Annotated in this window: 43 protein-coding genes (2 of these 43 running past the window's edge); 22 read left to right on the top strand and 21 right to left on the bottom strand. The window is 72.2% G+C overall.

The window, feature by feature from the left end:
- Together AWX74_RS39825 and AWX74_RS05005 are read left to right on the top strand one after the other, a co-directional pair.
- On the top strand, positions 1–108 hold the 3' end of the coding sequence (locus tag AWX74_RS39825) for a lytic transglycosylase domain-containing protein (protein ID WP_091271970.1). The gene continues 1,947 nt to the left of window position 1, outside the view; the window shows 108 of its 2,055 coding nt (coding positions 1,948–2,055); its start codon lies beyond the left edge, outside the window; its stop codon occupies positions 106–108.
- Between the two features lie 134 nt (positions 109–242).
- Positions 243–2,765, top strand: a complete 2,523-nt coding sequence (locus tag AWX74_RS05005; protein ID WP_242666073.1) for an ATP-binding protein — start codon at positions 243–245, stop codon at positions 2,763–2,765.
- A 258-nt stretch (positions 2,766–3,023) separates the two neighbouring features.
- On the opposite strand, the gene manB is transcribed toward AWX74_RS05005, so the two are convergent.
- The 8 genes from manB to AWX74_RS04965 form a co-directional block, all read right to left on the bottom strand.
- Positions 3,024–4,097: a mannose-1-phosphate guanylyltransferase gene (gene manB / locus AWX74_RS05000; RefSeq protein ID WP_091271964.1), complete on the bottom strand. Its 1,074-nt coding sequence runs from the start codon at positions 4,095–4,097 to the stop codon at positions 3,024–3,026.
- A gap of 149 nt (positions 4,098–4,246) precedes the next feature.
- Positions 4,247–5,158: a glycosyltransferase family 2 protein gene (locus tag AWX74_RS04995; protein ID WP_091271962.1), complete on the bottom strand. Its 912-nt coding sequence runs from the start codon at positions 5,156–5,158 to the stop codon at positions 4,247–4,249.
- 17 nt (positions 5,159–5,175) lie between these two features.
- Positions 5,176–6,306 carry a glycosyltransferase family 4 protein gene (locus tag AWX74_RS04990; RefSeq protein ID WP_091271960.1) on the bottom strand — a complete coding sequence of 377 codons (1,131 nt, stop codon included), beginning with the start codon at positions 6,304–6,306 and terminating at the stop codon, positions 5,176–5,178.
- A 64-nt stretch (positions 6,307–6,370) separates the two neighbouring features.
- Positions 6,371–7,645 carry a glycosyltransferase family 4 protein gene (locus AWX74_RS04985; protein WP_091272124.1) on the bottom strand — a complete coding sequence of 425 codons (1,275 nt, stop codon included), beginning with the start codon at positions 7,643–7,645 and terminating at the stop codon, positions 6,371–6,373.
- Positions 7,646–8,028: 383 nt separating this feature from the next.
- Positions 8,029–8,217: a hypothetical protein gene (locus AWX74_RS04980; protein WP_054570574.1), complete on the bottom strand. Its 189-nt coding sequence runs from the start codon at positions 8,215–8,217 to the stop codon at positions 8,029–8,031.
- A 112-nt stretch (positions 8,218–8,329) separates the two neighbouring features.
- Positions 8,330–9,043, bottom strand: coding sequence for a class I SAM-dependent methyltransferase (locus AWX74_RS04975; RefSeq protein WP_091271957.1), 714 nt, complete (start codon positions 9,041–9,043; stop codon positions 8,330–8,332).
- Positions 9,040–10,401: a glycosyltransferase family 4 protein gene (locus AWX74_RS04970; protein WP_091271952.1), complete on the bottom strand. Its 1,362-nt coding sequence runs from the start codon at positions 10,399–10,401 to the stop codon at positions 9,040–9,042. Before AWX74_RS04970 ends, AWX74_RS04975 begins: the two co-directional genes overlap by 4 nt.
- Positions 10,391–11,335: a glycosyltransferase family 2 protein gene (locus tag AWX74_RS04965; protein ID WP_091271948.1), complete on the bottom strand. Its 945-nt coding sequence runs from the start codon at positions 11,333–11,335 to the stop codon at positions 10,391–10,393. Before AWX74_RS04965 ends, AWX74_RS04970 begins: the two co-directional genes overlap by 11 nt.
- A 141-nt stretch (positions 11,336–11,476) precedes the next feature.
- Here AWX74_RS04965 and AWX74_RS04960 point away from each other — a divergent pair, with 141 nt between their 5' ends.
- The 3 genes from AWX74_RS04960 to AWX74_RS04950 all read left to right on the top strand — a co-directional run bounded on the left by AWX74_RS04960 (position 11,477) and on the right by AWX74_RS04950 (position 16,992).
- On the top strand, positions 11,477–12,151 hold the full coding sequence (locus tag AWX74_RS04960) for an acyltransferase (RefSeq protein ID WP_242666072.1): 675 nt from the start codon (positions 11,477–11,479) through the stop codon (positions 12,149–12,151).
- Positions 12,152–12,154: 3 nt separating this feature from the next.
- A complete protein-coding gene (locus tag AWX74_RS04955; RefSeq protein WP_091271943.1) occupies positions 12,155–14,269 on the top strand; it encodes an ArnT family glycosyltransferase in 2,115 nt (704 codons plus the stop codon).
- Positions 14,270–14,331: 62 nt separating this feature from the next.
- Positions 14,332–16,992, top strand: coding sequence for a WD40 repeat domain-containing serine/threonine protein kinase (locus AWX74_RS04950; RefSeq protein ID WP_091271941.1), 2,661 nt, complete (start codon positions 14,332–14,334; stop codon positions 16,990–16,992).
- Between the two features lie 145 nt (positions 16,993–17,137).
- On the opposite strand, the gene AWX74_RS04945 is transcribed toward AWX74_RS04950, so the two are convergent.
- The 4 genes from AWX74_RS04945 to AWX74_RS04930 form a co-directional block, all read right to left on the bottom strand.
- Positions 17,138–17,347, bottom strand: a complete 210-nt coding sequence (locus tag AWX74_RS04945; RefSeq protein WP_091271938.1) for a hypothetical protein — start codon at positions 17,345–17,347, stop codon at positions 17,138–17,140.
- A 292-nt stretch (positions 17,348–17,639) separates the two neighbouring features.
- Positions 17,640–18,005, bottom strand: coding sequence for an Mth938-like domain-containing protein (locus AWX74_RS04940; protein ID WP_091271936.1), 366 nt, complete (start codon positions 18,003–18,005; stop codon positions 17,640–17,642).
- A gap of 263 nt (positions 18,006–18,268) precedes the next feature.
- Positions 18,269–20,056: a class I SAM-dependent methyltransferase gene (locus AWX74_RS04935; protein ID WP_091271934.1), complete on the bottom strand. Its 1,788-nt coding sequence runs from the start codon at positions 20,054–20,056 to the stop codon at positions 18,269–18,271.
- Positions 20,057–20,436: 380 nt separating this feature from the next.
- Positions 20,437–23,028, bottom strand: coding sequence for an HAD family hydrolase (locus AWX74_RS04930; RefSeq protein ID WP_091271932.1), 2,592 nt, complete (start codon positions 23,026–23,028; stop codon positions 20,437–20,439).
- Positions 23,029–23,420: 392 nt separating this feature from the next.
- On the opposite strand from AWX74_RS04930, the gene AWX74_RS04925 reads away from it, so the two are divergent.
- Genes AWX74_RS04925 through AWX74_RS04905 form a run of 5 tightly spaced genes read left to right on the top strand, consistent with a single transcriptional unit; the run spans position 23,421 to position 29,909 of the window.
- A complete protein-coding gene (locus tag AWX74_RS04925) occupies positions 23,421–24,407 on the top strand; it encodes an ABC transporter permease (protein WP_226931041.1) in 987 nt (328 codons plus the stop codon).
- Positions 24,407–25,660 carry an ABC transporter ATP-binding protein gene (locus tag AWX74_RS04920; RefSeq protein WP_091271931.1) on the top strand — a complete coding sequence of 418 codons (1,254 nt, stop codon included), beginning with the start codon at positions 24,407–24,409 and terminating at the stop codon, positions 25,658–25,660. Before AWX74_RS04925 ends, AWX74_RS04920 begins: the two co-directional genes overlap by 1 nt.
- 38 nt (positions 25,661–25,698) lie before the next feature.
- Entirely contained in the window at positions 25,699–27,162 is a 1,464-nt protein-coding gene (locus AWX74_RS04915; protein WP_091271930.1) for a glycosyltransferase family 2 protein, read from the top strand.
- On the top strand, positions 27,159–28,742 hold the full coding sequence (locus tag AWX74_RS04910) for a glycosyltransferase (RefSeq protein WP_091271929.1): 1,584 nt from the start codon (positions 27,159–27,161) through the stop codon (positions 28,740–28,742). The genes AWX74_RS04915 and AWX74_RS04910 overlap by 4 nt, the downstream gene beginning before the upstream one ends.
- A gap of 30 nt (positions 28,743–28,772) precedes the next feature.
- Complete coding sequence (locus AWX74_RS04905) at positions 28,773–29,909, top strand: glycosyltransferase family 4 protein (protein ID WP_091271927.1); 1,137 nt, start codon at positions 28,773–28,775, stop codon at positions 29,907–29,909.
- A 263-nt stretch (positions 29,910–30,172) separates the two neighbouring features.
- On the opposite strand, the gene AWX74_RS04900 is transcribed toward AWX74_RS04905, so the two are convergent.
- The 5 genes from AWX74_RS04900 to rfbD all read right to left on the bottom strand — a co-directional run bounded on the left by AWX74_RS04900 (position 30,173) and on the right by rfbD (position 37,493).
- Positions 30,173–32,110, bottom strand: a complete 1,938-nt coding sequence (locus AWX74_RS04900; protein WP_091271925.1) for a hypothetical protein — start codon at positions 32,108–32,110, stop codon at positions 30,173–30,175.
- A gap of 22 nt (positions 32,111–32,132) precedes the next feature.
- On the bottom strand, positions 32,133–32,990 hold the full coding sequence (locus AWX74_RS04895) for an NAD(P)-dependent oxidoreductase (RefSeq protein ID WP_091271923.1): 858 nt from the start codon (positions 32,988–32,990) through the stop codon (positions 32,133–32,135).
- A complete protein-coding gene (locus AWX74_RS04890; RefSeq protein WP_479724490.1) occupies positions 32,987–34,495 on the bottom strand; it encodes a hypothetical protein in 1,509 nt (502 codons plus the stop codon). Before AWX74_RS04890 ends, AWX74_RS04895 begins: the two co-directional genes overlap by 4 nt.
- A 358-nt stretch (positions 34,496–34,853) precedes the next feature.
- Positions 34,854–36,542 carry a methionine--tRNA ligase gene (gene metG, locus AWX74_RS04885; RefSeq protein ID WP_091271917.1) on the bottom strand — a complete coding sequence of 563 codons (1,689 nt, stop codon included), beginning with the start codon at positions 36,540–36,542 and terminating at the stop codon, positions 34,854–34,856.
- Positions 36,543–36,581: 39 nt separating this feature from the next.
- Positions 36,582–37,493 carry a dTDP-4-dehydrorhamnose reductase gene (gene rfbD / locus AWX74_RS04880; RefSeq protein ID WP_091271915.1) on the bottom strand — a complete coding sequence of 304 codons (912 nt, stop codon included), beginning with the start codon at positions 37,491–37,493 and terminating at the stop codon, positions 36,582–36,584.
- Positions 37,494–37,616: 123 nt separating this feature from the next.
- Between rfbD and AWX74_RS04875 the strand changes: the two genes are divergently transcribed.
- From AWX74_RS04875 to AWX74_RS04865, 3 genes are all read left to right on the top strand, one after another.
- On the top strand, positions 37,617–39,572 hold the full coding sequence (locus AWX74_RS04875; RefSeq protein WP_091271913.1) for a glycosyltransferase family 39 protein: 1,956 nt from the start codon (positions 37,617–37,619) through the stop codon (positions 39,570–39,572).
- Positions 39,573–40,002: 430 nt separating this feature from the next.
- Positions 40,003–41,574, top strand: a complete 1,572-nt coding sequence (locus tag AWX74_RS04870) for an LCP family protein (RefSeq protein WP_091271911.1) — start codon at positions 40,003–40,005, stop codon at positions 41,572–41,574.
- A gap of 249 nt (positions 41,575–41,823) precedes the next feature.
- Positions 41,824–42,789, top strand: a complete 966-nt coding sequence (locus AWX74_RS04865) for a TIGR03089 family protein (protein ID WP_091271908.1) — start codon at positions 41,824–41,826, stop codon at positions 42,787–42,789.
- 49 nt (positions 42,790–42,838) lie between these two features.
- Here AWX74_RS04865 and AWX74_RS04860 read toward each other — a convergent pair whose 3' ends face one another.
- The gene (locus tag AWX74_RS04860) at positions 42,839–43,411 is read right to left on the bottom strand and encodes a beta-class carbonic anhydrase (protein ID WP_054570550.1); all 573 of its coding nucleotides are present in this window, start codon (positions 43,409–43,411) and stop codon (positions 42,839–42,841) included.
- Between the two features lie 631 nt (positions 43,412–44,042).
- Between AWX74_RS04860 and AWX74_RS04855 the strand changes: the two genes are divergently transcribed.
- From AWX74_RS04855 to AWX74_RS04835, 5 genes are all read left to right on the top strand, one after another.
- A complete protein-coding gene (locus tag AWX74_RS04855; RefSeq protein WP_006538377.1) occupies positions 44,043–44,528 on the top strand; it encodes a GtrA family protein in 486 nt (161 codons plus the stop codon).
- Positions 44,529–44,773: 245 nt separating this feature from the next.
- Complete coding sequence (locus AWX74_RS04850) at positions 44,774–45,376, top strand: TetR/AcrR family transcriptional regulator (protein ID WP_091271903.1); 603 nt, start codon at positions 44,774–44,776, stop codon at positions 45,374–45,376.
- Between the two features lie 415 nt (positions 45,377–45,791).
- Entirely contained in the window at positions 45,792–47,054 is a 1,263-nt protein-coding gene (locus AWX74_RS04845; protein WP_091271899.1) for a hypothetical protein, read from the top strand.
- Between the two features lie 349 nt (positions 47,055–47,403).
- The gene (locus tag AWX74_RS04840) at positions 47,404–49,071 is read left to right on the top strand and encodes a hypothetical protein (RefSeq protein WP_091271896.1); all 1,668 of its coding nucleotides are present in this window, start codon (positions 47,404–47,406) and stop codon (positions 49,069–49,071) included.
- A gap of 12 nt (positions 49,072–49,083) precedes the next feature.
- A complete protein-coding gene (locus tag AWX74_RS04835) occupies positions 49,084–49,758 on the top strand; it encodes a hypothetical protein (RefSeq protein ID WP_091271893.1) in 675 nt (224 codons plus the stop codon).
- Between the two features lie 37 nt (positions 49,759–49,795).
- Here the strand turns inward: AWX74_RS04835 and AWX74_RS04830 are convergent, their stop codons facing one another.
- Positions 49,796–50,305: a PH domain-containing protein gene (locus tag AWX74_RS04830; protein ID WP_091271891.1), complete on the bottom strand. Its 510-nt coding sequence runs from the start codon at positions 50,303–50,305 to the stop codon at positions 49,796–49,798.
- Between the two features lie 120 nt (positions 50,306–50,425).
- Entirely contained in the window at positions 50,426–51,331 is a 906-nt protein-coding gene (locus AWX74_RS04825) for a biotin--[acetyl-CoA-carboxylase] ligase (RefSeq protein ID WP_242666071.1), read from the bottom strand.
- 182 nt (positions 51,332–51,513) lie between these two features.
- On the opposite strand from AWX74_RS04825, the gene AWX74_RS04820 reads away from it, so the two are divergent.
- The 4 genes from AWX74_RS04820 (at position 51,514) to AWX74_RS04805 (ending at position 56,130) form a co-directional block, all read left to right on the top strand.
- Positions 51,514–53,109, top strand: a complete 1,596-nt coding sequence (locus AWX74_RS04820; RefSeq protein ID WP_091271887.1) for an acyl-CoA carboxylase subunit beta — start codon at positions 51,514–51,516, stop codon at positions 53,107–53,109.
- 101 nt (positions 53,110–53,210) lie between these two features.
- Positions 53,211–53,462: an acyl-CoA carboxylase epsilon subunit gene (locus tag AWX74_RS04815; protein ID WP_091271885.1), complete on the top strand. Its 252-nt coding sequence runs from the start codon at positions 53,211–53,213 to the stop codon at positions 53,460–53,462.
- A gap of 130 nt (positions 53,463–53,592) precedes the next feature.
- Complete coding sequence (locus tag AWX74_RS04810; protein WP_091271882.1) at positions 53,593–55,356, top strand: acetyl/propionyl/methylcrotonyl-CoA carboxylase subunit alpha; 1,764 nt, start codon at positions 53,593–53,595, stop codon at positions 55,354–55,356.
- Between the two features lie 240 nt (positions 55,357–55,596).
- The gene (locus tag AWX74_RS04805) at positions 55,597–56,130 is read left to right on the top strand and encodes a DUF5313 family protein (RefSeq protein WP_091271880.1); all 534 of its coding nucleotides are present in this window, start codon (positions 55,597–55,599) and stop codon (positions 56,128–56,130) included.
- 54 nt (positions 56,131–56,184) lie between these two features.
- Here AWX74_RS04805 and AWX74_RS04800 read toward each other — a convergent pair whose 3' ends face one another.
- Positions 56,185–57,671, bottom strand: partial view of an ABC transporter ATP-binding protein gene (locus AWX74_RS04800; RefSeq protein ID WP_091271878.1) — the 3' portion only. Its footprint extends 226 nt past the window's final position; only the last 1,487 of its 1,713 coding nucleotides appear in the window; its start codon lies off the right edge, out of view; the stop codon is at positions 56,185–56,187.

Below are 57,671 nucleotides of genomic sequence, written 5' to 3'. Positions count from 1 at the left end.
TCGGCCACCACGACCAGGGCCACGACGACGACCACGACCACAACAGCGCCCAGCACCACGGCGCCGGCGGCGTCCTCAACCGCGTCGCCCACGACGGGCACCAGCTGACCGGCCCCAACCAGCTCCGGGTGGGTCGCACCCACCCGGATGATCGGCCCGGAAATCCACAACTCGGTGACCATCGGGCACGACCCGGGCACACTCGTCCTGTGCCGGCAAATGCCCACCAGGCGCTCGACACGGTGGCAGTACGGACCTTCGCGGCGATGCGGGCCCTGAACATCGCCTTCCTCGTCGCCTACGTCGTCGTCTGGCGTTCCTGGTACACCGCGCACCCCGCCGGGCTCGCCGCCGCCGTCGTGACGGTGCTCTGGGGCACCGTCTTCGTGACCGTCGCTCTTACCCGGCCGCGGCTCGTCCGCCTGCTGGTCCCCGGCAACGTCGCCGTCGCCGTCGGCGTCAGCGCCGGTGCGGTGCTGTTCCTGCCGGCGCAATCCGTCGGTGGTTCCGCCACCTGGGTTTTCTCCGCGGCCGCCCATGCGGCGATCGTCGCCTCCTGGGCCTGCCGCCGGCGGGTTCTGGTCGCCGTGGTCGTGCTGATGGTCACGGCCCTCGTCGGCGGTGCGGCCATCGCCCAGGTCACGATGGACGATCCGGCGGCCGGTGGGAACCACACCCCGCTGGCGCGCGCGTTCGCCGCGTGCCTGCTGGTGATCGCGATCGCGGCCCTGTTCCGTCTCGCGCTCACCCGGCTCAGCGCGATCGCCCGGCTGGCCGACACCAGGCTTGGCATCGCCGCGGCGCAGCGGCAGGCAGCGGCAGTGGCAGCCGCGAGGCTTCGCGACGAGCGAGAACGCGAACGGATGCTGCACGACACCGTTCTCAACACGCTGACCGGCATCGCCTGGGGAGGCGGCACCCGGGACCGATCCGGTATCGCCCTGACCGCCGAGCAGTGCCGCTACGCGATCGACGCCGTCCGCACCATGCTGGACGGGACCGCGTCCGCCACCCGCGACCTCACCGAGCCGATGCTGCGGGTGGTGTCCGTGGCGGCGGCCCGCGGGCTACGGGTGGACGTCGCCTCGCTGCCCACCACGGACCTGCCGGAGGAGGTGGTCCGCGCGGTGGCCGCGGCCGCGCAGGAGCTGCTGGCGAACGTCCGGCGCCATGCCGGGACGGATCACGCCACCCTCACCGTCACGAACCGGCCGGGCGGCGGCGTGAACGTCGTCGTCGACGACGCGGGCCGGGGCTTCGCCGCCGACGACGTTCCCGACGACCGGCTCGGGCTGGCCCGGTCGGTGCACGCCCGGCTCGCCGAGGTCGGCGGGCAGGCGACGATCAGCTCGGCCCCCGGGCACGGAACATCCGTCCGCCTGCGCTGGCCGGCCCCAGCCCCAGCCCCAGCCCTGGCACCAGCACCGGCACCAGCACCGGCACCGGCACCGGCACCGGCCGGGCCTGACCGCGCGGGAGCCTCGACGGCACCAGGGCCCCTGTCACGGGGAAAGACGGCCGGCAAGGTGCTGGAAGCGGCGGGAAGGCTGCCGGGAGGCGTCCCGGCGGCCGCCGGGACGTCGGCCACCGAGCTGCGGGACTCGTACGCGGCCGTGCTGCGCCGCACGGTCGCTTTTGCCGCACCGGCCTGGTTCGGCTGCACCGCCGTCATCGTGCCGTTCACCCTCCCGTCCGCCCGGTCGGTGCCGCTCGCCGTGCTCTGCTGGCCCGCCATGGCGCTGATCGTGGCCGCCGCGGCCCGGACGTCCTACCGGCGGCCGCTGCGCCGCGGCGAGGCCGTCGCCGCGATCACGCTCGCGCTGGCGGTGACCGTGGTGGTGGCTCTGAACGTCACCCAGGCCCACGGTGCGACGGGGGCGGGCGGGCCACCGAGCCGGATCAACACCTGGCCGGTGCTGGTGCTCCCGGTGCTCCTCGCCCTGCTCGCGGTGTCCCGCCTGTTGGTCGCCTGGGCTTTCGCGATCATCGCGACCATCGCGGTGCTCGGCGTGCTCGTCCTGGCCGGCTCGGACACCGGCCCGCTGGCGCTGGCCCAGCTGCTGGCCGCGGCGAACAGCCAGATCGCGCTGCAGATCATGGTGGCGATGGGCGGCCCGGTGCTGCGACGCACCGCCGACCAGGTCGCCCGAGCGCTCGAGGAGGAGACCGCCCGCGCGGCGCTGGAGCAGTCGGCGCGCGCTGTCCGGGCCGACCGGGAGCGTGGTCTCGCCACGATCGAGCAGGAGGTGCTGCCGCTGTTGGAGGCGGTCGCGGACGGTCTGCTGGACCCGCGTGACCCGGCCGTGCGCGACCGCTGCGGCCAGCGGGCGGCCGCCATCCGCCGGGCCCTGGTCACCGGCGCCGGGCAGACGCTGGGTGAGCTGGGGCCGGCAGTCGTCGAGGCCCGCGCGCGGGGGCTCGGGGTCGAGGTGCGGCTGGCCGGCGAGCCGGGGCGGATTCCCGCGCCGGTGCGTGCGCGGCTCGCGGACATCCTGCCCGGTCTGCTCGGTGCCGCGCCGGCCACCGGCGCGCAGCAGGTTGTCCTCACCCTGATCTGCGACGACACCGGCGGGCGGCTCTTCCTCACCTACCCGGCCACAGGCCCGGCCGGGACGGCCGCGTCCCAGCCGTCCCCGCTTCCGCCGTCCCCGCTTCCGCCGGAGGACGAGGAGGAGCTCCTCTCGTTGCGCCGGGACGTCGACGACAGCCAGGTCTGTCTGGAGATCACCTGGCCCGCGCTGAGCCGGCAGACCGACCCGCGGTGAGCCCGCGGGCCCACGGTGATCCCGGGGGCCGGCCTGTCCGACCCGGGGCTCGGGCTGCCTGAGGGGCTCGGGCTGTCCGAAGAGCTGAGGCAGTTCTCCGTCCTGGCGACCCAGAATCCTCAGATCTTGCCCGGCAGCAACCACTGCCGCGGCGGCAGCCCCAAGCCGCGGCCCGATGAGTGGAGGACGTTCGTCGTCAGGACGACTGAAATCCTCCACTCATCGCCCTTCGCCTCCGGCGCCATGGAGACGCCCGTGCTAGGCGCGGTCGGAGCTGAAGCGGACGGCACCCGCGCTCAGCACCGTGCCGGGAAACACCCGCGCGCCGGCACGCAGCTCGTTGCCCGGCTCGATCACGGCGCCGTCACCGACGACGACGTTCTCCAGCACCACGCCGTTGCCGATGACCGCCGCCCGCCCGACGACACTGTCGCGGATGTAGGCACCCGCGCCGACGGAAGCCCGGTCGAACAGGACGGAGCCGTCGATCCGCGCCCCGGTGCCCACCGACGCACCCGCGCCGATCGTCGAGCCACCGCCGATCTTGGCGTCGGTCGCCACCGTCGACCCGGGCAGCACCAGCCGGTCGCCGACCGGACCGGGCAGCGCCGAGGACGGCATCCGCCCGGTGACGAGGTCACGCGAACCGCGGACGAAGGCGGCCGGGGTGCCTAGGTCGAGCCAGTAGGTGTCGTCCGGGTAGCCGACCACGGGAACGCCGGACGTGAGCAGGGCGGGGAAGGTCTCCCGCTCGACCGAGACCGGGCGCCCGGCCGGGATGTCGTCGATCACGGAACGCCGGAAGACGTAGCAGCCGGCGTTGATGAGGTTGGTGGGTGGGTCGGGGGTCTTCTCCAGGAAGGCGGTCACCCGGCCGGCGCCGTCGGTCGGCACGACGCCGAACGCACGGGGATCCTCCACCCTCGTCAGATGGAGCGTCACCGCGGCACCGGCCGTGGTGTGCCGGCTGACGAGGGCACCGATGTCGAGACCGGAGAGGATGTCACCGTTGAAGATGACCACCGGATCGTCGGGGGCTGATTCGAGGCGTTCCGCGACATTGCGGATCGCCCCGCCGGTGCCCAGCGGCTCGACCTCCGTGACGTACTCGAGAACCAGCCCGTGCTCGGAGCCGTCCCCGAAGTACTCCTCGAAAACCTCGGCCCGATAGGAGGTGGCGAGCACCACCCGGGTGATCCCCGCGTCGCGGGCACGGGCGAGCATGTGGGCCGTCACCGGCACGCCGGCAACCGGCAACATCGGCTTCGGCGCCGACATTGTCAACGGGCGGAGACGGGTTCCCTGCCCGCCGACCAGCATCACTGCGTCCATGATTCGTCAGTGTCGCAGAGCACCTCGTCGCAGTTGCGCACACCTGTCCGGGAAATCGCACCCTCTCAACAAGAGGCCACAACCCGGACACGCACGCTCTATACCGAGTTCACGAGTCGTGACGGATATCCGTTATCTGGGTGAGAGAATCAGTGCGGACGGCGCGCCGAAGCGAGCAGGTCAGCGGACCGGGTGGCCCGCGCGCCCGCGCTGTCCCGGGCGAACGCCAGCGCCAGCAGCAGCCGGGCACCGAGGCCGACCGTGAGCGCGGCGCGCAGTGGCAGGTAGGCCGGGCTGTCGTACTGCCGACACAGATAGCGGATCATGCTGCGGTGGTGTGCGATCACCATCCGGCGCGACGACCGCTTCGTCGAGTGCCCGCCGAGGTGCTCGACGACGGCGCCGGGGACGTAGACCAGCTGGTGGCCGGCCAGCCCGACGCGCCGGCCCAGATCGACGTCCTCCATGAACATGAAATAGGACTCGTCGAAGCCGCCGACGGCCTCGAACACCTCGCGCCGCAGCAGCTGACAGGAGCCGGACAGCCAGCCGGCGGTCATCTCCCTCGGAACGCCCCGCTCGCGGCGGTAGGAGGCCGTCCAGGGGTTCGTGGGCCAGCACCACCCGAGCAGCGCGTGGCCGATGCCCCGCCCAAGCGAGGGCAGGTCACGAGCGGACGGGTACAGCGCCCCGTCCGGGTTGATGATGCCGGGGCCGAACGCACCGCCGCCGGGCCAGCGATCGGCCGCGGCGATCAGCTCGTCCAGGCTGCCCGGGGAGAAGGCGATGTCGGCGTTCGCCACCAGCAGCCACGGCGTGGACGCACCAGCCGCCCCCCGGTTGGCGCCGGAGCCGTAGCCGAGGTTGCGGCCCGGGCGCAGCAGCGCCACCTCGGGCCGCTCGCCCGCGGCACGGGTCCCGACATCGACCTGGGGCGAGTTGTCGACCACCACGACCTCGTACTGACGGGTGGTCGACTTGGCCAACGAGTCCAGGAAGGTTCCGATGACCTCCCCGGAGTTGAAGGTGACGACGACGACCCGGATCTCCGGCTTGTCCACCGGAAAACCGTAGCGCGTCAGGCGTCGGCCACCGCACGGGCATAGCTCGCCAGGTGCGCCTCCGCCGAGGCGGCCCAGGTGAACTCGCGGGAGCGGGCGAGGCCGGCGGCCGCGAGCTGGCTGCGGCGCTCCGCGTCGTCGAGCAGGGTGCTCATCTCACGGGCGATGGAGTCCGCGTCCGGCTGGGTGTAGGCGACCGCGTCCCCACCCACCTCGGGCAGCGACAACCGCGGTGTGGTGAGCACCGGCGCGCCGCAGGCCATGGCCTCCAGCACGGGCAGCCCGAAGCCCTCGCCGTGCGACGGGTAGGCGACCAGCTCCGAGCCGCCGAGGTAGCCCGGCAGGTCGGAGAAGCGCAGGTAACCCGGACGGATCACGCGCAGATGGCTCGGCACCGAGGCGACGGCCGCGTCGACGTCGTCGTCCCAGCCGGAGCCGCCGGCCAGCACCAACGCCGGCGGCTCGTCCCGCCAGTGCACCGCCTCGGCCCAGCCGCGAATGAGGTTCGGAACGTTCTTCCGCGGCTCCAGCATGCCGAGAAAAGCGACATACCGGGCGTTTCCGAGACCGAGCCGCAACCGCACCCGCCGCCGGTCATCCTCCGTTGGCGGATGGAACGTGCTGGTATCCACCCCGTGATACGCGACGTCGGTGGTGGTCGGATCGCCCTCGAGCACGCGGACGAGCTCGTCCCGCGTCGCCTTCGACGGCACGATGATGCGGTTCGCCCGGCGCACCGCCGTACGCATCGCCGAGCGGAAGAAGGTTCCCTTCACCGCGGTATGCATCTCCGGCTCGGTGAAGAACGTGACATCGTGGATCGTCACGCACACCGGCCGTTGTGCTCGCAATGGCATTGTGTAGTGCGGGGAGTGGATTACTTCGGCATTGACCTGCTCCGCCACCAGCGGAAGGCCGGTCTGCTCCCACGCCAACCGCGCGGGCCGGTGCGCAATGGCCGCCGGGCCCGACAGGACGGTCGCCTGGGGCGCCATCCGGCTGTAGCGTTCCTCGTCCGATCGCTGGCACACCAGCGCCATGTCGGCGCCAGCCGCGCCCAAGGCGGCGACGAGCCCGTCGACATATCGCCCGACGCCACCGCGGTCGGCCGGGACCGAGGTCGCATCAACGAGCACCCGGGGTCCCACGGCGCTCCTTCCGAGACGTGCCGCCTGATTCAGTGTGGCCGCTTGCTTCTCAACGGTGGCAACACTACGCCCGCCCGTCGTCAGCGACGGACACGGCAGGGGAGCTGCTGATTCGACGGTAGAGCTCCCAGCACGATCGCGCCGCCTCATTCCAGGTAAATCCCGCCGCGCGGAGGAGTCCCGAACGCGACAGACGGCTGTGTAGCCGGGGATTCTGGACGATACGCCCGAGAGCCTCGGCAAAGCCGGCCGCATCACCGATCCGGGCCACCAGCGCGGCGTCCCCGGCGACCTCCACCAAAGCCGGCGTGTCGGACACGACCACCGGCACTCCGTGGGCCATGGCCTCGATGACCGGCAGCCCGAAACCCTCCGAGCGACTCGGCGCGAGCAGGGCCGTCGCCCGGGAGAGCACGACCGCGAGATCCTCGTCACTGATCCGGCCGAGCGCGCGGAAACGCCCGGCCGCCGCGAGCTCGGCGAACCCGCCCGGACCCGCGGTACCGGCACCGAGATCACCCCACCCCGCCGCTCCGACGTGCACCAACGGCAGATCGGGCGCCGCCGGGTGACGCATCGCGGCCAGCGCCGTGTCCAGGCCCTTGCGGGGCTCCATGGTCGCCAGCGTCAGCAGGTACCCCCGTTCGGGCAGGCCCAGCCGGGCGGCCCGGCGATCGGCGTCCGCCGGCACCCGCAGCACCGCGTCGGCGACCCCCTCGCCGATCACGTGCAGCCGCTCGGGGTCGATCGGCAGGTGCTCGCGGACGTCCGCGGCGACGGCCTGGGTCGGCACGATCACCGCGTCGGCCTCGCGGGCGACCCGCTCCCCCATCTCGCGATGCCAGCGCACCCCGTGCGGGGTGAGGGTTTCGGGATGGGTCCACGGCACCGCGTCGTGCACCGTGACCACCAGGCGGCTCCGACCGTCCAGGCGGCTGCCGATCAGCGTGCGGCTTCGCGGGTCCGCGTCGCCGTGGCGACCGGTCGCCGTCCGCCGCCACGCGGTGGCCGCGTGGCGCACCCCGGGCGGGAGCGCCTCAAGGCCTCGTGGCGGCACGAGGAGCGTCGGCGCATGGACGACGTCCACTCCCCCGGGTATCGGGCCCACGCCGCGCGCCCAGGCTGCGGCAAGGGCGCGCCGTGGCAGCCCCAGGCGCAACGGCCCGAGAACACCGGGCACGGCCGCGCCCGAGACGTCGCGGCGGAACGCGCACCATCCGACGACACCGTCGCCGGGATCCGCGGTGCGAGCCAGGGCTGCGGCCAGCTCGGCGGAGTAGCGACCGGTGCCGCCGGGCACCGGCGCCAGCATCTGTTCGACCAGGAAACCGATCCGCACGGCGGTCAGTCTCCCGCGCGACGCCGGGCCCGCCGGCCCCGCCCCCTGCGACGAACTTCCGCTGCTGCCGAGCAAGTCCGGATGATCCTGGTCGGCAGCGAGCGTGCCGCCGTGCCCATGGAATGCGAACCCCACCACGCACGGCCATCCGTCGACGACCCCACACCGCCACGTGGCACCGATAATTCACCGTTAATAGGCACAAAAAGGACACAGAGTCGCCTGGCAAACCGCAAGAAGTACGGATTTTGGTCGTTGAAACGACCAAAATCCTTCACTCTTGCGACTCGCCAAACCGGGGCTACGGGGCTACCGGGCTGACCAGAATCCTCAGATCTTCTGGCTCATCCGAACACCCACGGGGCTGGTGGGCCCTGGCCGGGCTACTCGTCGCGCCGGCCGGCCGCCACGCCCGCGACCACCATGATCACGCAGACTCCGATGCCGACTCCGTACCCCCAGGCACGCTCCCCGAACTGGTCGAAGGCCGCACCGAGCCCGAAGATCACCAGGGCGAACAGCAGAAAGGTGAGGAAGCCCGCGAGCACCTTCTGCCCGAGCGGCGCGCTCATGCCCACGCTCCAGGCCGGGCGGAGCCGGCGGTCCGGGCGGAGCCGGCAGTTCGGGCGGAGCCGGCAGTTCGGGCGGAGCTGAAGGGCCGGGCGGGCCTGACTGGTCGGCTGGTCAAGGCTGCCTCCTGCGAGCGTGGGTCAGCACGACGCTACCGGTGGTGTCCGGCGCCCTGCGATCGGACAGCGCCACCAACGGGGAGATCGCCGCGGCCGCGTTCCACCCGACCTTCCCGCCCTTGGCCGAAAGGTTCAGGTAGAGCCGTTCAGCCCGTTCGGAGCGAAACATGTAGGTCTGTCGGACGACCTCCAGCCCGGCCGCGTCGAGCAGCTTCGCCAGCCGCTCGCCGGGATACGTGTGCTGGACGTGGTACCGCTCCCGATGCCGGGCGAACAGGTCCGGCCAGCGCTCGGCCCGGGTCAGCGCGTCCGCGGACATCACCAGGTCACCGCCCGGGCGCAGCACCCGGGCCATCTCGGCCAGCGCGGCCGGTCCGTCATCGAAGTGCTCGATGGCGCAGACCGACATGACGACGTCGAACGTCGCGGGTGCGAAGGGCAGCCGCAGCGCGTCACCCTCGACCAGCCCCGGGCGGTGCCTCAGCCGGCTGCCGAAGGTCAGCTTGTGGCGCGCGAGGTCCAGGCTCACCGCCCGGGCACCGCGGCGAATCGCCTGGCCGGCCCAGTAGCCGTCGCCGCCCGCGACGTCGAGCATCGTCCGCCCGTGCAGGTCACCCGCCCAGGAGAGCAGCGTCCCGACCTCGCGGCGGCGCATGACGTGCACCTGGTGACCGGCGTAGGCGAGGGCGTCGTCGCGTAGGGGACTCATGGCGCACAGTCTGCCTTTCCCGCGCGGTCGGCACCGGACGGGGCCAGCACCGCGTCGAGGTAGCGGTCCCAGGCGGCGTCGGTGTCAGGTGGGGCCACCGCGGCCCGCAGCGCGGCGAGCGTCCCCGGCTCGTACAGCCGCCGCAGGGCCGCGGCGAGCGCGGTCGGGTCGTCCGGTGGGACGAGCAGGCCGTCGACGCCGTCACGCACCGACGTCGCGAGCGTCCCGACGCTGGTCGCGACGACGGGCAGACCGTGCAGATGCGCGAGGTCGACGTTCTGCGACGCGGTGCCGGCCCGGTACGGCAGCACCAGCGCGTCCGCGGCCGCGAACAGGCCTGGGACGTCCCGGGCCGGGACATAGCCGGGACGCAGGTCGACGCGGTCGCCGAGGCCCAGCTCGGCCACCAGGTCCCGGGTCGCCTCCACCCCGCCCCAGAACTCCCCCGCCACCGTCAGGCGGACGTCGGCCGGCCCGGCCGCCAGCGCGCGCAGCAGCACGTCCAGACCCTTGTACGGCCGGACCAGCCCGAAGAACAGCAGCTCGCGCGAGGGCTCGGGCACGGCGGCGGCGGCCGCCGGAACGACGATCCCCACGGCGGAGTCGAGGCCGGGGTCGGGGTCGAGACCGGGGTCGGAGTCGAGGACGGGGTCGGATTCGGGGGCGGGCGGGGTCCACAGGTGGGTGGCCATCTCGGCGACCCGCACCGGGACGTCGGTGAGCGTGCCCGCGAGCTCCGCCTGGGCCTGGGTGTGCACGAGCACCGCCGAGCTCCGGCGCAGCACGGCGGAGATCAGCGGCTGGTCGACCGAGCGCCGCTCATGCGGCAGCACGTTGTGACACAGGGCGAGGACGGTCGGTGACCGCCGACGCCGGCCGCGCAGCCCGGCGAGGATCGCGAGGTAGGCCGGTGCCTGGATCGGCGTCACGACGACGAGCACGACGAGGTCGACACCCCGCCCGTCGACGCCCTGCCCATTCACGCCCTGCCCGTTGACGCCCTGCCCGTTGACACCCCGCCCGTCGACGTCCGGGCGTTCAGCGCCTGGGCCGTCGGCCGCGGCGGTTCCGGTCGGCCGCAGCTGACGGCCCAGGCGCAGCCAGGTGTCGGGCCGGCGCCAGGAAAGCGGGTAGGAGGTCGCGGGGAACGGCGTCCCCTCCGGGACGGCGACCCGCTGCTGGCCCGGGTAGAGCCGAGCGGGGTACTGGCGGGACCACGACTCGATCCGCACCTGGTGCCCGCGGTCGGCCAGCCGGTGTGCCAGCTCGGTCGTGTGCTGGGCGATACCGCCCTTGTACGGGTGGGTCGGCCCGATGATCGCGATCCGCGCCGCGGACCGCGATCGGTCAGGTGTCACTGCGCGACCGGGCCACCAGGTCACCGATCAGGGCGAGGACGACGATCTGGAACCCGACCAGGATCGCGAGCAGCGTCGAGGTGGTGACCCGGAGATCGTAGCGGATGACGTCGGCGATCAGCTTGGCGAAGCCGAGCCCCATGATCCACAGGGCGACCGGCATCAGAACCTTGATCGGGTCGAAGTACATGACCATCCGCAGCACCTGCAGGATGTACCGGCGCGCATCCCGGAACGGGTGGAACTTGGACGTCCCCGAGCGCTTGGCGTAGTCGATCGGCAGGTAGTCCACCGGATGCTGGTTGGACAGGAACGCCATCGTGATGGTCGTGACGCAGGAGAATCCGGGCGGCAGCAGCCGCAGGTAGGGCAGCGAGACGTCGCGGCGGAAGGCACGCAGCCCGGAGTTGAGATCAGGGATCTTCATTCCGGACAGCCGCTGGGCGATCATTCGGATGAGCCACTTCGCCGGCACGCGCGCCCATTTGTGCGTGCCCTCCTCGGTGGTCCGGGCGCCGACAACCTGGTCGACATCCGGATTCTCGTCGAGGTACTGGACGAACTCGGGAATGCGCTCGTTCGGATACGTCATGTCCGCGTCGGTCCAGACGACGATCTTACCGCGCGCCTCCTGCGTCCCGATGCGCCGGGCGGTGCCCGACCCGCCGTTGCGCCGGAACGGCATCAGCCGCATGTTCGGGTACTTCGGCGCGACGTCACGCAGGACGCTCAGTGTGCTGTCGGTCGACTTGTCGTCGATCACCAGCAGTTCGTAGCTGTAGCCGCTGGCGTCCATCGCGGCCGTGATGCGCTCGAGCTCCAGGACGACGTGATCCTGCTCGTTGTAACAGGGAAGCACCACGGTCACGTAGGGCGGTGTCTCGACCGCCAGGCCGCTCTGGTGCTCGTGTGGATGGATGGCACTGACACTCACGTCGCTGTGACTCCCGGGTCGTGGTCGCGCGCCCGCGTTCCGTCCCCAGGCAGCTCGCGGGCAGTCCGCCCACCAGGGTGACACGGCTTGCTGTGGGGGCCGAACTCCGGGCGGCCCGATGCTGCGCCTACTGTTACCAGCGTGGGGACGTTCAGAGGTGATCTACGCGAGTATGTGCGCCATGTGCGGGCTCTGCGTGCCGCCAGGGAGACCTCGGCACGCTCGTTCGTGGCCGGACTGCGCTATCCGCTCGCCCACAAGCAGCCGATCTGGATCGGTTCGCCGACGGTGATCGAAGGGCACGAGCGGATCGAGTTCGCCGACGGCGCGGCGATGCGGATCGGGCTCGCCCCGTTCGGACTGACGACGCGGCACGACGTGTCGGTGGTCCGCGTCCACCCCGAGGGCCGGATCCGCTGCGAGGGCGTCGTCTCGCTGCAGCGCGGGATTCGCGTCGTGGTCGACTCGGGTGTTCTTGAACTCGGCCCCTTCGCGAATATCAACGGTTTCGCGAAGATCCTGGTGCGGGAACGGGTGTCGATCGGCGCGTACTGCAACGTGTCATGGGACACCCAGCTTCTCGACAACGATTTCCACCCGATGGTCGTCGACGGTGTCGAACAGCCGATGAGTGGGCCGATCGTGCTGGAGGACCGCGCGTGGATCGGTGCCGGCGCGATCGTCCTCAAAGGCGTGACGGTCGGCGAGAGCGCCGTCGTGGCCGCCGGCTCCGTGGTGACCAAGGACGTCCCCGCGAAGGCGGTCGTCGCGGGCTCACCGGCGAAGGTCGTCGGGCATATCGACTACTGGCGCTGAGCGATGTCCGAATACCCGGGTGGCATCCGGTTCCGGCCACTGGTCCTGCTGCGTTCGGTTCCGCTGCCGATCTGGCTGATCACCGCCCTGTTCGGGGCGCTGCTCGCCTGCTGGTCGGTGCTCGTCCCGCAGTACCACGCGCCCGACGAGCCGAACCACGTGGACGCCGTGCTGCGGCTGGTCCAGGGCGACGGCTGGCCGCATCCCGGGCATGCGTTCGTGAAGCCGGACGGCGTCGGAGCGATCGCGGCGTCCCCCTACGGCTCCGAAGCGGTGCCCTACGAGCTCGACCACGCGCCGATCGTCGCGGACGACGCCACGCCGCGCGCCGACCGTCCCGACTGGGACGAGCTGGGCCAGACACTGCAGGCGGACGGTGATCCGCAGCCTCCCGGGGACATCCAGCAGCTCGTCCAGCACCCGCCGCTCTACTACTGGGTCGGCGCCACGGTGCTGTGGGCGCTGCCCGGCGGCGGGGACGGCGACGGCCTGCGCTGGGACGTGACCATCGGTGCGCTGCGCCTGATGAGCGCGCTGATGGTGATGTGGCTGCCGGTCCTGGCCTGGGCAGGAGCGCACCGGCTCTCCGGTGGCAACCGCATCGCGGCGACCTGCGCGGCCCTCGTCCCGCTGGCGGTGCCCGAACTCAGCCACATCGGGTCGAGCGTGAACAACGACAACCTGCTGGCGCTGACCGCCGGGCTGGCCACCCTGACGATCATCTACATCCTGCGTGGGGACACCTCGCTGCGCACCGCGGCCTGGGCCGGCGGGTTCATCGGGCTCGCCCTGCTGACGAAGTCGCTCGCCATCGTGCTCGTCCCGATGGCGGCGCTCGCCTACCTTGTCGCCTGGCTGCGAGCCCGGCGGGACGACCGTCACAACCGCACCAGTCACACCAGTCACACCAGTCGCGCCAGCTACCTCAGCTACCTCAGCCACCCCGGCCGCACCAGCCCGGCCGAGCGGGGCCGGGGCACGCAGGATCCGGACCGGGACGCGCCGTTCCTGCTCGCCGACACCGGCCTGCGTACCGTGCCGACCGGCGCCACCAGGGTTCCGTGGCGCCAGATCCTGCTCGGCGGTGGGCTCATGGTGGCCTTCGGCGGCTGGTGGTGGGTCGTCAACATCATCCGCTACCGCACGTTCCAGCCGGAGACGCCGAACTTCCCGCTCGGCGACTACCTGGGCGATGACTGGGACGCCTACCTGGACGTCCTGTTCAACGGCGCGGTCACGCGCTGGTGGGGAGCGTTCGGCTGGTTCGAGGTGACCCTGCCGACGGTGTTCGTCCGGACGGCGAGCGCCATCGTGATCGCCCTGTTCGCGCTGGGCATCATGCGGGCCCGCGACGGCCGGACCCGGGTGGACCTGCTGTTCCTGCTCTGGCCCACGCTCGGCCTTTTCGGGCTGATGACATTTCAGTCCGCGACAGGCTTCAGCGAGCACGGCCACCTGAGCGGGATTTCGGGGCGGTACATGTACGGCGGGCTGACCGCTCTCGCGGTCGGCGTCGGGATGGGAGCCCCCGCGTTCGGCCGGCAGGTCGCCCGCGTCTTTCCCGTCCTGTTCTTCGGGGCCGCCGCGGCAGCCCAGTGGTGGTCCGTCAAGACCGTTCTGGCGCACTTCTGGGAGCCGGCCGGCGGCGATCTCGCCGATTCCTGGGACGCACTGACGGCCTGGTCACCCTGGTCACCCTCGACGGTGATCACCGTCGTGTGGGTCGGTGTCGCGCTGGCCGTTCTCGTTCTCGTCAGCTGTGTGTGGACGGCCGTGCGCGGTGACACGCCGCCAGGCGGCGCCGGGCCGGATCATCCAGCGGCACCGGGCCTCGGTGGCGGCCGGAACGCTGCCAGGACGATCCAGCCGACCCCGGCGACGACAGCGGCCGGGGCGGCCGAAGGGTTCGAACCGCTCCCGGCGGGACCGGAAGTCACGGACACCATCCCCATCCACCCGCCGGCGCGGAAATCCCCGCCAGCCGGTTCCGCCGGGACCAAGTCCGATGAGCAGGGGCTTTCCGAGCCGCCCCCGGGCGAATCCGCGCCGGCCGAGTCGGGACCCTCCACAGCAAAAGGGAGGCCGTCAAGCATGGCCAGCCCCGTGCCGTCACACTGAAAGCAGGCCGCGGACCACTCACGTAAGGTTCCGGTGTCCGTCATCTCGGTTCGGGGGGAGCCGTGCGCCGAAAGCGGGGCTGGGAAACCACACCGCCCGCGGATTCGACCGGCCCCTCGGTGACCGCTGCCTCGCGGCTGGCGTCCCCGCTGGGCCCGGACGATCCGGCCCGGCTCGGCCGCTACGTACTGGTGGGCCGGCTCGGCGAGGGCGGAATGGGCACGGTCTACCTCGGCCGTGACCCCAGCGGGCGGATGGTCGCCGTCAAGGTGGTCCGGGCCGACCTGGCCCGGCTGCCCGAGTTCCGGACCCGGTTCCAGCGCGAGGCCGACCTGGCCCGCCGGGTCGCGCGCTTCTGCACCGCCGAGGTCCTCGACGTCGTCGACCCGCCCGACGGGCAGCCGTACCTGGTGACCGAATACGTCGACGGGCTGACGCTGGCCCAGGCCGTCGCCGTCGAAGGCCCGCTGCGCTCGGCCGACCTGGAACGGGTGGCGGTCAGCGTGGCCGCCGCGCTGACCGCGATCCACGGTGCCGGCATGGTCCACCGGGACCTCAAGCCGTCCAACGTGCTGCTGTCCACCCTCGGCCCGCGAGTGATCGACTTCGGCATCGCCCGCGCCCTGGACGCCCAGACCATGGTCAGCCAGGAGGTCCAGCGCATCGGCACGCCGGCGTTCATGGCCCCCGAGCAGGCCAACGGCGAGCCGGTGACGTCGGCGGCCGACGTCTTCGCCTGGGGCGGTCTGGTCACCTACGCCGGCACCGGCTCGTACCCCTTCGGCGACGGGCCCACCCCGGTGCAGCTCTACCGGGTGGTCCACCGCGAACCGCTGCTGGACGGCCTCGATCCCGCGCTGCGGCCCATCGTCGAGCAGGCGATGCGCAAGAACCCGGCCGAGCGCCCGACCGCGCAGGAGCTGTTCCTGCGGCTGGTCGGGATGGGCCCGGCGACCCACCCCGACCCCGACGTCTCGGCGGCCATCCAGACCACCAACGCGCCCATCGCCGGGCCTCCTCCACCGGTGGCACCGGTCGGCCAGCCGGGCAACCTGCCACTCCCGGACCTGACCAGCGGCATCGTGGGGGCCTCGGCGCCACGTGTGGTCACGGGCGTGCCCGCGCAGCCCGCGCCCGAGCACGACGTCGCCACCGGTCCCCGCCCGCCGGCGATCACCGGTGCCCCCGACGCCGGAGGCCACACCGGCACCGGCGGCACCGCGGGTGCCGGGGGCACCGGAGACATTGGCGGCGCTGGGGGCAGCCGGGGCAGCCACACCGGCAGCCTCGGTGGCGGCGGCACCGGCGGCCGGCCACCTGCCGGACCGGCCGGCACCGGTGACGCCGCCGGCGCCGAGGCCGCCGGGGGCACCGGGGGTGGTTCCGCGGCCGGGACCGAAGGCTCCCGGGTCACCCGTCTACTCGCCGCCACCACCCGCCGCCGGATCGTGCTCTTGGCCGCGCCCCTGCTCGCGCTGCTCCTGATCGCCGCGCTCATCCCGCTGGCCTTCACCGGCGGCGGCCGCGACGAGAGGCAGACGCGCGACAACGTGGCCCGCCGGGTCGCTGCGATGGCCGAGTCGATCCGCGACTCCGACACCGGGCGTGCGGCACGCCTCAGCCTGGCCGCGTTCCGGATCAGCCCGGTACCCGAGGCCAGGGCCAGCCTTCGGACGTCCTTCTCCCCCGCCACGGCGACGGTGCTGACGGGGCACACGGAGTCGGTGCTCGGCCTCGGCGTCAGCCCGGACGGGCGCACCGTCGCCACCAGCGGCGCTGACAACCTGGTCCGGCTGTGGGATGTCACCGACCGTTCCCACCCCCGTGAGCTGGCCACTCTCACCGCCCACTCGGCCTGGGTGCTCGACGCCGCGTTCAGCCCGGACGGAAAGCTGCTCGCGACCGTCAGCTACGACCGCACCGTGCGGCTGTGGGACATCCACGACCTGGACCAGCCCAGGCAGCTCGCCGTGCTGCTGGGCCATGACGGCTACGTCCTCGACGCCGCCTTCTCCCCGAACGGGCAGATCCTCGCCACCTCGGGCTACGACAACACCGCCCGGTTGTGGGACATCAGGAATCCGGAGTCCCCGCACCAGCTCGCCGTGCTGAACCGGCACACCAGCTGGGTCAACGAGGTCTCCTTCAGCCCGAACGGAAAACTGCTGGCCACCGCCAGCGCCGACCGCACCGCCCGGCTCTGGGACATCAGCGACCCAAGCTCGCCGCGCCCGCTGGCCGCCATCACCGCCCACACGGACTACGTCTGGTCGGTGGCGTTCAGCCCGGACGGGAAGCAGCTGGCCACCGGCGCCTACGACGGCCTGGTCAAACTGTGGGATGTCACCGATCCCGCCCGGCCCAGGGCGACCGCGTCGATCCCGGCCGACGAGAAATGGGTCTTCGACGTCGCCTACAGCCCCGACGGCCACACCCTGGCCACCGCCGGCTGGGATACCACCGCCCACCTGTGGGATCTGAGCGCCCCGGGCAAGGTGACCGCAGCCGGGGTGATCTCCGGCCACGGCGACTGGGTGCAGGGCGTCGAGTTCATGCCGAACGGTGAATCACTGGTCACCATCAGCGACGATTACACGACCCGTATCTCCCGCATCGACGACGCCGGCCTGGTCGCCCGCGCCTGCGCCGACCCGGCGAACCAGATCACCCAGGCCGACTGGCAACGCGACATCGCCGACGTCCCCTACCAGCCCGTCTGCTGAAGCGCCCAGCGCCTGAACGGCCAGGAGCCAGGCCGGCGGAGGTCAGTACGCACCCACCCCGTTCCCGGGGCGTTCGCCGGGCCAGCGTTACCGGCCCGGCGAGACCGGGCACGAACCGGTCACCCGGGCAGATGCCGGGCGCCGCCTACCTGGGCGTGCCGGTGGCACAGGGTGCGTGCGGATCCTCCTGGATGGCGAGGCCGAGGTCGACGTCCGCCAGCAGATCGCCCCAGGATGCGAAGTCACCGACGACGAGCCCGTGGCGGCTGACCCTGAGCACGCGTGCGTTACGGCCGTCATCAACGGTGATGATCGTCTCGTCGATCGCGTAGTCGTTCTCGCTGCTCCATCGCATGCTGGAAGGGTTCCTCAGGGGAGCCGTGTGATCGCGGGCACCCTGTCACCCCAACCCACGGACCTTCACCGCGCCACCCGGGACGTCCAGCCTGTTGGGCGCGCCCCGCAACGCGCGAACAGGGCCAGCCGACGGCGTGGACCAGCTACTTGGCCAAGTTGGTGCCGGGCGTGGAAGGTGACGCGGATGGCGGCTGAAGCCGCGCACTTCACCATGCACGAGGCAAAGACCCGTCTGTCTCGCATCATCGACCGGGTCGAGCGCGGCTCGTCTGACGCAAGCGAGCCCGGGCTCAACAGGTCGAATGGAGAAGCGCGCCGACGGCAGCGGTCCGCGCCAGCCGGTTGTAGAGGAGCACCGCGGCCTTCGTCTCCTCGACGTGAACCTCGACGTTGTGATCACGGAGCAACTCGAGCGTCTCCGGCATCGTCCGCAGGCGAAGCTCCATCCCGCGGCTGAGCACGACCGCGGTCACGCCCACGTCGAGGATCTCCTGTACATCGGCCGGCTGGATTCCCGGCTCATGGCGGGTACCGTTCTCGGACCAGTCCCACTCCCGGCCTCCGCCCGGGTACAGGATGAAATCCTTGCCCGGCCCGAGTCCTTCCACGTCGATGCGACCCCATGAGATGTGGACAACGTGTGGCGAGCGGGCCATCGGACTCCTCAGAACCGGATCGGCGTCTCTTCACAGCGAAGATCATTGGATCACGTGGCGACGCCGAGCGCGGTGGCCTTCCCGAGATCAGCGCTCCGGCAGCGGTGGCCGGTCGTCGCAGAATGGCACCTCAGGCCTTGATTGGCAGCAGCGATCGACGCCTTCAGATCGGAAGATCCGCGGCATTTCGTCGTTCTGGCAACCAGGACCCTCCGATCTTGCCCGGCAGCAGCGGCAGCCCGACGCCCAGCAGGCCCGCGCGGTCAGTGCCTGCCGTGGCGGGAGGAGTTCGGGGTGCCACCGGTGGATCTGTTCTCCACCAGCCGGGCGAGGCCCGAGCCCAGGCGGACGACCGCGGCGCCGCCGGTGCGGGTGCCCGCGGCCAGCGCCTGGGCGCCCCGCGACGGGATAGCCGTCGAGCCGGCCGCCCCGTCACCGGAGTCGCCGGAGTCGCGGGCACCCGCCTCACCGCCGAGACGGGCCCGCAGGGCCGCGCCGGCGATGCGGGCCGCGGTGAGAAGCTTCGGCTCGTCCGGTGCGCCGGAGCTCCAGGGCGGCCGCTGCTGCTCCCGGCGGGCCGCGGCGAGCTCCTGCTCCAGCTCGCTGATGCGGCTCAGCCGCTGCAGGTCCCGGGCGGCGAGCTCGCTGCGCTCGGCGTCGATGCGGGACCATTCCCGCTGCCGTGCCCGGGCGGCGGCGACCGCGTCGTCCTGCATCGCGAGGACCCGCAGGTACAGGTCGATGCGGTTGCGTTCCATCCGGGCCAGCAGGCTGTTGGCCACCCAGGGTGCGAGCAGGTCCGCGATGCGGCGGGCCCAGGGCGCGCGCCGGTCGAGGAGCACCCCGAGGCCGAAGATCGGCGCCACCGTGATGAACCGCAGGTCGGGGTGGTCCATCGCGAAGTCCTCGACAGCGGTGCGCACACCGTTGCGGGGGCCGCCTTCGGTCAGCGCCCAGGCGAAGGCGCCCGCCCCGCGGAAGCCGCGACCGGGGATCGCGTCGGACTTGTCGATCTCCACGCCGACGTCCCAGGAGTTCGGCTGGCGCTGGTCCTCGGGGATCCGGTCCGGGGCGTAGTACTGGTCGCGGCGACCGGCGGGCCAGCCGACGTCGTGCAGGATCACCAGCGGGAAGTAGGCCCGGTCGAAGTCGTCCACGGCGGCCGCGATCGCCGCGAGCTCGCCGCGGACCGTGGCGTAGTTGTGGTCTCCGTCGATGAGGTAGGCGTCGGTCGGTGCGTGGCCGTCGAGCGCCTCGGGGCTGAAGCCGCGGATCACCTCGACGTCCAGCCCGCCGCCGGACGTCGGGGTGACCCCCGGCTCGGGATCGACGACCACCAGGCGCCCGCCGCCGCCCCGGCGCAGCAGGCCGACGAGCAGCGACGTCGTGGCGCCGCTCTCCGAGCCGATCTCGGCGACGCTGCGCGCGCCGGCCGCCTCCAGCAGCGGGATCCAGATCTCGCGCAGGTCGGTCAGCGAGTGCAGGAGCAGCGGCGCGAGGGTCTTCTCTGTGATCTCACCCGGCTCGGCGGCGTGGTCGCCGCCGTCGTAGGCGTCCGCGGCCAGCTCCGCGAGGCTGCCGTGCACCACGCTCGGCGTCGCCGTCGAGCCGGACGTCCCGGGCAGGCTGGACGTCCCGGGCAGGCTGGACGTCTCCGCCGGCGGCCGCGGGGCGTCGGGTGCGGGTTCCGCCCGGCCGGCGGGTGCGCGGTCGAAGGGTGCGCCGTCAAAGGGTGCGCGGCCAGGATCCGCCCGATCGATGTCGGGGCGATCGAAGCCCGCGCGGTCGAGGACTGGACCACTGGGGTCCGGGCGGCCGGGGTCTGGGCGGCCGGGGTCCGGATGCCTGCGGTCCGGGCGGTCGTGTGTGCGGTCCCGCGCGTCGCGGAACTCACGGGGGTCGCGGGGTGGTTCGAAGGTCGCCGAGGTGCCGGGGGTGACCGGGTAGCCGGGCAGCGGAAGCGGAGCGGTGACGGGCCCGCCTGGCGAGGAGGGCTGCGCCGGGGCGTTCTCGGCGGCGCGCCGGGCCGAGCGCGGCGTGAAGACCGACATCTCGGGGGGTGACGAGGACGGCGGTGTGGCCGCGGGCGGCCGGGGGGCCGAGGAGGCCGACGAGCGCACGGGGAGCGGGCCGGACGGTGGCCCCGCAGGTGGGAGCGAAGCAGACGGCGGCCCGGCGGGTGGCCGTGGCCCAGCGGGAGGCGGCGGCCCCGTGGGAGGCGATGGCGGTGACACCGACGGGAGCAGACTGGTCCGCAGTGGGTCGGACTGGCTCGGCGGCGGGCGGAACCAGCTTCTCGCGGTGTCCCCGGGGCCCGGAGGCTCCGGGTCGCCGGGGGTGCCCGAGGTGCCGGCGGCGCTACCCGGAGACGGGGAGGGGCGTGGATCGGGGGACATGCCCTCCGTGTCGGCTGTGTCGTCTGCCTCTGACGTCACCGCAGCCCTCCCAGCTCGCGACGGATCTTCCGGGCGGCCCGGACGGGCAGGCCGGTCCGGGCCGCGTCCGCCGTGCGCACCTGCAGCGGGTCGGCCCGGATCCCGAGCCAGCCGAAGGCCATCTCGACGTCGATCGCGTACGTCCCGCCGAGCTGCGGCTGCGTGCCGTGATCGATCGTGTAGATGATCTGCGGATCGTCGCCGACGATCTCCAGCAGGTTGGCCTGCAGGGTCCGCAGGCCGATGAGCGCGAGCTGCTGGCCGGCGAGGTCGTCCAGGGAGGTGACGGTGACCTTGTACGGCTCGGGAGCGTTGTGCAGGTGGAAGGAGATCGTCAGCCAGTCGAGGCGGAGCAGGCCGCGCCGGCCGGCCGGGTCGATCCGCACCCGGCGGGCGCCGACACCCTCGACCCTCAGCCGCACGATCGACATCCCGTCGCGCCCGGAGCGGGTGACGACGGTCTCCTTGTGGCCGTTGACGAAGTCGCCGCCGGTGTCGACGTAGACCTCGACCGGGCCGGCGGCGGCCTCCGGGGAGACCTCCTCGGCCCGCACCCCGGCCGCGGCGGCCAGGCCACTGATCACGGCGAGCGACCGGTTCGCGACGCCGGCGACACCGGCGGGCCAGTACAGCTCCCGCATGGTGATCTTCTCGACGTCCGCCGGGGTCAGGTAGGGCATCCGCCGGACCAGCTCGGGCGGCAGCAGGCCCTCGGTCGAGTCCGAGCCGAAGTTGTCGTCGTGGGCCCACGCGCCGAACGCGGAGGCCTCGGCCGCGGTGGGGCGGGCGACGAACCGGGTCAGCATCCGCAGCGAGGAGTGCCGGGCCCCCGCCTCGGACAGCGACGGCATCGCCGTCTCCGAGCGCCGGTAGCGCAGCCATTCGCGCTGGAAGGCGAGGATGCCGTCCTGGACGGCGACCCGCTGGGCGACCTGGGTCCGCGAGGTGCGGTCGATGCTCAGCACCGGGCGGTGCTCGTCGTCGAAGGAGACCAGCGAGCCGATGTCTGGCATGCAGAGCTGTTCGAGCACCTCGGGGCTGCGCATGAGCTGGTTGGCCATCAGCTCCGGCTGCCCGCCGGAGGCGGCGTAGCCCTCGATCTGCAGGCCGGCGAGGCGGTGCGTGCCGGCGGCGGCGTTCGTCGCCAGGTAGAGGCCGCAGACGTCGAAGTCCCGCCCGGTGGAGGCGAGCAGGCGGGCCAGCAGCGCCTGGATGGTGCCGCCCCAGCCGAGGTCGGCGACGACGATCCGCCCGGATTCGGGCAGCTGAGTGTCGAGGTACTGGACGTACCGGTCGCGCAGCCGGGCCGCGGTCAGGACGATCTCGCTGCGGATGCGCTCGTCCGAGCACAGCGCCTCGAGGGTGTCGTCGAGCAGGCCGGGGACGTCCAGGCGCCGGTCGGCGAGCGAGGAGATGCCGGCGACGTCGTCGACGGCGACCCCGAGCTGGCGCAGCAGCTGGCCGACGCTCGGCGCGTGCCGGCGGACGAGGAAGCTGCGCAGCTCCTCGGGGCTGCCCTCGAACACGTTGGACAGCGCGCAGACCTGGCGTGACGCCCACAGGGTGGAGGTGGTCACACCGGCGTCCGCGCCCGGCTCGGCGACCAGGCGGGAGAGGAACTCGCCCTCGCGCATCAGGCAGTAGATGTGGTCGGCGCCGTGGTCTCTGGTGCGTTCCACCGCCCAGTCGGCGAAACCGGTGAAGACCGGGCCGAACACGGTCGCGCCGGTCTCCCAGTAGCGACGCAGGCCTGGCGGGACGGCGGCGGCGTCCGCGCGGTGCAGCGAGCGGGCCCGCAGCGCGGTCATGCCGTAGTCGCCGTGCGCCGAGTCGATCGGGGTGTCGTCGCCCGGACCGGTGAGCAGGCCCTCCAGCTCGAGCGTCGACTTCAGCGAGCCGGAGTACTTCGGGTAGTGGATGGCGACCAGGCCGTGCTCGCGGGCGCTCTCGACATCGGCGACCGGGTGGTCGCCGAGATGCACGACCCGCGACGGCTGCAGGTTCGAGGCGGCCAGCATGTGCCGGAACAGCCCGTCACTCTTGCTGATCCCGGCGTCGGACGAGGTGAAGATCTGGGTGAACGGCACCCCGGCCAGCTCCGGGCGGCTGAGCAGGCGCTCCAGCTGGGCGGCGGAGAAGTAGGTGTCGGAGAGCAGGTACACCGGCAGCCCGAGCTTGGTCATCGCGAGCTCGGCCAGCTCGACGACGGCCAGGTCGGCCCGGCACAGGTCACGCTCGACGGCCAGCTCGACGTCCATCAGGTCGCCGAGGCTGCCCGCGCCGGGCAGCGCCGGAACCAGCACGCCCCAGATCTCGTCGAGGCGTACCTCGTAGGTGCCCCGCACCTCGTGGGAGTGCTCCCGGGCCTTGTGCTCCGCGTAGACGCGCAGGCGGGCGAACTCGCCGGGGGTGACGCCGGTCGGCAGCTGGCCGATCTCGGCGAGGCGGTGCCCCAGGGTGATGAAGGCGTGTGCCGGTTCGGGCACCATGCGCCACAGCAGGGTGTCGAACACATCGAGAGTCAGGGCCTGGGCACCGCCCGACTCCAGATGCGACCAGACCTCGCGAAGTCGGACGTCGGTGAACACTGCCCGCCCCTCCCGGACAGCCGGTCCCCCGACCGCCCAATCTGGGCCGGCCAGGCACCCCCGAGACCGCCGCCGGACAACACCGGAGGTTTCCGGGTTGTCGACGGGTGGTTCGGGTGGAGCGCTCGCCGGCCGGAGCCAGATAGACGGATCGATACTATGAACCCCCCTGGGGGTGCCAGTCACCGGACTCGGGGCATCGCCTCCGGGGTGGCACGCGGTACGGTCTACGGCCATCGTCTCCAACCCGGGCGACGACGTTCAAGCACGACGACGTTCAGCACGACGGCGTCCGAGCACACGACGACGTTCGAGCAACGGTCGAGGAGTCGACGCCAACCGGTGACGGTTGCGCTGGGCGGAGGAGGGGCCGAGCACGGTGCGGGTCCGAGATGTACGCCCGACAGGGGAAGAAGAAGGTCATGTCGCGGGTCGCTGACCTCTCCACGTTCCCCTCATCGCCATCGCCGTCACCGGGCCAGGGGTCCGGGCAGGCACCGGCCCAGCGCCCTCGCGGCTCACGTTCCGGCGCGCGCCATGTCGATCACCGCAGCCGGGCACAGACCCGGGTGCGGTGGGAGCTGCTGCGCAACCTCGTCCGCAAGGACCTGAAGGTCAAGTACAAGGGGTCGACGCTCGGCTTCGCCTGGTCGCTGGCGAACCCGCTGCTGCTCCTTGTGGTCTACACGTTCGTCTTCCAGGTGGTGCTGAAGACGGGGATCCCGCGTTTCGGCATCTACCTGATGTCCGGGATGCTGGTGTGGAACGCCTTCTCCGGCAGCGTGTCGTCCGCCTGCGGCGCGGTGGTCGCCAACGCGAACCTGGTGAAGAAGGTGCGCTTCCCGCTGCTGGTGCTGCCGCTGTCCGCGGTCGGCTTCGCCGCGGTGCACTTCGCGCTCCAGCTGCTGGTGCTGTTCGTGGTCATCCTGGGGCTGCAGTACAGCCTGTTCGGGCCCGAGCTGCTGCTGATCGTCCCCGCCGGGGCGGTCGCGCTGCTGTTCACCGTCGCGCTGTCGCTGCTGCTGTCGGCGCTGAACGTGCGTTACCGCGACACCCAGCACCTGCTGGATGTCGCCCTGGTGGCCTGGTTCTGGATCAACCCGATGGTCTACGCGTACGGCCTGATCTCCGACCGGCTCGGCGACTGGACCTGGGTGTACCTGCTCAACCCGATGGCCGTGGTGGTGATGACGTTCCAGCGGGCGATCTACGACCCGCCGCCGGGCAACTCCACCGGCTCGTCGTCGATCATCGCCGACACCGGGTACGCGTTCTACCTCGAACACCTGGGAATCGCCGCGCTCATCTCGCTCGCCGTGCTCTTTCTGGGGCTGCGGGTGTTCCGGCGCTTCCAGGCCGACTTCGCCGAGGACCTCTAGTGTCGTCACCGCCGCTCGCCCCGCCCGCACAGCCCGACCGCCCCGCGACCTCGGCCTCCGCGGCGCAGTCGTCGGGCTCGCCGACCGTGATCCGCGCGGCCGGGGTCAGCAAGAAGTTCGTCGCCTACAGCAAGCGCGCGACCAGCCTGAAAGAGCGGTTCGTCCGCCGCGAGGGCGCGAGCGGGGAGGATTTCTGGGCGCTGCGCGACATCGACGTCCAGATCGGGCGCGGGCAGACGGTCGGCCTGGCGGGCGCGAACGGGTCGGGCAAGTCGACACTGCTCAAGGTCCTCGCCGGCATCCTGCGCCCCACCTCCGGCGAGGTGGCGGTCAACGGGCGGATCGCCTCGCTGCTGGAGCTCGGCGCCGGGTTCAACGGCGAGCTGTCCGGCCGCGACAACGTGTACCTCAACGCCTCCCTGCTGGGTCTGTCCAAGCGGGAGATCGACCGGCTCTTCGACTCGATCGTCGACTTCGCCGAGCTGCGGCACAAGATCGACGACGAGGTGAAGCACTACTCGTCCGGCCAGTACGTGCGGCTCGGTTTCGCCGTCGCGGTGCACGTCGACCCGGACATCCTGCTCGTCGACGAGGTGCTCGCCGTCGGTGACGAGGCGTTCCAGCGCAAGTGCCTCGACAAGATCGCCCAGTTCCGGTCCGAGGGGCGGACGATTCTGTTCGTCACGCACTCCCTCGACCTGATCGAGAACATGTGCGACCGGGTGCTCGTCCTGGAGACGGGCAACCTCATCTACGACGGGCAGCCGGCGGTCGGGACGAAGCTGCTGCGCCAGCGGCTGGGCAGCCTGCCCGTCGAGGGCGGGGCGGTGCCGTATGACCTGTCACCGGTCAAGCCGACGGCGGTCACGTTCAGCCGCGACCCCGGCGGAGCCCCGCAGGTGCAGTACGACCCGGGTGAGCAGCTCACCGTCAGCGTCGAGCTGGACCTCACCGACCACGCGCCGCAGCACGTCTACCTGCACGTGGACATCATGGGTCAGGGCGAGGTCCCGATCTGGATGATGGAGACCCCGCCTGGCGGCATCAGCCCGGGGTCGGGCATCGTGGCGGTGGACTTCGTCGTTCCCCGGCTGCCGGAGCTGCTCGGGGCGTTCGCGGTCAGCGTCCGGGTGTCGGACGCCGCCACCGGTCAGCCGGTCACGGTACGGCGGTTCGAGGACCTGTTCGGCGTGAGCGGCCCGCAGGTCGCCGGGCTGCTCCGCGTCGACTACCAGGCAGGGCTGCGCCGGTGACGGCTGGCAGTGAGGGCTGGCAAGGAGCGGATGGTGCGATGAGCAGCGCTTCCAAGAGCAACGGCGACGAGAGCGGCAACAGCGACGGGCCGCTCGCCACGGTCGTCATCGTCAACTGGAACGGGGCACACCTGCTGCCACCCTGCCTGGACGCACTCGCCAAGCAGGACGCGCCGTTCGCGTTCGAGACCCAGGTGGTCGACAACGCCTCCGGCGACGAATCGCTGGAGCTGCTCGCCAGCCGCTACCCCTGGGTGAAGGTCGTACGGTCGGACCGCAACCTCGGTTTCGCCGGCGGGAACAACCTCGCGCTGCGGAAGGTGACCACACCGCTCGCGGTGCTGCTGAACAACGACGCCATCCCCGAGCCGGACTGGCTGGCCCGGCTGCTGGCACCGTTCGACGAGCCCGGTGGCAGCCGGCTCGGCGCGGTCACCGGCAAGGTCGTCTTCCTGCCCCGGTTCCTGCGGCTCACCCTGGCCACGCCCACCTTCTCCCCCGGCCCTCACGACCCGCGCCAGCTGGGTGTGCGCGTCAGCTCGGTGACGGTGGACGGCCGCGAGGTGCTGCGCGAGGTGCTGTGGGAGAAGCTCACCTTCGGCGCCGAGGGCCCGCCGAAGGCCCCGTTCTTCTGGACCCGCGGCGACGGCGAGCTGTGCGTTCCGGTGCCCGAGCACGGCCCGGTCACCATCGGGATCACCTGGGCCGCGGACACCGCCAAGGACGTCACCCTGGGCTGGGACGGCTCACCGGACGCCTCGACGCCGGGTTCTCTGCCGTCGGGTGCTCTGCCGTCGGGTGCTCTGCCGTCGGGTGCTCTGCCGTCGTCGTGCACGCTGCCGGTTACGGCCGAACCGTCCACCGTCTCGTTCACGGTGGGCGCGGGCGCCCCGCGGGTGGACGTCATCAACAACGTCGGTGGCATCGTGCTGACCGAGGGCTACGGCGCCGACCGCGGCTACCAGCAGATCGACACCGGCCAGTTCGACAACCCGGAGGAGGTCTTCACCGCCTGCGGCAACGGCATGGCGATGCGGACCGAGCTGGGCCAGCAGCTCGGCTGGTTCGACGACGACTTCTTCCTCTACTACGAGGACACCGACCTGTCCTGGCGGATCCGCTCCCGCGGCTACCAGATCCGCTACGTGCCGGGCGCGGTGCTGCGCCACGTCCACTCCGCGTCCAGCGTCGAGTGGTCCCCGCTGTTCGTCTTCCACACCGACCGCAACCGGCTGCTGATGCTGACCAAGGACGCGACCGCGCGCACCGCGGTCTCGGCGGTCGCCCGCTACCCGCTGACGACCGCGTCGATCGCCGTGCGCACGCTGCGCCAGGCGTGGCGCTCGCGCAGCCGGCCGGCGGTGCGCCCCACCCTGCTGCGGGTGCGGGTGTTCTCGTCCTATCTGCGGCTGCTGCCCACGATGCTGCGCCACCGCCGGGAGATCGGCGCCGCCGCCACCGAGCGGCGGGTCAGCCTGCAGAGCTGGCTGGTCGAGCGATGACCGCGCCCGACACCGCCGGTCCGCGTGCGGAGGGTCTGCGCGCGGCCGTCTACAACCGCTTCTGGCACTCGATGGGTGGCGGCGAGCGCCACAACGGCATGATCGCCCAGGTGCTGGCCGCGGACGGCCTCGACGTCGACATCATCGGGCATTCCGACGTCGACCTCGCCGCGATCGGCAGCCATCTGGGTCTGGATCTGTCGGGCTGCCGCTACCGGCGGCTGCCCGACCGCGGCGAGGACGCGATCGCCGTCCTGTCCGAGGAATACCACCTGTTCGTCAACGGCTCGTACATGAGCCGGCTCGCCCCGCGGTCGCCGCGGTCGGCGTACCTGTGCTTCTTCCCGACGCCGTTCGACCACGACATGGCCGCCTGGCGCAAGGCCGCGGTGCGCACCGCCGGCCCACTGCTGCGCGGGGTGACCCCGGCCGTCAGCTTCGGGCAGGGCTGGTATCCGCCGGAAGGCGGCCGGCGCCGGCAGTGGACCTGGACGAACGGCTCCGGCATCCTCGCCGTGAACCCCGGCGGCGGGCGGACCCTGCGGGCCGACATCGGTCGCCCCGGCGCCCCCGAGGGAGTGCGGCTGCAGATCCTCGACGCCGACGGGACGGTGCTCGCCAAGCTGACGGTCGGCCAGGAGTTCGCCCCGTTCGAGGTGACGCTGCCGTCGTCGTCGAAGGGCACCGAGCTGACCCTGGTCAGCGACGCGTTCTCCCCCGGCGAGGCGGACGTGCGGGAGCTCGGTGTGGCGGTGAGCCGGCCGCGGGTCACCGACGCCGACGAAGGCCCGCTGGAGCGGATGGCGCTGCGCTTCCCGTGGCTGCTGCGCGACCCGGCCGACCTCGGCTACCTCGACGGCTACGACACCGTCATGGCCAACTCTCAGTACACCCGGGGCTGGATCAGCCAGCTGTGGAAGCGGGACTCCGACGTGCTGTTCCCACCGATCCAGGTCGACCGGCTCCACCCGGCCCCGGAGCGGGAGAAGGCCGTGATCACCGTCGGGCGGTTCTTCGCCCCGGGCCTCGGCCACGCCAAGCGGCAGCTGGAGATGGTCCAGTGGTTCGGTGAGCTCTACCGCTCCGGCGGGTTGCCCGACTGGAAGATGTACGTCGTCGGCGGCTGTGAGGACTCGCAGAAGCCCTACGTCGAGCAGGTCCGGGCCGCCGGTGCGGGGCTGCCCGTCGAGGTGCTGCCGAACGCGCCGCGGGCCGAGGTCGAGCGGCTGCTGTCCACCAGCTCGGTCTTCTGGTCGGCGACCGGCTACGGCGAGGACGACCGGCGCCGCCCCTGGACCGCCGAGCACTTCGGGATGACCACCGTCGAGGCGATGGCCGGCGGCTGCGTGCCGGTCGTCATCGACCGCGCCGGGCAGCGCGAGATCGTCCGGCATGGGCGGGACGGCTACCGCTGGAGCGATCCGGAGCAGGTCGCCTCGTTCACCCGCCGGCTGGCCGCCGAGGACGGGCTGCGCTCCCGGCTGGCCACGGCCGCGGTCGACCGGGCCCAGCAGTTCTCCGACGCCGCGTTCGCCGACCGGTGGCACGACATCGTCGAGCGCCGACGTCTGTACGCCTGATGCGAGTGGTCTCCTGATGCGGGCCGTGTGATGCGGGTCGTTCTCGACGGCACCCCGCTGCTCGGGCCGCGCACGGGGGTCGGCCGCTACACGGCGGCACTGCTCGCCGGGCTGGGCGAGCTGGCCCGCGTCGACCAGCTCGATCTCGACGTGGCGGCGACCGCGTTCACCTGGCGGGGCTCGGCAGGGCTCGCCGCCGCGCTGCCGCCCGGCGTCCGCCCCGCGGCGCGCCGCGTCCCCGCCCGGCTGCTGCAGGACGCCTGGATGCGCTCCGAGCACCCGCCGACCGAATGGCTCACCGGCGCCGCGGACATCATCCACGGGACGAACTTCGTGCTCGGCCCGCTGGCCGCCGCCAAGGGCGTGCTGACCGTGCACGACCTGTCCTACCTGCGCACGCCCGACACGGTGTCGGAGGCGTCCGCCCGTTACACGACGCTCGTTCCGCGCGGGCTGCGCCGTGCCGCCGCGGTGCTGACCCCCAGCCAGGCCGTCGCGGACGAGGTGATCGCCGCCTACCGGCTCGACCCGGAGCTGGTCACCCCCACGCCGCTCGGCGTCGACCTGGCCTGGTTCACCGCCGCCGCCCCGGCCCGCGGCTGGCTCGCCGCCCACGGGCTGCCCGAGCGGTACCTGCTGTTCGTCGGTTCCGCGGAACCGCGCAAGAACCTCCCCGCGCTGCTGGAGGCACTGCGGCGGCTGCGCGCCACCGAGCGCGACACCCCGCCGTTGGCGCTGGTCGGGCCGCCCGGCTGGGGCCCCGCCCTCGACACCGCCGGGCTGCCACCGGAGGCGGTCGTCACCCTCGGCTACCTGGACGACGCCGAGCTGCGGTCGGTGGTGGCCGGAGCGGCGGTGCTGTGCTTCCCTTCCCGCTACGAAGGTTTCGGGCTACCGCCGCTGGAGGCGCTGGCCGCCGGGACCAGGGTCGTCGCCGCCGACATCCCCGCGGTGCGCGAGGTCGTCGGCGGCGCCGCCGGCGTCCACCTGGTGGCTCCCGGGCGGACCGACGCGTTCGCCGACGACCTCGCCGGCGCCCTGTCCGCCGCCCTCACCGCACCCGCGGACGGCACCGAGACGGCCAAGGGGCGCGACCACGCCCGCGCCTTCACCTGGCGGCGCACCGCGGAACTGACCGCCGCCGTCTACCAGCGAGTCGCTCGCTGAACCCTCGACGCAGGCAGGCCTGGGCCTGCCCATCGGGGATCCCGCACTGCCGCGCAGCACCGGCAATTCACCTAAGCGCGACAAAAGGGCCACGAACTCGCCCGGCTAGCCGCAAGAAAGAAGGATTTTGGTCGTTGGAGCGACTAAAATCCTTCACTCTTGCGACTCGCCAAACCGGGCTGCCGAGCTGCCGGGCGCTCCGAGGTCCGTACGCTCCCTCTCCCTGGAATCCAGACTCTGGCGCTCTGCCCGGCAGGGGCCTTCTAGGCACTGCCGGGCGGGCCGACGACCTCGCCGACCCTTTCGCCGACGACCTCGCCAACGCTTTCGCCGACGACCTCGCCGACGACCTGTCCGTCGCCCTCACCGCACCCGCCGCGAACGACTCCGAATCCGCTCGCGGCCGGGACCATGCCCCCGTCTCCCGAATCGGCGCCGGCTGAGCCACGGGCCGGGCGCACCTGCCAGCGGGGAACCGCAGCGGGAGCGAGCATCGACATCGACAGGGTCAGCAGGACGATTCCGAGCCCAGCCAGGGCGAGCAGGACGCCGACCACCAGCGACGCGCCGCTCGGGCTGAACGCGGTCGCCGCGATGGCGCCGCGCAGCCGGCCGTGCAGGTCCCGGTCGGCCAGGCCCGGGTCGTGCCGGGCCAGCTCACGGCTGAGCATGACGATCGTGGTGCACCACAGCGCCCCGACCACCAGCACCGTCGGCAGGCCTCGGCGGGCCAGCGGAAGGGCGGAACATCCTGCCGCCACCGCCACCGCCAGCATGGGCAGCGCGGGCAGCAGGTAGCGCGCGAACGACGCGCCGCCCGCGGCCACGAAACCCACCAGCGTCGCGACCGCGATCAGGGCCTGCGCGCCGGCGACCAGCCAGCACATCAGATCGGTCACCCAGGTTCCCCGGGCCGGACCGACGTCGCAGCCAGCGCCGTCGGCAGTAACGCCAACGGCATCGCCAGCAGCGCGGTGGCCGGCCCGACGGGCGACAGCGCGGGCGAGGCCGGCGCGCACCGGGGCCGCCAGCAGGCCCACCAGGGTGAGTAGCCCGACGCCGACCGCGACCCGGTACGGCCAGCCGAGGAGCAGCTTCGGGCGCCCGAACAGGCCGCGGTAGACCAGCCACCAGAAGTCCTCGGACGTGACCACCTGCCAGGCCGACCGTTCCTCGAACCCGGTGGGGAACATCGACGCGATCCGTCCGGTGGCGGTCAGGTCCCCGTACAGCCGCTCGTTGCGCAGGTAGAACCAGCCGGCAGCCGCCACCGTCAGCAGACCTGTGGTCACAGCGGCGGCCAGCCCCACCAGGGCACTGCGCCACAGCGCCGGACGTCGGCCCGGCTCCGGACGCCCGCCCAGCGCCGGTCGTCGGCCGACGCCCAGGCCCGTGCCACGCGCGAACGCGAGCCCGACCGCCACCCCGACCATGGGCACCAGCAGCGACGCGGCGATCGCGCCGCTGGCCCGGCTGAGCGCGGCCGCGGGGACCAGGACGGCCACCGCCAGCAGCGTCCGCGCTGACGGCCCCCGGCGCAGGAGCACGAGCGTCGCCGCGGTGGCTGCGGTGATCAGGGTCACCGCGAGCGCGTCGTTGTAGACCTGGGCGGTGACGGCGACGAACCCGCCCATCGCACCGGTAATGGCCGCCGCGGCGACCGCGAGATCCGGCCGGCCGGGCACCAGTACCCGCACCAGCGAGGCCGTCGCGACCAGCGCTGCGAACCCCACCGCCAGGTTGAGGATCCGCGCCGCGTAGAAGCCGGCCAGCGGATGGCCGGCCGACCGGCCGATCCGCAGCGGCACCGATTCGAGCAGGTAGAACAGCGGCGGATGGTTCGCGGTGTAGATGACCTCGAAGCTGGCGAAGCCGCGGTCCCGGGCCGCGCAGGCCGGCAGCGACACCTGTGCCTGGCGGTCGTCAGCCGGCCGGTCAGCCGCCTCGACGGCCGCCCGGCGCACGTCCGCGGGGTCGACCCGGCAGTCGGCCGGCAGGCCGGACATGCCCGGGATGGTCGCCCGCACCGGCGTGTCCAGCTCGGGCAAGCGCCCCTCGCCGACCTCCACCGCGTACGCGGTGTGCTGCGCCTCGTCCGCGCTGGCGAAGGGCTCGGTCGCGAGCACGCCGAGCAGCCCGACCGAGCTCAGCGTCAGTCCCGCCGCGACCACGCCGAGCAGCAACCAACGTCTGGTGGCCACCGGATCGGTACCGCGGCCGGGCTCAGGCCGAGCCGGAGACGTCCGCCGCGGCGATCGCGGAGAAGTCGTCGTCGGCGTGACCGGCCCGCTCGGCGGCCGCCGTCAGCGCCAGGGTCGCCTCGGCGACGGGCAGCGGCTCCGCGACCGACGAGGTGGCCAGCCGGACGTCCTTCGCGAGGCCGGCGACCGTGAACGCGGCCTGGGAGTAGTCGTCAGACTCCAGCATCGGCCGTTTGTAGTTGACCAGGGTGCCGAGCGGCCCGGCGGCGAGCTCGGCGAGCACCAGGCCGCGGTCGAGGCCGAGGTCGGTGCCGTAGCGAAGCACCTCGGCGACGGCGGCCATCCCCTCGGCGAGAGCGAGGTTGACGACGGTTTTCAGCTCGCTGGCGGTTCCGATGGACCCCACATGGTCGATACGCTCCGGATCGCCGAAAGTCCCCAGGATGCTCCTGGCCGCGGCGAGATCCGCGTCGGCGGCGCCGACCAGAATCCGCAGGGTGCCGGCCTCGGCCGGGCCGACCGTGCCGACCACCGGGGCGTCCAGGTAGCGCAGCCCGGCGCCCGTCGCGGTGCGTCCCAGCTCGCGTGCCGCCGCCGGGCCGACCGTCGTGCAGTTGATCAGAAGGGCGCCCGACTCGGCGGCCGGTACGACCGCGGTGAGCACCTCCGCGGCGGATTCCGGGTCGAACAGCATCAGCACGCAGGCCTCGGCACCGCGGACGGCGTCAGCGGGGTCCGCGGCCTCGATGGCACCGGCCGAGGTCAGTTCCTCGGCACGCCCCGGGGTGCGGTTCCAGACGACCAGCTCGTGGCCGGCGACCAGCACGTGGCGGGCCATCCGGCGCCCCATCCGGCCGAGGCCGAGAAACGCGATCCTCACAAGATCCCCCCATGAAAGCGGTCCGCGGGCCGGGCACGCAGCACCCTCACGAGCGCGATGGCTCCCAGCACGGCGCCCGCGGTGAGCAGGCCGATGACCGACCCCAGATAGCGGTAGTCGAACGCGGACGTCAAAGAACTCAGCAGCAAGGTGGACATACCCGCTCCCGCCGCCAGCCAGAACAGCCGGCCCGGCCCCGCCACACCACGAATCCGCCCGGCCACCCCCGCGAGCACACCGGCGAGCAGGCCGAGGCCGACCAGTGGCATCACGGCGTAGGACAGCCCGGAGTAGAGCGAGAGCACCGCGGCGGGGCCGTCACGCAGGTCCTTGACGGCGAAGTAGCCGTCGGTGGCGTGCGGCTGTCCGTCGGGCAGCCGGTTTCTGGTGGTGTCGGGCAGCTCCCAGGTGTCCGCACGGCTGGTGAGTTCGGTCTCGTACTGGACGGGCCAGAAGTAGCCGCCCAGGTAGCGGGCCGTGGTGGTGATCATCATCCAGAGCTGGGCCCGGACCACGTGCTGGGCGAACTCGCCGGCGAGCGCCTCCCGTCCCGGTGGGACGAGGTCGTTGCCCTGCCGCAGCAGTGAGTCGTCAGGCCACAGATAGGTCACCGGTGAGCCACGCTGCGCGAGTGGCCGCGGGTCGCAGAGCGACCGTAGATCGGCGTCGTCGGGCAGCCGGTCGCAGTCGGCGAAAGGCGCGACCCGCCCGTAGAGGAAGAAGCCCGAGTGGGCGCTGACCGTGAAGCCGCTGCCCTGGCTCGCGCTCCAGGACGAGTACGCGACGACCGGCGCGGCCGCGGCCAGCACGAACGCCATCACGGGCGCGACGACACGGACAGCCCTGACCACGCCGGAAGCGCCGGAAGCATCGGCGGTGCTGGTAGCGCCGGTGGTGCTGGTAGCGCCGATGGCGCTCGCGGTCCTGGTAGCGCCGGTGGCGCTGGCGCGGTGGTGGCCGATGGCCAGGATGATCGTGCCGGCAACGCCCAGGGCGATCGGCCCATAGCCGACCGTGCGAACCGTGACGCCCGCTCCCAGCAACAGGCCGGCGAGGGCGAACCGCCAGCCAGCCGGGCGGCCAGGCCAGGCCAGGGCCAGGACCCCGCCGAGCACCAGCGTGCCGAAGAGGCTGTCAGCCAGGACGAACTGGCCGAGGTCGAGCACCCAGGGCGCCAGCAGCGCCGGTGCCGCGACCAGGGCGGCGGGCCAGCCACCGCGGCCTCGGGCCGCCGCGGCAGGACCGAACCGCTCGAACAGCCGCCGGGCGGTGGCGTACAGGGCCACGCCGACCAGCAGCGTCAGCGTGTGCTGGACGATCACCAGCCTGGTCAGGTGGTCGGGCGCGCCGAGGACCCGCAGGAACATCGGGTAGCCCGACGGCCGCCAGTCCCCCGCCCAGAGCCTTCTCGCGGCCTGGTCCAGGTAGGCGGGGGAATCCCCGTAGTAGAGCAGCGCCGGCCGGTAGGCCCAGACGACCACCGCCCTGGCCGCGACAGCCAGCACCAGCACAACCAGGAAAGCCGCGTGGCGCTCCCACAGCTGCGCCGGGAGGCGGCCCCGCAGACGGCGCGGAAGGCGCGGAAGGCTGGCACGCCCGTCCTGCGGACGGCCCGGCCGCGCGGCCGGGATCTGATCGGCAGGCGGATCCGAGGGGGCTGGGCGATCAAGAAGATCGGAGCGCGGCTGGCTCGACTGAGCGGGTACCTCTCCTGCCGCCGCCCCGTCCCGGTTCGGCGGTGTGCCTACCGGGGACGGCGGGCCCGATGCGCTCGCCATTTGGGAGTCAGTGTCCCAGCCCGCACGCGGCGGCCGTGCGCCGCCCCCGGCCGGTCGGCCGGGGTGGCGCAGGGCCGTCACGCCATCAGGCGCCGGTGGGTGCGGTGACGTCCAGGGCGTCCGCGTCCAGCTTGGTGAACAGGCCACCGGACCAGACCAGCTCCCGCCCGGCGGCGACCGGCTGCCGCGCCCACACCCCGAGGTCGATGCCCAGCACGTCGGCGACCCGCGCGGAGCTGAACGGCAGGAACGGTGCCAGCGCCGTCGTGATGCCGGAGATCGCCTGGACGGCGACCGCGAGGCTGTGCGCCGCGGTGGCCTTGTCGACCTTGACGGTCTTCCACGGCTCCTCGCGGTAGAGGTAGGCGTTCACCTCGGCGGAGATCTCCATCGCCGCGCGCAGGGCGGCCCGCAGCTCGACCCGCTCCAGCAGCTCACCCACCCGGACGAGGCCGGCGTCGACGGAGGCGAGCAGCTCGGCGTGCACCCCGTCGAGATCACCGGTCTCGGGCAGCGCCCCGCCGAAGAACTTGTTGATCTGCGCCATCACCCGGTTGACGAGGTTGCCCCAGTTGGCGATCAGCTCGTCGTTGACGCGGCGAACGATGTCCCCGTCCGAGATCTCGGTGTCGTTCTGCTCGGGGAGCACCGAGGCGAGCGCGAACCGCAGCGCATCCGGCTGGAGCAGGTCGAGGTACTCGCGCACACCCCGGCCGATCCCCGCCGACTTCGACGCCTTGGCACCGCCGAAGGTGACGTACTGGTTCGCCGGGACGTCGGTCGGCAGGTCCAGCCCGCCGTGGCCGAGCAGCATCGCCGGCCAGATGACGGTGTGGAAGGGGATGTTGTCCTTGCCGACGAAGTAGTAGGCCGCCGCCTCCGGGTCCTCCCACCAGGCCCGCCAGGCCTCGGGGTCTCCGGTGCCCGCCGCCCACTCCTTGCTCGCCGACAGGTAGCCGATGACGGCCTCGAACCACACGTACAGCCGCTTGCCCGGCCCGAGCTCGTCGGTGGGCAGCGGGACGCCCCAGTCCAGGTCACGGGTGATCGCACGGTCGTGCAGACCATCCTTGACGAACTGCACCGACCAGTTCAGCACGTGCCGGCGCCAGCCCTGACGGGCCTGCAGCCAGTCGAGCAGCTGGTCGGAAAGGCCGGACAGGCGCAGGAAGAAGTGCGTCGTCTGCCGCATCTCGGGGACCGCGCCGGTGACCTTGCTGCGCGGGTCGACGAGCAGCTCCGGGTCGAGCGTGCGCCCGCAGTTCTCGCACTGGTCCCCACGCGCCTGCGTGTACGAGCAGTGCGGGCAGGTGCCGACGACATACCGGTCGGGCAGGAATCGGCCCGCGTCCGGGTCGAAGAACTGCGAGGTCTCCTTCGGGTAGATGTACCCGGCCTCCCGCAGCCGGGTGAACACGCTCTGGGCGACCACCTCGTGGTTGTGCGTCCGGGTGGTGGTGAAGAGGTCGAAGCTGATCGCCAGATCGGACCAGATCCGCAGGAACTCCGGGTGGTACCGGTCGACGATCGCCTGCGGGGTGACCCCCTCCTCGTCGGCCCGCACGGTGATCGGCGTGCCGTGTGCGTCGGACCCCGAGACCATCAGCACCCGGTTGCCGATCATTCGCTGGTAACGGGCGAAGATGTCGGCGGGCAGGTAGGCACCGGCGATATGCCCGAGGTGCGGCTGCCCGTTGGCGTAGGGCCACGCGACGGCGACAAGGACCGGACGGCCCGGACGCCGCGCTTCCGTGTCGGGAGTCTGAGTGCTCACAGCATCAAACTACTCGCCGGCCGCGGCGCCGATCTCCGATCAGAGGTCGGCTCGGAGCTCGGCGCCGAACTCGGCGAAGGCCGCGGCGAACGCGTCCTCCCAGGGGCGCAGTGGACGCAGCCCGGCGTCCTGCCAGGAACGCTGCGACAGCACCGAGTAGGCCGGGCGCGCCGCCGGACGCGGGAACTCCGCCGTGGTGATCGGCACCACCTTCGCCGGGTCCTGCCCGAGCGCGCCCACAATCGCGCGGGCGAAGCCGAACCAGGTCGTCTCCCCACCGCCGGTGCAGTGGTAGAGGCCGGGCGTGGGCTGCGCCGTGACCAGGTCGAGCAGGCCGGCGGCCAGATCGGCGGACCAGGTGGGGCTGCCGTGCTGGTCGGCGACGACGGTGAGCTGGTCACGCTCCCGGGCCAGCCGGGCGATCGTCTTGACGAAGTTGCCGCCCGTGCGCCCGTACACCCAGGCGGTGCGCACGACGTAGGACCCCGGGCAGAGCTCCAGCACCGCCTCCTCGCCGGCGAGCTTCGTCCGCCCGTACGCGCACCGGGGCCCCGGCGGATCGGTCGTCTCGTACGGCTTCGAAGCCGCGCCGTCGAACACGTAGTCGGTGGAGATGTGCACGAGGACGGCGCCGGCCTGGGCGCAGGCGGCAGCCAGGTGGGCCGGCCCGGCGGCGTTCACCGCGTAGGCGCCCTCCTCGTCCGACTCGGCGCCGTCGACGTTCGTCCAGGCGGCGGTGTTGATGACGACGAGCCCGCCCTGCACCCTGGCCGGGCGGGCCTGGTCGGCGATGACCGCGCGGACCCGGGCCGCGTCGGAGAGATCGAGCTCGGACCGGGTGAGCCCGGCCCAGGCGAGCACACGCGGGCTGTCAGCCCGGGACTCGGCGTCAAGAAGACGACACAGATCGCTACCGAGCTGTCCACCGGCACCAGTGACGAGGATGCGCACCCCGCGAGTCTGGCAGACCGATTCAAACAGCCGATGACGCGCCGTCAGCTATGTCGCCTGAGCGCGCGACGGATCCGGCGGCACCGGCGGAGGCACGGGCGCGGGCGACTACCCTGAGCGGTGATGACGCCCGAGACTCCCATGCCGGAAAAGGCCGATACGCAGGAGAACCAACCGCGGCGGGACGAACAGCCGGGGTCCGGGCGGTCGTCCGGGCGGTCGAAGGTCCCGGTCCTGGTGCTGCTCATCACCGCGCTGCATGTGGCACTTCTTGTGACCTACTCGTTCGTCTACACGACCTGGACGGGCTACGACGAGGCACAGCACGTCGACATGGTCTACGGCCTGCAGCACGGGGCCGGCTGGCCCGCCCCGGGCGAGAAGATGATCGCCACCGGCGTCGCCGCGACCTCCGACGACTTCGACCGCGGCCGGTTCCAGGACATGTTCCAGTCCGGCGGCAAGCGCCGCGGCTCACCGTCGTTCGCCGAGATCGCCCCCACCCCGCGCGGCGACCGGCTCTCCTTCGACGAGCTCGGCGGCGCCACGCCGGTCGACGACGGCCGGCTGTCGAACCAGATGATCCAGCATCCGCCGCTGGTCTACGCCATCGGCGCCGGCCTGCTGGACGTCCTGCCGGGCTCCGAGCACTGGGCCTACGACCAGCAGGTGCTCGTCCTGCGGCTGCTGAACATCCTGCTCCTCGCACCTGTGCCGCTGCTGGCCTGGGCCGCGGCGCGCAGGTTCGGGCTGCGCGGCCCGCTGGCGACCGCGGCGGCGGCGCTGCCCCTGGCGGTGCCCGGTTTCACCAGGGTCGGGGCGACCTTCAACAACGACGGCATCCTGGTCCTCGCGACCGGCGCGCTCACCGTCGTGCTGGCCGGGGTCGTGCGCGGTGACCTGCGCCGGCGCACAGCGGCCTGGGCCGGCCTCTGGTTCGGCGTGGCCATGCTGTCCAAGGCGTTCGCCTTCGTGCTCCCGTTCACGATCGTCGCCGCCTACCTGGTCGGCTGGCGTCAGGCCCGACGCGACCAGCATCCGACCGATGACCGACGCCCGTCCGGCGGCCGGGTCCGGCTGCCGGTGCTGCCCGCCGTGATCGCGGTCGGCCTGGGGGTGGCGATCGGGGGCTGGTGGTGGGTCCGCAACTACCTGCTCTACGACGCCCTCCAGCCGAACGGCTGGGCCACCGACCCGCCGCGCCGCGAGCCGCTGCTGCTGCCCGACTCGTTCTTCACCTGGTTGTGGTACTTCGTCCGGACGATGATCAGCCGCTTCTGGGGTGGCCTCGGCATGTTCGAGCCCCCGCAGCTGTCGCCGATCGCGATCGTGGCGGCGACCGTGACCGTGATCGGCCTGTCCGTCACGGCCGTGGTCACGGCGGCCCGGCGCCGCGCGCCCGTGGCGGAGGCCGTGATGGAGGACGCGCCGGCGGCCGCAACGGAAGCCGCTCCGGACGCCGCGGTGGAAGCCAGCCCGAAGGCCGCGACCACGGCCGCCCCGGAGGCGACGACCACGGCCGAGGCCACGACGGCCGGCGCTGGGCTGGGCTTGATCACCCGGGCGGCCGCTCCGCTCGTGCTGCTCGCACCTGTGTTCCTCGCGTACCTCATGGTCGGGCAGCGGAGCTGGGCCGAGTATGAGCGGTATACCCGGGGCATCGCGGTTCAGGGCCGCTACCTGTACCTCGGTCTGGTCGGGCTCGCGGTCGTCGTGGCCGCGGGGCTCGGGCGGTCACTCGGCCGGCGGGCCCGGTGGGCGCCGTCGATTGTTCTGCTCGGTGCCCTGGTGATGCAGGGGCTCGCGCTGCTCGCGGTGTGCAGCTACTACTGGCTGCCACGGGGTGTCCGTTTCGTCCCCACCCGGATTCCGGACGTCGTCTCCGCGATCGCCCGCTGGGCGCCGCTGCCCGTCGGTGTCACGATCGGCGCCTTCGTCCTGACCGGACTGCTGTGGGTCGGTGTTCTCCTTGTTTCCGTCCGAACAGCCCGGCGCGGCCCCGCCGCGACCAGCCGAGCGGACGCGGATGGGGAGACCACCGAGACCAGTCCCCAGCCCGACCAGGTGGCGTTGGCCTGACCACAGCTACAGCCACAGCGACAGCCCGAGGCCGCGGCTCGAAGAGCCGAGGGTTTTCGTCGTCCTGACGACCACGATCCTCAACACCTGTCCGGCAGCAGCACGCAGCCGTGCTCGCGGGTGCCCTCGTGGCCGAGTAGGTCGCCCGATCCCGACGGGCGGCTCCAACAAACCGACGCCGCCTTCGGTCCCACGCCTGACCACCGCGCCGACCGGTCATTCCTGACGACATCGCGTGTACTCCACCCCCCTGCGGGCATGCAACGTGATGCTACGAGTACGTTGAGTAGCTGAACGCGCCGAGGAGTCGCAGGCCGAATTCAAGGCCGATCGCCGAGCGAACGGATCGTGGCCACGTCCGGGCTCGTAGCGGCACGGACTGACATCCCACAGGCACGGTGAGCTACCGGAAGATGGCGGAGGGGGACGTGTGACCGGTGCTGGACCGCGCGCCTCGACCGGGGGACCTCCCGGTCCCGAGGCACATCATCTCCGCCTCGTGCCGCCGGTGGGCGCCCGCCGCCGACCGATCGCCGCCAGGCTCACCACCGGCCTCTGCGGCGCCCTCTCCTGCCTGATCTTCGCGTTCGTGGTGGGGGGATTCGCGCTCTACGAGCACTTCGACCGCCAGATCAACCGGCTCCGGCTGAGCCTGGAAGGCGAGCGCCCCGCCGACCCGATCGAGGGAACGACCAACTTCCTGCTCGTCGGGTCCGACAGCAGGGCCGGTACCGGAAACGAGTTCCAGGCCGACGGCGAGGTCACCGGGCAACGTTCGGACACCACGATCCTCGCCCACCTCGACGTGAACGGGACGACCACGCTGGTCTCCTTCCCACGCGACACCCTCGTCCACATCCCGGGGCACGGCCGGGACAAGCTGACCCAGGCGATCTCGATCGGCGGCCCGTCGCTGCTGATCCGCACCATCGAGCGGCTCACCGACATCCGCGTGGACCACTACGTGTCGGTCGACCTCGCGGGCTTCCGCGACATGACCAACGCGATCGGCGGGGTGACCGTCTGCGTGAAGGCCCTGCCGGACGGTTCACGGAGCAACCTGCACGACAACTGGTCGCAGTGGCGGGGCCGGGTCGGCGAGAACCACCTCGACGGCGACCAGGCACTCGCCTTCGTCCGGCAGCGCCATGGCCTGCCCGACAACGACTTCGACCGCATTCACCGCCAGCAGCAGTTCATCGGGGCGGTGTTCCGCAAGGCCACCAGCGACGGCGTGCTGACGAACCCGGCCCGGCTGGAAAGCCTGATCAGCGCGACGACGAAGTCCCTGACCATCGACGACGGGACGGACATCGACGACATCCGGCTGCTCGCGAAGCGGATGAGCGCGATGAGCTCCGACCAGATCAGGTTCGTCACGATCCCCGTACACGCGCCGACCCCCGCGGAGGGCGGGAACGCCGTCGGCGAGCTGCCCCGGTACGGATCGGTGCAGCTGTACGACCCTGCGCAGCTCAACGCGTTCCTCGCCCCGCTGCGCGGCCGGGCGCCGGCCCCGCCCGCACCGGCGCGGCCCGCCACGGCGGCACCGAAGGACGTCTCGGTCGACGTCTTCAACGCGGCCCGGATCGGTGGCCTCGCGGGCGCGGTCGGCGCGGACCTGTCGAAACTGGGCTTCCGGGTCGGCTCGCCCCGCGACTGGCCGGACGGCAGGCTCTCGACCAGCGAGGTCAGGTACGGGCCCGGGCAGGAGGCCGCCGCCCGCGCGGTCGCCGCCGTCGTGCCGGGCGCCCGCCTCGTCCGGGATGACGGTCTCGCCAGCCGGGTCTCGCTCGTGCTCGGCACGTCGTTCCAGCAGGTGCGGTCCGGGGCGGCTCCGGCGCCCGGCACCCGCGCGGTCGCCGGGATACCCGCACCCGGGTCATCCGCGTCCGCCGCGGGCTCCACGGGCTCCCCCACGACGGCCGACACCGCGACGACCGGCACCAGGACGAGCGCGCCCCTCACCGCGACGCAGCTGACCACCGGTTGTACCTACTGAGACTGCCGACAGCCTGCCGGCCGGTCTGCCGAAGGGCCCGAGAGGGCGACCCCGAAACGGTGCCCGCGCGGTGTTCGCGCGGTGTTCGCGCGGCGGACGTTCGGGGTCGGTCCCGGGAGTCGGTAGCGTTACGCTCCACGGCGGATCAGCACCGCCGGCACGCTCCGCCAGCACCGCCAACCGCCGCCACCACCACCCGCCGCCACCCGCCACCGGCACCGCCGACGACCGGATTGGAGACCGCGACCGTTGGACGTCCGGTTCGTCCCAGCTGCCTCGGTGCTCCGCACCGTCGCCCTGCCTTCCGAGGCCACGACGGAGGCCACGACGCAGGCACCCGCCGCGCCCTTCCCCGGAGTGGCCGCCGCGCTCGCCGCACGGCTGACCCGCGACCCGGGCCGACCAATGGTCACCTTCTATGACGACGCCACCGGCGAGCGGGTGGAGTTCTCCACCGCGACCTTGGACAACTGGGTCGCGAAAACCGCCAACCTGCTGGTGGACACGGTTGGCCTGGCGCCCGCGGACGCCGTCGGCATCGACCTCCCCCCGCACTGGACGAGCTGCGTGATCCTCCTGGCGGCCTGGTCGGCGGGCATGGAGGTCCAGCTCGCCGTGAGCCCGGGAGGGCCGGTCGACGAGCGCGAGGCGAGCGGGCCCGACACGGACCAACACACGGCGAACCAACACGGGGCGGGTGAACACGGAGCCGGCGCGCCACCGCGGCACCCCGGCGTCATCTTCACCAGCGAGGACCGGCTCGACATCGCGACCGCCCTCGACGTCGACGAGGTCGTCGGGCTTTCGCTACGCCCGCTCGGCGGCCGGCTGCGCAACGCGGTGCCGGGGGTGCTCGACTACGCGGTGGAGGTCCCCCCGCACGGCGACCGTTTCGGGCCGCCACCGGCGCCCGCGGAGCAGTCGCGGCTACTCGGCCTCGCCGCCGCCGTGGCACGCCGCGACGCGCTGGGCCCGGAGGATCGCATCCTCACCGTCGGGGGGCCCGCCTCCGTGGCCGGGCTGCTGGTCGCCACGCTGGTCCCGCTGGTCAGCGGCGCATCGGTGGTGTTGTGCCGCAACCTGGACGACCTTGACCCGAAGGCGCTGGCGCGCCGGGTCGGCAGTGAGCGGATCACCGCTGTCGACTGGTCGGTACCGCAGTCCCGCACCACCGACCTGCCGTCCGAGGTCCGCAGGCTCCCCGCCCCCTGGTGACCCGCGCTGCCCTGCCCCGGGTCCGCTCCCGAAGAGGCGATGGCCTGGGTCAGACGGCCGTGCCCTGCTTTCGGGCAGCGAGTGAGCTCTCGGTGATCTCCTGAAGCTCGCCGGAGTCGACGTCATAGACGAAGCCCCGCACCGACGTCGATGCCCGCAGGAACGGTGACGAACGCAGCGTTCGGATGCCCTCCAGGACATCGACGGCGACGTCGGCGAAGGCCCGGACCCGCCAGGGCGGACGGACGCCGGTCCTCCTGGCGAGGGAGTCGCTGAACCCCTCGTCGCTGATCTGTTCCATACCGCACCTGGTGTGGTGCACGAGGATGATCTCGGTGGTGCCGAGCGCGTGCTGGCTGACCGCCAGCGATCGCTCGACATCCTCGGTCACCACTCCACCGGCGTTGCGCACGATGTGCGCGTCACCCTCGGCCAGGCCGAAGAGCGCCTCGACGTTGAGACGAGCGTCCATGCAGGCCACGACGGCGACGCCGGTCGCCGGCTGGCCCGGCAGCGGGGGTCGGTCGGGGGCGCCACCACGCAGTGCGGCGAAGTCCGCCGCGCGGGCCAGCAGGGTGCGGGTCGCACCCTGAGCGGGTCCGACATCCTCGGGCACGCTCATGACCGCAGGTCACCTCCGTCGGTACGTCGCTCACGCGGCATACCGAGCCGCGGAGGGATTGCCACTGCCCCAAGCATGCAGGGCCCGGACCCCCGCCGCCACTCACTCTGCCCCGATTGGGGGCGTGTGTGTCGCCCCCGAAAAGGAACTTCGTCACACATTCAGGGCATTTCTCCCCGCGAATGCGCCCACGGAGGCGGCCGCGACTCCGACACAGATCACGCGCGCGGCGCGAGTGACGTATCGATCGGGAGGCGACCGGGAACACTGTGACAGTGAACCGTCACCCAGCGCAGCCCTGGCCGGCTCGTGCCCGCATCCGGGCCCGGGCCGCCGTTCGTCCGGTCGTCTCGGCGTGTCGGCCTCGTCGGCGCACGGGAACGGCGGAATCATGACGCGGGCATCGCGGGCGGCCCGCCCGGCACAGCGGGCCTTTCACACCCAACCGGCGTTCCACAAGCAAGGGACGCCGGTCCGTAAACGGACGCTTCGGGACCGCGACACGACCAGGACCCGCAGGCCCCGGCTCCGGGGGCGGCGATCGAGTCCGGACGAGTCGTCTGTACTCTCTCCTGGTGGTCAAAATCGATGTTCGCAAAGTCGATCGGCGCCGCCCGTGGTGAGCCATCGGATGCCACGCTCACGGATTCAGGTGCTCATCCATGAGGTGGGCAAGTTCGGCATCGTCGGGGCGATCTGCTATGCGATCGACTTCGCCGTCTCGAACCTGTGTCACACCCTTCTGGGGATGGGGCCGCTCAGCGCCAAGACCGTATCGACGGTGATCGCGGCGACCTGCGCGTACATCGGTAACCGGCAATGGTCCTTCAGCCATCGCGCGCGCACCGGAGTCCGGCGTGAGTACAGCCTCTTCGTGGTCCTGAACGCGATCGGTCTGGCGATCGCGCTGGCGTGCCTGGGCTTCGCCCGGTACGTCCTGGGCCTCGAAGGAGTGGTCGCGTTCAACCTGTTCGGCAACGTTCTCGGTACCGGGCTGGGCACGATCTTCCGCTTCTGGGCCTACAAGAAATACGTTTTCCTGCATCCCGACCACCCGAAGGTGGCGGCCCCGCCGGTCAAGGACCAGCGGATTCCCGAACCCGCCGGCCAGGCCTGACTGGTCCGCGGAAGTGGCCCGGCCCGAGGCGGATCACCGCCGGGCCGGGCCTCTTCTTGTCCCGCCTCCGCCCCGCCGGGACAGAAAGGGAACAGGTTGGTTCCGGTACCGATCAGTTCTCCTGCCGGCCGGCTGCGCTAGGCTCGCGTCACCAGCCCATGCACAGCGTGCCGAGTTCTCCACCAGAGGTGACCTGGTCACCCCGGTACAACGCACGGCCCGCTCAAGGTCCAGGAGGGTGCGCCGTGACGCGGCCGACACTCGCATCACCCAGGCCCGGCGGACGCCCCCGCGACGAGAGCAGGGACCACACCATCCGCCAGGCGGCCCTCGAACTGCTGGCGGAACACGGCTACGACGGCGTGACCATGGACCGCGTGGCCACCCGTGCCAAGGCCGGGAAGGCCACCATCTACCGGCGCTGGCCTTCCAAGATCGCGCTTGTGATGGATGCGCTCACCCAGTTCACCGAGCAGACGCTTCAGGTCGCCGAAGCCGACTCGATGCGTAAGGAACTGGTCGCCTTCCTGTCCGCCTTCGCGGACCTGGTCGGCCACGCACAGGGCCGGATCATGGCCGAGGTCGTCTCCGAGATGCCGCGCAACCCCGAGCTGCGCGCCGCGGTACGCGAACGCATGTGGAACCAGCGCATGACCACCTCGGAGGGCATCGTCAACCGCGGCATCGCCCGCGGCGAGGTCGGCGCGTCCGCCGATCCGAACATTCTTGTCGAGGTCGGCACGGCGATGATTCTGCAGCGGCTGCTCATCACCGGGGATCCCGTTGACGGGGCCTTCGTCGAACACATCGTGGACGACGTGATCCTGCCCTACGCCCGCGGCGTCTGAATCTCGCCGCGGCTCGGAGCAGACCTTGCGGCGGCTCACGCACGGCGGATCCCGGTACCCCGAATCCGGATGTCGACTGCGGGCAGTGACCGTGTCGAAACGCTGACCGGATGGTCATGTCCGAAAAGCGACCCGGACCAGCCCAATCTCCACATGACTCCTACTCTTGGGCGGGCACCAAAGTCGAACCCACACCGGCCACCCGTCAACCCACGGCGGACCGCTCCCGGACCGGGCACGACCGGGCGCCCACGAACGCCCAGCAGCTCGACGCCCGGAACCTGACCACCCATGCACGCGGCGCCGGCACGCGAGGGTCGTCCAGGCTCCATCGCACCACCACCGGACCGGTCGCACCGACCGTGGGCGGCGCGTTACAGGCACATCGCGGTACAGGCACATCAGGAGGGACGTCATGCAGCCACCGAACCCGGGTCAGCACGACCCGGACGCCGAAACCCGGCGGGCCGACAGCGGCGGTCCCGGATTCGGTGGTGGTCCCGGATACGACGACGACGCCGTGACCCAGATCGCCGGCGGCGGTTCGACACCTCCCGGCTCCTATCCGTCCGGTCGCGGCGGCTACCAGCAGCCGGGTGGCGGGGCGGCCGGCGGGCAGCAGCCACCGGCCGGCGCGGGCTACGGCCAGCAGGCGTACCCACCGACCGCCGCCTACCCGCAGACCGGTGGCGGCTACCCACAGACCGGCGGATACCAGCAGGGCAGTGGCTACCCGCAGACCGGCGGGTACCAGCAGGGCGGGTACGGCGATCAGAACCAGCAGGGCTACCCGCAGACCGGCGGATACCAGCAGGGCGGCGGCTACCAGACCGAGGCCTATCAGCAGCCCGGCTACGACCAGGCCGGCTACCAGCAGGGCGGGTATGGCCAGGCGGGCTACCCGGGATACGGCAACCAGCAGGGCGGCTACCAGACCGAGGGCTACCAGCAGCCCGGCTACGACAACTATCCCTCGGGGGGCTACCCCGGCAACCAGGGAAGCCCCGGCGGGCCCAGCCAGAACAATCGCCGCAACATCATCATTGTCGCGGTCGCGGCGGCCGTCGCGCTCGTCATCGCCATTCCGGTCGCCCTGATCGCCACGAAGGACTCCGGTAACGACGATCCGTCCGGGCCCGTGGTGGCGACGTCGCTGTCTCCTTCCGTGACGACGAGCGCCACGCCGAGCTCGTCGCCGTCACCGACGGCGACCAGGACGTCCGCCGCCCCCACCCCGACGGAATCGGCGAGTTCCGGGTCCTTCACCAGCGGGCAGTCAGCGCTGCTCGCCCAGCTGGACCGGACCGCGATGACCGACTGCGAGCCGAATCCCGAGGGCGAGGACAACGAGATCGACGCCTCGGTGGCCTGCACCGCCGCGGACAACGGCCTGCCGGTGGCCGCGTATCACTATTCGAGCACGTCGAGCCTCAACACCGACATCGACGCCCGTAAGTCACAGGTCACCGACCAGGGCGAGTGCGCGAGCGGTGATCCCGACATCTTCACCTGGAACGTCGGTGACGGCCCGGTCCAGGGAACGGCGATCTGCTTCTACCACCAGAACAACTTCGTCATCTTCTGGAGCTACGACGACGATCTGGTTTCCTTCCTGACTGTGACCGACGGCAACCCGACCTCGCTGCACGAGTGGTGGCGCACGTTCGACCCCATCTAGTCGACGGGTCCACACCGTTCCAGCCCTGTCTCGGCTGGCGGGAATCGACGCGGAACCGTGGGTGGGGGACGTCCGAGCGCAACATCGGACGCCCTCCGCCCACACGGTCGCGGCCGGTTTCCGCACCCGCCGTCGCATCAACAACCCACGATTCACGCCGATACCTGACAGTCGGTGGAGCATGTGCGCCTAGGCTGACTACGCACACCGTCGTCGGCAGATATCCCGTATCCCGGTTACCCCGGGCGGGAAGCGCCGTTCGTCCCACATCCGACGTCGCCGGCACACCCGGCGTCACTGTCCGTCCCGGCTTCACCACTTCCGGCCAGATCCCCTCCCAGGAGGAATCGTGCCCAGCCAGAGCCCCGGCGATGGCGCGTCGCCCGCCTTCGAGCCGCCTGCCCCGTACGGCCCGCCGCAGCCGGGTGGCCCGCGCTCGGACAGCCAGTGGTCAGACAGCGAGCAGCCGGTTGGCCATGAGCCGGTCCCGACGCCGGACGACGACGTAACGGATGACGACGCGGACGAGGCGGGCAGCACCCAGGTCCTGCGGCCTTCCGACCTGGGTGCCGGCGGTTTCCTGCTTCCCGGAACACATCCGGGTGGGCCCGCCGCGTCAGGCGGCCTCCCGGGGCTGTACGCGCAGCCGACGGCCCCGACGCCCGCTCCCCCACCGATCAGCCCGCTACCGCTACCTCTCCCGCCCGCGCCGCGTTTCGACACGCCCGGGCCGGAGGTGGCGGCTGTGCTGCCCGACGAGGACGCCACCTACCGGTTGGCCCCGCCGGGACCGGCACCGGCGGCCCACCGGCCGGCCCAGCCTCCGCAGCCGGTCAGCCCGCCGGACGACACGGATCAGTTCACCGTGACCGGTCCGTCGGGACCGGCCGACGGCACCTTCGGCACCCCGCCGTGGCAGGCCTGGCGAAGCGGCCCCGCGCAGCCGCCCCAACCAGCTCAGCCAGCCCAGCCGCCCCAGTCGCCGCAGGGACCCCAGCCGCAGCGGCACGGCGGCACGGCACCGCCACCGCTGACCGGGCCGCATCCACTGCCCCCGCCACCCGGCGAGTCGTTCACCGTGCGACGTCCGTCGCAGGAAGCCCCTGAACAGGTCACCGGCGGGCCGGCCTGGCCGACGCCGTCGAGGTATCCGGCCACGCCCACACCCACGGGTGGCGGCCTGAACCCGCCGATCCCACCCAGGATCACCACGCCTGGTGGCCCTCTTGGTGGTCTCGGCCTTGACGGCCCGACCGGGTCGGACGGTAGCGGCTGGGGCGGTGGCAACTGGGGTGATGGAGGCTGGAATCGCGGTGGCCCCGCTGGCGACATGCCCGGGCGATCCTCACAGCTGCCCGGGCCGGGCCTGGGCGCGGGCGACGCGCCCGAGCCGCCGACACGCCGGGGCCGCACCCTGGCCGTGATCGGCGCGCTGGCCGCGGTCGTCGTGATCGTGGCCACGATCGGCATCGTCGTTACCACGCGGTCCGACGACAGCGCCGAGACGACCCCCGCGGCCACGGCACCTGCGAACGATCTGGCCGCGCCCGCCCCGAACAGCTCCGCCGGTGCCGGCACCCAGCAGAACCCGGCGTCCACGGCCGCAAGCCCCGAGGAGGCCCTGCGCTCGCTGCTCAACCCGGTCACGATGACCAGTTGCGCGGCCCCGGCCAGCAGCGACAGCGCCTACGCCGACGCCACGCTGCAGTGCGTCGGCGCCGAGGGTGTCGAAGTCCTCGCGTACCACTTCCCGGACCCGTCCGCCCTCGACCGCCAGATCGGTGCGCGCGCGACCTACTACGCCGACGCCGGCAACTGCGACGAAGGCCAGGAAAGCGTCGAGGAATGGACCTCTCCGCAGGAACCGGGCGGCGGGGCACGCCTCTGTTACAAGTACGCCGACCGCTTCGTCACGTTCTGGAGCGTCGACCGTTCACTGGTTGCCTTCTCCGCCTCGGATCTGGACCCCGCACGCCTGGTCACGTGGTGGCACAGATTCGATCCCATCCGCCGCTGACGGGAGGCAGCTGTGGCCCGAGTGACGTCGATCCGCACGCTGGTCCCAGCAGTCCTGGCCGTCGCGGCCCTGGCCTGCGCGGGTGTGCTGATCGCACTGGCCGCCCTCGACAGCGGGTCGTCCGACCCCGCGACCGGGCAATCCACGCCGTCAGGTGCCGCACCGAGCCCGGCGGCGTCGCCGGCGGCAACCGGGAACCCGGGGCCTGACGATGACGGGGCGCTGAACGAGGCCGAACGCGAACTCGCCGCCAGGCTCTCCTCCTTCGAGCTGACCGACTGCGTGTCGGCCACGGCGGAGGTGACCAACTCGTCGGCCGCCCGAGGCCCGACCAGCAGCGCGGCAACCGGCGTCGTGGCGGCACTGCGCTGCGTTCCCGGCATCGCCGGGAGCGGCCGACCACCCGCGGAGGTGATCGTGCTCGGCTACGCCGACAGCCCCGCGATGGCCGCCGACGCGGCCCGGCGGTCCACCGCGACCGTGGATGTCGGTTCCTGTGAGGCGGGCCAGACGAGCAGCGAGGCCTACCTGCTGCCGTCCCGGCGGTCGGGAACGTTCGTCTGTGAGGCCGCGGCGGGCCGCTTCACCGCCTACTGGACGATCGACCGCGAGCGGGTCGGCTTCATCGCCGCGGCCGACGACCCGACCGGCCTGATCACCTGGTGGCGCACGTTCGACCCGCTCTGACGTCCTTCCCCGGCGACTCCTTCAGCCGCCGGAACGTTCAGCCGCCGGAACGGCGGCGGAGATCGGCCGCGTCGGCGAGCTCGCGCAACGTGGCGTACACCTCCTCGACCCGCGGGACGTGGGTGAGGATGATCGGCCCTCGCTGGCCGGCGCTCTCGATCGACAGTGTTCCGGCGCCCACCAGCCGGTCGGGCAACGACTGGTCCCAGGAGACGTTGCTGAGCCAGACGAGCGGGATGTCGCGGCCGGTGTGGTTCACGACGCCCTCGCGGATGATCAGCCGCTCGGTGGTGAACACGAAGTGCGTCGTGATCCAGCGCAGCCAGGGCGCCACGCCGAAGTACCCGATGGCGGCCAGCCCCAGTGCCAGGACGAGGTACTGGAGCGCCTCCCTCGCGAAGTTGTCAGGCACGAAGAAGACCCCGAGGGTCATCAGCGCGAGCGCGGTGACGACGGAGAGCACGGGCACCACCAGGCTGCCCCAGTGCGGATGCAGGTGGAGAACCACCTCTTCGTCGTCGGTCAGAACGTCGTCCGGAAACGCCACCGCCAGATCTTCGCATCCCGGACAGGCCTGTCCCAGCAGTGCTCGCTCAGCACCCGGGCAACTTCGCGCAGCGCCCAGTCAACTTCGCGCGGTCCCCGGTCAACTTCGCGCGGCGCCCGGTCAACGCAGATGGATCACGTCGGCGGCGCTGAACGCGCGACCGTCGACCACAAGCCGGCCGAACTCGTCCACGTCGGTGGCCGTCCCCCGGACGGACGTCCCGTCGGGAAGCTCGACCCGCACGAGGCGGCCAAGGGTCGTGCAGACCTCCCGGTACTCACCGCGGGCCTCGTCGGGCGCCTGCTCCCACCGGGAGATCGTGCCGACCAGGTCGGTGAGGAGCGCGGTGAGGAGCCGCCCGCGGTCCAGCAGGGCCGGCTCGACATCCCGCAGCAGCAGGCTGGTCGAGCGTTCCGGCAGCTCGTCGGCCAGCGCGGTCACGTTCAGCCCGAAGCCGATGACGGCCGCCGGGGGGACCCCGGGGCCGGGTGCGAGCTCCACCAGGATCCCGCCGAGCTTCTCGCCGTCCACCTGCAGGTCGTTCGGCCATTTGAGCACCGCCGGCAGCCGCGCGTACGAGCGCAGAGTCCGCACCAGTGACGTGCCGACGACCAGCGGCAGCCAGCCCAGCCAGCGGGTGGCGACGGACGGGCGGACGAGCACGGACACCATGAGCCCGGCGCCGACCGCAGACTGCCACGACCGGTCCATGCGCCCCCGCCCGGCGCTCTGCCGCTCGGCGACGAGGACGACCACCGGATCACTGGCCAGCTCACCGACCGGGTCGCTGGCCGGGACGCCGCCTGGCGGGATCACTGCGGCTCCTCGGTCCGTCCGCACCGGCAGCCCCGTCGAGCCCCGGACCCCGCGGGCGAGGCGGACGAGCTCCGCGTTCGTCGAGTCGATCTCGTCGACCACGGCCAGGACGACGCCGAGCCGCGCGAGCGGCGGCGCGAGCGCCCCGGCGCCCAGCGGGCGGCGCAGCCCCGCGAGCTCCGGCTGGCGCCCGGGCGCGGAAGCGGTCACAAGCCCGTCATCAGGCCCGCGACCTGCGGCGCAGGCTCCGGAGGAGGGATCAAACGAGGGTGTTGGTCGTCCATCTGAGTCGATCGGCACAGCGGGCACGGGACTACCTTCCCAGAGGCCAAGTGAGACGGTCTCCACATCAATCGAGCGCGTGGGCCACCGCCCGCCGTACGCTTCGCTCTATGGCTCTCCCGGCTTCCGCGCACGAACCCACGCCCGAACCGCACAGCACCGCCGGCCGGCTTGCTCGATTGCAGGCCGTGACCGAAGAGGCTGTCCATGCCGGTTCGCAGCGGTCGGTGGACGCGCAGCACGCCAAGGGCAAGATGACGGCGCGGGAGCGGATCGAGGCGTTCCTCGACCCGGGTTCCTTCGTCGAGACGGATGCCTTCGCCCGGCACCGGTCGCACGACTTCGGGCTGGACCGCAACCGCCCGTACGGCGACGGCGTCGTGACCGGCTACGGGACGGTGGACGGCCGCCAGGTCTGCGTGTTCAGCCAGGACTTCACCGTCTTCGGCGGGAGCCTGGGCGAGGTCTTCGGCGAGAAGATCGTCAAGATCATGGACCTCGCGCTGCGGACCGGGGTGCCGGTCGTCGGGATCAACGACTCCGGCGGCGCGCGCATCCAGGAGGGCGTCGTCTCGCTCGGCCTGTACGGCGAGATCTTCTACCGCAACGTGATGGCCTCGGGTGTCGTCCCGCAGCTTTCACTGATCATGGGGCCGTGCGCCGGGGGCGCGGTGTACTCGCCCGCGATCACCGACTTCACCCTGATGGTCGACCAGACCAGCCACATGTTCATCACCGGCCCCGACGTGATCAAAGAGGTCACCGGTGAGGACGTCGGCATGGAGGAGCTGGGCGGAGCGCACACGCACAACTCGCGCAGCGGCGTCGCCCATTTCCAGGCCGCCGACGAGAACGACTGCCTGGAGCTGGCCCGGGCGCTGCTGTCCTACCTGCCCTCGAACAACATGGACGAGGTGCCCGCCTACGCCGAGGTGGCCGATGTCGAGGCGGAGGTGGACACCGAGCTCGACACCTTCATTCCGGACTCGCCGAACACCCCGTACGACATGCACCACGTGATCGAGCGGGTTCTGGACGAGGAGGACTTCCTCGAGGTCCACGCCCAGTTCGCACCGAACATGATTGTCGGCTTCGGTCGGATCGACGGCCGCTCGGTCGGTGTCGTCGCCAACCAGCCGATGCAGTTCGCCGGCACCCTGGACATCGACGCCAGCGAGAAGGCCGCACGCTTCGTGCGTACCTGCGACGCGTTCAACATCCCGGTACTGACGTTCGTGGACGTCCCCGGATTCCTGCCGGGTACCTCGCAGGAATGGAACGGCATTATCCGGCGCGGCGCCAAGCTCATCTACGCCTATGCGGAGGCGACGGTTCCCAAGGTCACCGTCATCACCCGGAAGGCCTACGGCGGCGCGTACGACGTCATGGGTTCCAAGCACCTGCGCGCCGACATCAACCTCGCCTGGCCGACCGCGGAGATCGCGGTCATGGGCGCCCGCGGCGCCGTGAACATCATCTACCGCCGCGAGCTCGCGGGCTCGGAGGCACCCGACGAGCGCCGGGCCGAACTGATCGATGACTACAACGAGCACTTCGCGACGCCGTACATCGCGGCGGAGCGCGGCTACCTCGACGCGGTCATCCAGCCCTCGGTCACGCGACGCGAGGTCATCCGGGCACTGCGCCTGCTGCGCACCAAGCGCGCGACGCTGCCGCCGAAGAAGCACGGCAACATTCCGCTGTAGCGGCCGTCCGGTCCGCGGGGGCCGGGAGGCATGCGCAGCAGCGAGGCAGACAGCGCGGGACCGAAGCGGGACCACGGACGAAGTACCGAGGAGGGCGGCCGGTGGCAGACAGACCCGAAGAGCCTGCGGGCCGGGCGCACCTGCGGCTGGTCCGCGGCGACGCCTCGCCGGAGGAGATCGCGGCGCTCGTGGCCGTGCTGGCCGCGCGGGCCGCGTCGGGCCCGCCGGTGGTTCGGGCCAGATCCACCTGGGCCGACCCGGCGCTGGCCATGCGTGGCAGGCTGACCGCCGGCCCGGGAGCATGGAGCCGGTCGGCCCGCACGGCCGGCCAGCGCTTCCCGGCAGGTAGTTGACAAATCGGTTATGTGAGAACAACCGGCGCGCGGACCGGCGGTGGGCTAATTTGTTTCACCGCTGCCGGCAAAGAAGGAACACGGTACGGCCCGACTCGCCTAGACTCAGGCCGGACGAGACGGGAGGAATGTGCGTAAGATCCTCATCGCCAACCGGGGCGAAATTGCCGTCCGGGTGGCGCGGGCCTGCCGCGACGCGGGTTATTCCAGCGTCGCCGTGTATGCGGAGCCCGACATTGATGCCATGCATGTTCGGGTCGCCGACGAGGCCTACGCGCTGGGTGGGTCGACCCCCGGTGACTCGTACCTGAGAATCGACAAGATTCTGCAGGCCTGCGCCAGCTCCGGCGCGGACGCGGTGCACCCCGGCTACGGTTTCCTCTCCGAGAACGCGGATTTCGCCGAGGCCGTGATCTCCGCGGGTCTGACCTGGATCGGCCCGCCGCCGGAGGCCATCCGCCGGCTCGGTGACAAGACCGCCGCCCGGCACATCGCACTCGCCGTCGGCGCCCCGCTCGCCCCGGGCACCGCCGATCCGGTGGCCGGTGTGGACGAGGTCGTCGCCTTCGCGAACGAGCACGGCCTGCCCGTCGCCATCAAGGCGGCGTTCGGCGGTGGTGGCCGCGGTCTCAAGGTCGCATGGACCGCCGAGGAACTGCCCGAGCTGTTCGAGAGCGCCGTGCGCGAGGCGGTCGCCGCCTTCGGCCGCGGCGAATGCTTCGTCGAGCGCTACCTGGACCAGCCGCGCCATGTCGAGACGCAGGTGCTCGCCGACACCCACGGCAACGTCGTCGTCGTCGGCACCCGCGACTGCTCGCTGCAGCGCCGCTACCAGAAGCTCGTCGAGGAGGCGCCCGCGCCGTTCCTCACCGAGGCCCAGAACACCGAGCTCTACGAGGCGTCCAAGAAAATCGTGCGCGAGGCCGGCTACGTCGGCGCGGGCACCGTGGAGTTCCTCGTCGCCAAGGACGGGATGATCAGCTTCCTGGAGGTCAACACGCGCCTCCAGGTCGAGCACCCGGTGACGGAGGAGACCTCCGGCGTCGACCTGGTCCGCGCCCAGTTCCGCATCGCCGAGGGCGAGGCTCTCGACCCGGTCGACCCCACCCCGCGTGGGCACTCGATCGAGTTCCGCATCAACGGCGAGGACCCCGGCCGCAACTTCCTCCCGGCCCCGGGCACCGTCACCACGTTCACCGCCCCGGCCGGCCCCGGTGTGCGGCTGGACACCGGTGTCGAGAGCGGCAGCGTGATCGGCGGGGCGTTCGACTCCCTGCTCGCCAAGCTCATCATCACCGGCGCGAGCCGGCAGGAGGCCCTGGAGCGCGCCCGCCGCGCCCTCGACGAGATGGTCGTCGACGGCATGGCCACCGCGCTGCCGTTCCACCGCGCGGTGGTCCGTGACCTGGCGTTCGCCCCGGAAGCCGCGGACGAGCCGTTCCGGGTGCACAACCGCTGGATCGAGACCGAGTTCGACAACACGATCCCGCCCTTCACCGGTGGCACCGATGCGGACACCGCCACCGATCCGCGGGAGACCGTGGTCGTCGAGGTCGGCGGCAAGCGTCTCGAGGTCGTGCTGCCCGCCGGTTTCGGCGCGGGCGGTGGCGGTGGCGCGGCCGCGGCGGGTGCCGCGCCGAAGCGCCGGTCCGCTGGCAAGGCTGCCTCCAAGGTCACCGGCGATGCCCTGACGAGCCCGATGCAGGGCACCATCGTCAAGGTCGCGGTCAGCGACGGTGACACCGTCGAGGCCGGCGATCTGATCGTCGTGCTCGAGGCGATGAAGATGGAGCAGCCCATCAACGCCCACCGCGCGGGAACCGTCGGCGGGCTCACGGCAGCGGTCGGGGCTGTCGTGACCAGTGGCGCCGTTCTCTGCGAGATCAAGGACTGATTCGTCCGACGGGCACCTGCGGCGGCGTTTCCTCCACCACGGACGGGAGCGCCGCCGCTGCCGTTGCGGGGCGCCGCGCAGGTGCGCGCGGACACGGGCGAGCCTGGCGGCAGGAGGCGTGGGCGGGCCTGGCGGCGTGGGCGGGCCTGGTGGCAGGAGATGGCGAACGGCACGCGACACCCGCCGATTCGTGGACGGCACGCCGCGCTGGGGCGGTCCTGGCGTCCGTAGGCTCTAGCAATGGACGGTCAGGCCCAGCATCCCGATACCGACGCGGAACCCGCCCAGGCGGTTCCAGCCGAGGCGGTTCCGGCCGAGGCTGACTCGACCTCGACCTCAGCCGCGGCCTCGACCGACTCACCGGTAATCGACGCCGACTCGACCTCAGGCTCGGCGGCCGGCTCGGCTGCGGCTGCGGCCACCGGGCAGGAGACTCCTGCGGGCGGCGGCATCCGGCCGCGGGAAAGCCCGCCGCTCGGCGGCAGAATGCACTACCTGCTCGGCGGCACGCTCCCGCCGCGGTACAACGACTGGGTCTCGCACGACCTCACCGGGTCGGGGTGGCGGCTACGCCAGGCGCTGCGGCCCTTCGTCCTCATGCTCCCCTTCGCGGTGGTGTTCGCCCTGCTGCCCGGCCAGCTCAGCGTCCGGATCACCATCGTCGTGTTCCTGCTGCTCTCCGGCATCGGGCTGGGTCTCGCCACCAGCGGCTACTTTCGCAACCGGAGGCTGGAGCAGCATGGTTTCCCTCCCATCTTTCCTCCCACGGAGTGATGGGCGCTCCGACCTGCCGCGACAGCGCCCGACAAACGTGAGATGGAAAAGGCGTCAGTACTGGTCGAGGTACTGACGGGCGGTGTCGCGCGGGGCGCCGAGGTCGGTCACGCCGCCGGCGTTGACGGCGACGACCCGGTCCGCACCGCGCACCGTTGACGTGCGATGTGCCACCACGAGCACGGCCCGGCCGGCCGTCGCCGCGACAAGAGCCGCCTCCACCAGCCTCTCCGTGCCCGGGTCCAGGCCGGAGGTCGCCTCGTCGAGCACGACGACATCCGCGTCGAGCAGGCAGACCCTGGCCAGCGCGACCAGCTGCCGCTCACCGGCGGACAGCAGCGAGCCGCCCTCCCCCACCGGCGTGGCCAGGCCGTCGGGAAGGCCGGCCAGCCAGTTGCCGGCACCGACCGCCGCCAGCGCCGCGGCCAGCTCGTCGTCGGTCGCACCGGGCCGCACCGCACGCAGGTTGTGCGCGAGGGTGCCGGCGGTGAGCTGGCCGTCCTGGGCGACCATCACGACCCGCGAGCGCAGCGCCGGCCAGGTCGCCTCCCGGACGTCCACCCCGGCGTAGCTGACCCGGCCGGCCGTGGGGTCGAACAGCCGGGCCATCAGCTTCGCGAGGGTCGACTTACCGGCACCGGTCGGCCCGACAAGTGCCACCCGCTCCCCGGGCCGCAGTGTCAGGTCCACCCCCCGCAGGACGTCCGGCTTGCCGTCGCCGTAGCGGAAGCCCACCCCCTCGGCGGTGAGCGGGCCGGTGCGCGCCAGCTCCTGTGAGCCCTCCGGGACGTCCACCGGCTCGTCGAGCAGTGCGTAGATCTTGCGCAGCGCGGCGGCCGCCGACTCCAGCACGGTGACCAGGAAGCTCAGCGACTGCACCGGCTCGAAGGCGAGCAGCAGGTAGAGCACGAACGCGCTGAGGGTGCCGACGGTCACCGCGTCCCGCGCGGCCAGCGCGCCGCCGGCGGCCAGCACCGCGGCGATGCTGCCCACGGTGGCGAACTCCATGGCGGCGAGGTAGAAGGACTGGACGCGCACCGCGGTGACGTTGGCGTCAAGCTGCCTCCGGCTGCGTGCCAGCAACAGCTCGGTCGTGCCGGCCTCCTGGCGGAACGCCCGTACGACCCGCAGGCCGGCGAGCCGCTCGGTCAGCGCGGCCACCGTGTCGGCGACGCGGTCGCGGACCGTGGCGAACGCCGCGCGGGAGGCACGGCGGAACCACACCGTCGCCGCGACCAGCGCGGCCGCGGGCAGCAGGCAGACCAGTGCCAGCTGCCATGACAGGGCCACCAGCACGACGGCCAGGAAGGTGAGCGTGAGCACCGCCTGCGCGAACGGCACGATGCCGAGCTGGACGACGTCCTGCAGTGCGTCGATGTCGGCGGTCAGGCGCGACACCAGCACCCCGGCCGGTGTGCGGTCGAAGTAACGCACCGACATCGCCAGCACATGGTCGGCGGCCCGGCTGCGCAGCTCGCGCACGAACCATTCGCCGATCCAGCCCACCAGCCTGACCTGCACGCGGGTCAGCGTCAGGCCGG

This window comes from Parafrankia irregularis (genome assembly GCF_001536285.1).
Lineage (GTDB): Bacteria > Actinomycetota > Actinomycetes > Frankiales > Frankiaceae > Parafrankia > Parafrankia irregularis.
The sequence above is the reverse complement of the archived record's forward strand: the minus strand, read 5'-3'. Positions and strand labels throughout refer to the sequence as shown.

What these genes read in the sequence shown, in the direction of transcription:
- manB (WP_091271964.1), bottom strand. Translation starts at nt 4,097, where the DNA reads ATGGACGCAGTGATGCTGGTCGGCGGGCAGGGAACCCGTCTCCGCCCG.
- AWX74_RS04980 (WP_054570574.1), bottom strand. Translation starts at nt 8,217, where the DNA reads ATGAGCGCGCCGCTCGGGCAGAAGGTGCTCGCGGGCTTCCTCACCTTT.
- AWX74_RS04975 (WP_091271957.1), bottom strand. Translation starts at nt 9,043, where the DNA reads ATGAGTCCCCTACGCGACGACGCCCTCGCCTACGCCGGTCACCAGGTG.
- AWX74_RS04955 (WP_091271943.1), top strand. Translation starts at nt 12,155, where the DNA reads ATGTCCGAATACCCGGGTGGCATCCGGTTCCGGCCACTGGTCCTGCTG.
- AWX74_RS04945 (WP_091271938.1), bottom strand. Translation starts at nt 17,347, where the DNA reads ATGCGATGGAGCAGCGAGAACGACTACGCGATCGACGAGACGATCATC.
- AWX74_RS04940 (WP_091271936.1), bottom strand. Translation starts at nt 18,005, where the DNA reads ATGGCCCGCTCGCCACACGTTGTCCACATCTCATGGGGTCGCATCGAC.
- AWX74_RS04935 (WP_091271934.1), bottom strand. Translation starts at nt 20,056, where the DNA reads ATGTCGGTCTTCACGCCGCGCTCGGCCCGGCGCGCCGCCGAGAACGCC.
- AWX74_RS04925 (WP_226931041.1), top strand. Translation starts at nt 23,421, where the DNA reads ATGTACGCCCGACAGGGGAAGAAGAAGGTCATGTCGCGGGTCGCTGAC.
- AWX74_RS04915 (WP_091271930.1), top strand. Translation starts at nt 25,699, where the DNA reads ATGAGCAGCGCTTCCAAGAGCAACGGCGACGAGAGCGGCAACAGCGAC.
- AWX74_RS04910 (WP_091271929.1), top strand. Translation starts at nt 27,159, where the DNA reads ATGACCGCGCCCGACACCGCCGGTCCGCGTGCGGAGGGTCTGCGCGCG.
- AWX74_RS04905 (WP_091271927.1), top strand. Translation starts at nt 28,773, where the DNA reads ATGCGGGTCGTTCTCGACGGCACCCCGCTGCTCGGGCCGCGCACGGGG.
- AWX74_RS04875 (WP_091271913.1), top strand. Translation starts at nt 37,617, where the DNA reads ATGACGCCCGAGACTCCCATGCCGGAAAAGGCCGATACGCAGGAGAAC.
- AWX74_RS04860 (WP_054570550.1), bottom strand. Translation starts at nt 43,411, where the DNA reads ATGAGCGTGCCCGAGGATGTCGGACCCGCTCAGGGTGCGACCCGCACC.
- AWX74_RS04855 (WP_006538377.1), top strand. Translation starts at nt 44,043, where the DNA reads ATGCCACGCTCACGGATTCAGGTGCTCATCCATGAGGTGGGCAAGTTC.
- AWX74_RS04845 (WP_091271899.1), top strand. Translation starts at nt 45,792, where the DNA reads ATGCAGCCACCGAACCCGGGTCAGCACGACCCGGACGCCGAAACCCGG.
- AWX74_RS04820 (WP_091271887.1), top strand. Translation starts at nt 51,514, where the DNA reads ATGGCTCTCCCGGCTTCCGCGCACGAACCCACGCCCGAACCGCACAGC.
- AWX74_RS04805 (WP_091271880.1), top strand. Translation starts at nt 55,597, where the DNA reads ATGGACGGTCAGGCCCAGCATCCCGATACCGACGCGGAACCCGCCCAG.